This is a genomic window from Levilinea saccharolytica (assembly GCF_001306035.1).
Lineage (GTDB): Bacteria > Chloroflexota > Anaerolineae > Anaerolineales > Anaerolineaceae > Levilinea > Levilinea saccharolytica.
The window spans coordinates 1-55,682 of sequence record NZ_LGCM01000019.1 but is presented as its reverse complement, the minus strand read 5'-3'; the positions used below and the strand labels follow the sequence as shown (position 1 = coordinate 55,682).

Below are 55,682 nucleotides of genomic sequence, written 5' to 3'. Positions count from 1 at the left end.
AGCGCTCGCCGTCCAGGCTGATTTCCTGCCCCAGCCGCTGGCGGGGGAAATGCACCCGCCCGCTCAGGAACAGCCGCAGGGTGTTAAAAAAAGCCGGTAGGGGGTGGAACGTCCGGTTTTGCATGGTTCTACTCCTTGAGAATCCCGTGTAAAAAAATCTCTTTCACCGCGGCAAACAGCTCCGCCGCGGAAACGGCGTCATCTTCCAACGCCGGATGCAGCAGCACATCCACCACAGCCGATTGAAAATAGGCGCGCAGCACCGCCGGACGCAGCCCAGGCCGCAGCCGCCCTTGCTGGCGGGCCTGCTCCAGCAGACGGTCAAACAAGGCGTTGACGGCGGCGCGGCGAGCGGCGTTAAACTCGGCAAACAGCTCCGGTTCCAGTCGCTGCAGCTCGTGCAGGCGGGCGGGGAAATGGTCGTGGGGCAGGGCCGCAAAGGCCGCCGCGATCTGCTCCAGCACGGCATCCGGGGAGGCCTGCGGGGGCAGGTTTTCCAGGGCGGCTTCCAAAATCTCCACATAGCGCCAAAAGGCGGCGCGGAGCAGCTGGGCACGCCCAGGAAAGTAGCGGTACACCGTGACGCGGGTCAGCCCGGCGGCGGCGGCCACATCTTCGGCGGTGGTGCGTTTCAGCCCGTGCTGCAAATAAGCGTGCAGCGCAGCCTTCAGGATGCGGTCGCGGGTGGGGGAGCTGCTGAGCATGATACAAATATAACATTATTTGTATCAAATGTAAATATGCAAGTTAAGGGGGACGTAATGGCAGCCGCCGCCGTGGCGGTATTGCGCACGGCGGCGGGCAGATGGTGCGTAACCTTTTGCTAGGAACCCGGCTGGCTGATGCCGATCAAGTAATCAGCATCCCTGGCGGAGTCAGTCACATACAGGTGCGGCGGCATAATCCCCTGCTTCATAGCCTCTTCGGTAAACGTCTTGAACACATCCTGCATCCAGGATCCCCCGGCTCTGTCGATAGATACGGAAACGATGTGCACCGGGTGGCCCAAGGACTGGTTGGCCATGCTGTGAACCACCTCAGTCATGGATTTCATCATTTTGCTTTGGTTGAGCACAAAAAACTCGCCGCTGAAGGGAAGGTCGGCAGAGGCAGTCTTTAGCTCCAGCAGCACTTCGGGGCGGATGGATCCGCGCCTGACCTTGTGGATGAAGGGCTGCGGCCTGGCCTGGAAGAGCGTATGCAGCGCATCCATCAGGCTGGGGTTTGGGCTGGAAAAGAAATAGTACGGCTGAAGATAGGCCTCAGTCTCTTTCCTTTGGGCTTCTTTGAACCGGGCCTGTCCTTCTGGAGTCAGATTTTCGGGCTGCTGCGAGGGCGTCTCGATCGGGTGACGGCGCGCCCGCAGCCCCTTGAATAAGCCCCCAAGCCCAGGGAAGATCATGATGGCCCCGCTGACGGTGAAGATGTACACAATGACCCGCCAGAAGATGGAAGTAATCTTCATGGGAACGGCAAAGACAATCAGGCCGATGCAGGCCGCGCTCAACAGGAGGGTGATGATGATTTCGAGCCAGCGGCCGCGCCCGCAGTAGGGACAGTTGTACTGCGCTTTTTGACCGTCATATTCCTTTTTACAATTTGGACAGGTTTCCATGGCTGAAAATCCTCCGGAAGCAGGATAACCTTTCTTGGCCCATTGGCCGAAAAACACACCTCTGAAAATTTGCCGGAATGGTAACGCCAGGGGAGAATGGAATGCTTATTGCTGATTTCACTGTAGCACTTTTCTCGCGCGATTTTTATCACAATCTTCAATGCAGCCGAACCCCCCGGCGGCATACTTCATCCCAAAAGAAAATCCCCCTGCGCCAGCACAGCGCAGGGGGTAAGCCTTCACTTATTAACCGCTCAGTCCGCGTGGGCGGGCTGGGCCTCTTCCCCGTTATAGCGCGGCAGCTGCGGCCAGCGCAGCGCCACCAGACCCACCCCAACCATGCAGGCCAGCCCACCGCTGACAATCGCAAAGGGCGTGCCGAAGGCCTGCGCCACCAACCCGGCCTCAATTTCGCCCAGCTGCGGGCCGCCCTGGAAGAAGACCTGATTGATGCCCACCATGCGCCCGCGAATATAATCGGGGGTTTGCAGTTGGCGGATGGTGTTGCGCAGGATGGTGGAAATGGAATCGCCCGCCCCCACCAGCACCAACGCCAGCAAAGCCCCCCAATAGGTGCGCGCCAGGCCAAAGGTGACCGTGGCCAGGCCAAAGGCCGCCACCGCCACCAGCAAAAGCTGCCCCTGCCGCTGCACCCGCGAACGCTGCGAGAAGACCAGCCCCACCATGACCGCGCCGATGGATTGGGCCGCCACCAGCCAGCCGTAGGCCACCTCGTTCACACCCAGCACGTCGCGTGCCACAAAGGGCAGCAGCGTGTTGGCGGAGGAGAAAAAGGTGGCGATGAAATCCAGGATCATGCTGGACAGGATGATGGGGTGGCCAAGGATGAACTGCGCCCCCTCGCGGATGGAGCTCAGGCTGCCGCGCAGCCCTTCCACCACCACGCTCTTTTGCTGGGGGATGTTTCCCATCAGTACCAGCGCGATCAGCACCGCCAAAAACGACACCGCATTGATCCAATAAGCGTATTCCTGCCCCAGATAGCCGATCACCAGACCGCTCAAGGCCGGCCCGGCGATGGCCCCCGTGTTCGAGGCGATGGACTGCATCCCATAGGCGCTGGGCAGCACCTCGCGCGGCACCAGATTGGGAACCAGCGATTGGCGCGCAGGCAGGTCAAACGCCAGGGCGGTGGCCTGCAGGCCAGTCAGCAGGTAAATATGCCAGATTTGAATCTGCCCGGTAACGGTCAGCAGGCCCAGAGCCGCGGCCGTGGCCATCATGGTCGTCTGGGTGATAAAGAGGATCTGGCGGCGGTTGCGCGTGTCGGCCAGCACCCCGCCAAAGGGGGCCAGCAGCAAAATGGGCAAAAAGCGCGCCAGGCCGATGCCGCTGACCACGATGGGCTGATCGCTCAGTTCGCGCAAATGCCACAAGAGCGCGGCGGTCTGCATTTGAGACCCGGCCACAGACACCAAAAGGCCCAGCCAAAGCAGGGTGAAGGGGCGGTAACGTAAGGCAGGCGGGAGACGCAGCAAAAGAACCTCTTTTTAGGATGTGTCAAAATGGGGGCAAAGCCTGGAACCGCAAAATTATACCCTGGATTGGGAACAATCCAGGGCAGGGTGAGCAAGTTACAGATTTGAAAACTGACCGGCGGCTCAGGTGCCCCAATCGCGCAGGTACAGAAAATCATACCCGATGGTGCGCTGGGAGAGCTTGGCGATGGGCGGCAGCACGCGCTTGAACTGGTTGCGCTGAATGCGGCGCACCACCGCGCGCACAAAATCCGCCGCAAAACCGGCCTCAATGCACTCCTCAGGCGTAAAGCGCTGATCCACCAGCCGCAGCAGCAGGCGGTCCACCTCGGCATAGGTGAAGCCCAGCTCGTTCTCATCCGTCTGCCCCGCCCACAGATCAGCCGAGGGCGGCTTGGCCACAATGCCCTCGGCGATGCCCATATCGCGCGAAAGCTGGCGCACCTGGGTCTTATATAGATCCCCCAGGGGGTTGAGGGCGCAGGCCGAATCGCCGTACAGGGTGGAATAGCCCAGGAGAATTTCGGTCTTGTTGCCAGTGCCCACCACCAGGCCGTTAAAGGCCGCCGACTGATCGTAAAGCACGATCATGCGCTGGCGGGCCATGATGTTGCCCTTGCGCATGGCGTTCATATCCGCGAAGCGCTCAAAAAGCGGCTCCACCATGTCGGTAATCTCCACCGTCAGCGACTGCACCCCCAGCGCGTCAATCACCCATTGGGCGTGCTCCAGCGAATCGGCCGAAGAGCTGCGGTACGGCATGCGCACCGCCAGCACGTTCTGCGGGCCGAGGGCCTCCGCCGCCAGATAGCAGGATAGGGCCGAATCGATACCGCCCGACAGGCCGATCACGGCCCGTTCAAAGCCCATGCGGGTGATTTCACTGCGGATGAAACCGGTCAGCACCTGGCGGGCCACCGCGGAGTTAATGTCCAGTTCGTTCATGCGTCCCTCGCGTCCATTTAGCGGCCTGAGGCGTTCGCCCGGTCGTTGAGTATGCGGTTCATTTCACGCTGCACCAGAGAGGTGCGTTCGTCGCGCAGCAGCGGCAGGCGCGCACGTGTGCGGTGGAGCTGGTTCAAATCCACCTCGCACAGGGTCAGCGCCTCGTCAAAATACGGCCCGCGGGCCAGGGTCTCACCGTTGGGGTCATACACCGCCGCCCCGCCCCAAAAGTTCAGGCCGTCCTCATAGCCCACGCGGTTGGTGTGGGCCACGAAGGAGGTGAACAGGCTGGCATAAGCCTGGTTGATGTGTTCCACCCAGCGGGAGGTTTGCAGTTGGGGGGTCGAATCCAGGCCGCGGCTGGGGGAGGCCGACAGGAACAGGAACAAATCCGCGCCGTCCAGCCACAGCAAATAGGGCGGCGAGGCGTGCCAGAAATCCTCGCAGATCAGCATACCCACGCGGCCAAAACGGGTGTCGAAGGCCTGCACGGCATCGCCCCAGGCGAAGAAGCGGCCTTCATCAAACAGGCCGTAAGTGGGCAGGTACACCTTACGGTGCACATGCACCACCTGCCCGCGCGAAAGGTAGGCCGCGGCGATGTAAAAGCGGTTGCGGCGGTCTTCTTCCACAAAGCCCACCACCAGATCCAGCTTTTGGCTGGCCTCCAACAGGGGGCGGAACACGGGGTCGTCGCTGTTGGGGCGGTGCGACACGGTCGGCACCAGATCCTGTAAGACATAGCCAGTCAGCGACAGTTCTGGAAACACCAGCAAATCCGCGCCTTTGGCGTGGGCTTCCTGAATCCAGGCCAGATGCTTCTCCAGGTTGGCGTTCACGTCGCCAAGCCGGGTGTTGATTTGTGCCAATGCCAGAGTCATTTTCATGTTTGCGGGCCACCTTCCCATTCAGAGGGATTCCATTTGCGGCGGGCCAGCACCAGCGTGCCCAGCCCACCGGTAAGGATCAAGATCACTGCCGTCCAAGTGTCCAAAGTCAAACCCAGCCAGCTCCAATCCGGCTGCGCACGCAGACCTTCAGCCAGCAGCAGGCTGAGCCCCAGGGCCAGCGCCGTCCAGGCCGCCCGCGCCCCCGGGCGTACCCAGCGCTCACCCGCCGCCGTGAGCAGCCCCAAAAGCAGGGCCGCCAGCAGCTGCGCAGGCACGCGGCGGGCCGTCACCCCCAGCTCATCCGGTGCGGGCAGCCCCCACCCTGCCGCAGCCCCCGCCCCAGCCCCGTGCAGCCAGGCCCCCAAGAGGGCTGCCGCCGCCAGGGGGAAAGCCAGGCGCGCCAGATCATCCAGCCAGGGCCGCAGCGCCCAACGGCCGCGCTGCGCCGTCCACAGGCCCGCCCCCAGCCCGACCAGCAGCGCCCCCGGCGCGCTCAGACCGCCCGCGGGCAGCATGATTATTTCTACGGGATGGGCCTGAAAATAGGCGCTGTGGCTGAACACAAACCCCAGCCGCGCCCCCGCCAACGCACCAACAAGCACCCACAGGGCCCCGTCCACGCGCCGCAGGGCCTCATCCGGGGCGGCGGCCTGAGCCACCCGCCACAGCCCCAGAGCCGCGCCCACACCCAGAAAGAGAGCATAGCTGTTCTGCATACTTAGTGTATATCTTACCACAAAGTACCCCGCCAGGGAAATATCTGTGCGGGGAACGGCGGTCTCAGCAGAAAGAGGGTCAGAGGCTGGGGTCAGGCGCGCACAAAGCGCACTTCATCCCCTGGGCTGAGCAGCGAAGGGGGCTGGGCGGACAGATCAAACAGGGGCAGCTGCGTGCGGCCGATGATGCGCCAGCCGCCCGGCGATTCCAGCGGGTACACGCCCGTCTGCGGCCCGGCGATGCCCACCGACCCGGCCGGAACCCGCGCGCGCGGGGTTTCCAGGCGCGGCGCGGTCAGGCGGACGTCCATGCCGCCCAGGTAGGGAAAGCCAGGGGTAAAGCCGATGAAATACACCGTGTAGGTGGGGGCGGTGTGCCGCCGGATGACCTCATCCGCGCTCAGGCCGGTATGCGCGGCCACAAAGACCAAGTCCGGCCCGAATTCGCCGCCGTATATTACCGGGATCTCCACACAGCGCGGCGCGGCGCTGGCTTCGTCCTGCGTCTGGGCAGCCTGTTTGCGCACCCAGGCCAAGATCTGGTCATAGGTCAAGAGCAGGGGGTCGTAGTGAATCAACAGGGTGATGTAACCCGGAACAGCCTCGCCCACACCCGCCAACGGCTGCTGGCGCAGGCGCTGGGCCAGGGCGTGCACGCGGCGGTTGGCAGCCGCGTCCATCTGCTCGCCAAAGCGCACCAACAGGGCTGAATCACCCACCGGAACGTAAACAGGAGCCTGCGCAGACATGCCCTGATTATGCCATAAGCCGCGGGCACGGGGGGCAAAATCCGCGCCGCTTCGTTCTTAATATCAAAGCGCCCCGGGGTTCCCAGGGCGCTCTCAGGTGTTGGAGGGGGTCAGGCGTTTTCCCACACGATCACCTCCGCTTCGATGAAGGCCTCACCCAGGGCGCGCGCCACCGAAACGCGGTGATGACCGTCGCGAACGTAATACAGGCCGTCTTTCAGGATCAGGGTAACGGGGGGCAGCCCGCGCCCCTGCAGGCGCGCCAAGGCCACCGACAGCCAGCGTTCCCGATTATGCGAACGGGTGGGACGAAATTCGGAGTCGAAATCCTGCCCGCGGCTCTCGGTGCCGCACACCAGTTCCACCGGCACTTCAGTGAGGCCGCCGTAATGTTCGCCGTGCAGTCCGCTGCCGCAGACTTCATCATTCAGCTGCGCCAGGCAGGTGCAGTGGCGGGTGATGCGCGCCAGGATCTGGTTCCAGGTGGCCCTGGCGGCTTCGCGCTCAAACAGGCTGTTGGCCGTTTCATCTAAATTTTTGAGCTGCACATTTCCGTAAGTCATCGCTGCACTCCTTCGTCACTCATTCAACCGGCCTTCTTTATACATCCAGGCCAATAAAAAGTCGCCCGCCCTCCGGCGGGTTTGAGGGGCGAGGGATTCGCCAGGCCATCTGGGGGGTAGCAAGCCCGATCGATGGCCCAACGCACGCCCGATCGAGTGATAAAAACACCCCCCTGAATGGGGGGCGTGCAGCAGGCAGGGGGAACCGCACCGATCACCTGGCCAGCCAGGCAGGGCGGCTAATCCACCGGATTTTGGGATTCGAGATGATTATTGAGGTAATTTTTGACGACAGCCAGGATCAGGAAGGAGGTGCCGATCAGCAGGGCAGAAAGAGTCAGGGCCACTTTCAGGTCCAGCTCAAATCCAAGGTAGATGGCCAACGGCATGGTTTGAGTGCGCCCCGGGAAATTACCGGCGAAGATGATGGTCGCGCCAAATTCCCCCAGGGCGCGCGCCCAGGTCATCACAATCCCCGAAAGCAAGGCATGCCAGGCGATGGGCAGCATGATGAAGCGAAAGGTTTGCACGCGGCTGGCCCCATCCAGGGCCGCGGCTTTCTTCAGTTCGCAGTCCACCCCCGAAAAGCCCAGGGCCGCCGAGCGGATGTAGAGGGGCGCGGCCACGAAGGTCTGAGCCAAAACCACCGCCGCGGGGGTGAACGGCAGGCTGAGGCCCAACTGCGCCAGCCAACTGCCCACCAGCCCCTGCCGCCCAAAGGCCATCAGCAAAGCCACGCCCGCCACCGCCGGGGGCAGCACCGTGGGCAGGTCAATCAAAATGTCCAAAAAGCGGTAGAGCGGCGTTCGTCGGCGGTAAATCAGATAGGCCACCGGCGTGCCCGCCAGCAGGGTCACCAGCACGGTTACCAGTGAGGTTTGCAGGCTGAGGGTGATGGCCTTCACCACCTGGGCTTCCCGCAGACTCTCGCCGATGTCCGCGGGGGTCAGGCGCAGGAACAGAGCCGCCAAGGGCAAGATGACAAACAGCAGAAACGGCGCGGCCAACAGCTGCCAGCCGCTTTTACGCAGCCGGCGCAGGAGGCCGGTTTTAGAAACAGCCTCCATCAGGACAGTTCCCCTTCCAGCTCAGTCAGCCAGGCCAAAGCCGCCCGCACCTGATGAACGCGGAAGGCGTGGACGCTGCGGGGAAAATGCGCCTCGGGCGCTTCAGCGTTCAGGCGAGCCTCCAACCGCCCGGCCCACACCTGGCAGCGCTGTGTTTGAGCGGCGATCAGCCCGCGGGCAATTTCATCTCCGGCGCAGCGGGCAAAATACAGGCGCGCCAGAAATTCCTGGCGCAGATCGCGAACATGCTCCACCGGCGCCGAGCGCCAGGCGTACAGCCGTTCGCGGCCCAGGGGGGTCAGGTCGTACTGTTTGCGCGGCGGGGTGTATTCTTCCAGCAGGGGCTGCGAGCGCACCAACCCGTGCGCCTCCAATTTATCCAGCAGGGCGTACAGTTGGCTTTGCTTCACCTGCCACAGCATCGCCAGAGGGGAATCGCCGGAAAGCTGCTTATGCAGATCATAGCCGTGGGCCGGGCGGGCGTCCAACAGGCCGAGCAGGATAAATTCCAGGGTCAGGGGGGCGGCGGGACGAGGGGACATGCAGCCTCTACTCAGAAAATGATGATACTGTACTATACCACAACCCGCGGCAGGGCGCGGGCGGGGCTGCCCCGCTCAGGGGCAAGTATGATAAACTAAGGCATCGCCAGACCGGAACGCCGCGGTTTTCCCCCGTCCGGCGCGGCAGCCATCCCACCCCGGATAGGAGTCAGCATGAGCGACGAAATGATCTCGCAACTGGCCGATTACATCGCCAAAGATATCCTCAAGCAGCCCAAGCGCAGTCTGCGCCCGGACGAGTCCCTGTTAAAGAGCGGTCTGATCGACTCGTTTCACCTGGTTGATCTGGCTTTGTTTGTGGAAGACACCTTCAACGTGCATCTCGATGATTCGGAGCTGAACGCCGACAGTTTTGACACCCTGGCGGCGCTGGCCGAACTGATCCAGGAGCGGCAATAGACTCATGACGACCTTTGCAGAAGTTTTGCGCCAATACCACCGGGAAACTCCCGAGCGGGTGTGTATGGTTTTACAGCACAGCGGCCAGGAAGACCGCAAGGTCACCTACCGCGAACTGCTGGAAGGGGCCAACGCCCACGCGCGCAGCCTGCAGGCCGCCGGCATCCAGCCGGGCGAAGTGGTCATCCTGATCCTCCAGCACGGCAGCGATCTGGTGTTCTCCTTCTTTGGGGCGGTGCTGCACGGGGCCATCCCCTCCATCATGCCTTTCCTCACCGAAAAGCTGCTGCCCGAACGCTACCGCGCCGACCTGGCCTCGCTGGTGTCCATCACCCGCCCGGCGGCCATCATCACCTACCCCGAATTTGAAGCCGAGGTGCGCGCTGCGCTGCACCCTGGCGATTCGGTGCGGGCGGTGTTGCTTGCCGATCAGGTGGAGCCCCCCTCTGCGCCCGATTTTGACCAGCTCCAGGGGCTGCGGCGCACCCCGCAGGATATCGTCCTGCTCCAGCATTCTTCGGGAACCACCGGCCTGCAGAAGGGCGTGGCCCTTTCGCACCAGGCGGTCTTTAACCAACTGGCCGCCTATCAGCAGGCCCTGCACCTGGACCCTGAGCAGGATGTCATCGTCAGTTGGCTGCCGCTGTATCACGATATGGGCCTCATCGCCGGATTTTTGCAGCCGGTGCTGACGCGCACCCTGCTGGTGATGATGTCGCCCTTTGAATGGGTGCGCGCCCCCCAACGCCTGCTGACCGCCGTATCCCAATACCGCGGCACGCTGAGCTGGCTGCCCAACTTTGCCTATAACTTCTGCGCCCAAAAAATTCGCGACCGGCACCTGGAAGGCGTGGACCTTTCCAGCTGGCGGGCGGTGATCAACTGCTCGGAACCGGTGCGCTACGAAAGCCACCGCGCCTTTTTGGAGCGCTTTGCCCCCCACGGCTTCCGCCCTCAGGCCCTGGCCGCCAGCTACGCCATGGCCGAAAACGTGTTCGGCGTCACCCAGGGCGGCATTGACGCCCCCCTGACGGTGGACATCATTGACCGCGAGGCCTTCCAGGTGGAACGGGTGGCCCGCCCCTGCGCCGACGGCGAGGGCGCCTTGAAAATGGTCTCCTGCGGGCGGCCGCTGAGCAACACCCAGGTGCGCATCCTCTCCGCCGAGGGCCAGGAACTGCCCGAACGTCACGTGGGCGAGGTGGCCCTGCACAGCGACTGCATGCTGACCGGCTACTACAACCGCCCGGATGAAACCGCCAAGGCCTTCCGCGGCGAGTGGTATCTGACCGGCGACTACGGCTATCTGGCGGATGGGGAATTGTACGTCAGCGGGCGCAAGAAAGACCTGATCATCGTGGGCGGCAAAAACATTTACCCCCAGGACCTGGAAAATCTGGCGATGAGCGTCCCCGGCGTGCATGCCGGGCGAGTCTCTGCCTTTGGCGTGGACAACCCCGAAGCCGGTACGGAAGACGTGGTCATCGTGGCCGAGGTGGACAGCGAAGATCCCCAGGTGCGCGAGCAGATTGCCGACGGCATTCGTCAGGCGGTGACGCGCGGCTCAGCCGTCGCCCTGCGCAGCGTGTACCTGGTGGGGCCGCAGTGGCTGGTGAAAACCAGCAGCGGCAAGAACGCCCGCCTGGCTAACCGCGAAAAATTCCTGAAAGAAACCGCCGAGCAGGACTGACCCCCCGCAGCGAATGCTGCACCCCCCACAGGAGCCGCCATGAGCGCACCCGCTGAGAAAGTCATCTTCATTGTTGTGGACGGTCTGCGGCGCGACACGGCCCATGCCCAGCTGGCCGAGTGGGAACGGCGCACCGCAGCGGGCGAGGCCACGCGTTTGGATCTGTGGGGAGAGCTGCCGGGGCTGTCGCGCCCCATGTACGAAACCCTGCACACCGGCCTGCCCCCCCAAACCCACGGGGTGCTGCACAATGCCCAGACCCAGCCTTCGGCCTTCCCCAATGTGTTCCAGTTGGCCGCCGCCCACGGCAAAGTGACCGCGGCCGCCGCCTATTTTTGGGTCTCCGAGCTGTACAACCGCTGCCCGTTTGACCGGGTGATGGACCGCGAAGTGAATGACCCCAAACTGGCCATTCAGCACGGGCGTTTTTATATGCTGGATGAATATCCCGACGAGGAATTGATTGACACCGCCGCCTATCTGGTGCGGGCCTACCAGCCGGATCTGCTGCTGCTGCACCCCATGGGTGTGGACGATCTGGGGCATAAATTTGGCGGGCGCTCGCCGGAATATAACCAGCAAGCCGCCCGCATGGACGGCTGGATCCGCGCTTACTTGCCGGAATGGTTATCCCAGGGGTACAGCGTCATCCTGACCGCCGATCACGGCATGGACGACGGCGGCAGCCACGGGGCCGACATCCCTGAATCGCGCGCCCTGGCCTTCTATGCCCTGCGCCCCGGCCGTCCTGGCCGCGGGGCTGCGGCGGGGCAGTTTTCACAGCTCAGCGTGGCCCCCACCCTGTGCCGCCTGTTGGGCCTGCCCATCCCCGCCACCATGAGCGCCCCGCCCCTGGAGCTTTAGATATTTTCGTGCGCCATCTGAATGGCGGTGATCATATCCTCCACGCGGTCAAACTTAAAATCCTCCACCCCCAGGCGTTTGGCGTGTTCCTGCTCAAAGCTGTGCAGGCGCAGCACGGCCTGCTTATCCACAATAAATTTCCCCAAAGCGCGCACGCGGGCATGCACCTTATCCAGCGGCAGCTCGTCCATCAGCGGCTGGGTAGCCAGATAACGGTTCACCGCCTGGGCGCCCTGCGTGCCGTCCTTACGGGCTATGCCCACCAGGCCGGTGCTGGCGCGGCGCGCCCACCCGGCCACAAACACATCCAGAATCGGCAGGTGGGTTTGGGGGTCCTCCACCTCATAGGTGATACCCTCCACCGGATAGCGCGGCTGGTGGGCTTTGACAAATTCGTTAGCGGCCACCGGCAGGCCAAAGTGGTCGTCCACCCGATCGCCGATGGCAAAGATGACCGTGTCCACCGGCAGCACCTCGGTGGTGCCCAGGCCGCGCGAACGCACATCCCCGTTTTCAAGGAAGAGGGTGTTGTGTTCCACCTCCAGCCCGCACACACGGCCCGCAGAATCGCCCAAAATACGGCGGGGCGAGAGCAAAAAGCGCAGCCGGAAGCGCGAAGGTGAATCAAAGGGCACCGAACGCGCCACCGCGTTGTGCAGCAGCTCCTTCACCTTGTCGGGGTCTTCATCCAGCGAACGCATCAGCTCAGACCAATGGTCAATTTCACCTTCAATCTGGGGGATATCCATGTGCGCCCCCACCGCCTCGACTTCATTCTTATCAAATTTGATCTCCCCGGGGCCGCGGCGGGCGATGGCCCACACCTCCTGCACACGCCGCCGTTCCATCAAATAGTGGGAGATATCCATCATCACGTTGCCCACCCCAATCACCGCCACGCGCTGGCCAATTTCATAGTGCTTTTCGCTGAAGGGCGGCAGATGGTTGTAGTGGTAAACCAGGTCTTTGGCATGGTACACACCCTGCAGGTCCTCGCCCGGCATCCCCAGCCATTTGGTGCCCTGCGCCCCCACCGTCACCAGCAGGGCCTGAAAGCCCAATTGACGCAAATCGTCCAGGGTCAGGTCTTGATCTTCGCCGACGGCCACGTTGCCAAAGTATTCGATATTTTCCATAAAGAGGATCTGGTGAAACTGTCCCCGCAGGCCGGTTTTCATCTTGTATTTATCTGGGTAAATGCCGTACTCGGCCAGCCCCCCGGGTTTGATGTCGCGGTTAAAAATGACCACATAGTGTCCCTGATTGGCCAGTTCACGGGCGGCAAACAGCCCCGCCGGGCCGGCCCCAATGACGGCTACCAGATGTTTTGGCTGGATGTTGCTGGTCAAGGCGTCCTCCCAAGGGTAAATTTAGAGCAAGTTTCCAGAAGTTCTCCAATTTACGGATAAAAAAATATGACACTGATTACTTCAGCGCGCCTCGCGCCGCCGCATGAACCTTAAGCAATTATAACGCCAATCCATTTTCCAAATCAACCAGTCTATGCTATATTTCAATCAGACCAGCTCTGCCCAATTCTTACCGTTAGCGAGGCCGGGCTGGAGGAGGATGACCTATGGACGCATTTCCAGCCGAACCCCCCCCCTACCCCCCCCAGGCGCCGCGCGCCAAACGGCAGGTCGCGCCAGCCTTTTGGACGGTCGCCAGCGTGCTGTCGCTGGTAGTCAATTTGGTGCTGATCATTCTGGTGATCGCCCTGGCTTCGCAGGTGTTCACCCTTAAACGCCTCATCACCGAGCAGCTCTTGGGCGGCCTGTACAACAATTTCGTGCTGATGGACGAAGCCCGCATCCAGACCACCATCGCCATTGACGAAGAAGTCCCTGCCAAATTTAACCTCAAGCTCAACACCGACACCACCGTGGTGCTGACCGAAGATACCCCCATTCAAGGCGCGCGCGTCTCGCTCAGCACCGGCGGAATGAGCATTTACAGCGCCCCCACCGATATCATCCTGCCGGCGGGAACCAACCTGCCCATTCATCTCAAGCTCACCGTGCCGGTGGATAAGATGATCCCGGTGCAAATGGACGTGAAGGTGGATATCCCCCTCAAAGAAACCGACCTGCACGAACCCTTCGTGGGCCTGCAGGAGGTGGTCGGCCCCTACTACCACATGCTCAACGAAACCCCCAACTCCTGGGGCGAATTGATCTGCGGCAAGCGCAGCGGCAGCCTGTGCCGCCGCTTGATCCCTTAACGAAAGTGGGAGTGCATGCCTGACGAAATCCAGGTGATCCAGTTTCCCAACGGTCTGCGGGCAGCTCTAAAAGAAATTCACAGCGCGCCGCTGATCAGCCATTGGGTCTGGTACCGGGTGGGCGGGCGCTGGGAACAGGCCGGCCGCACCGGGCTTTCGCATTGGGTCGAGCACATGCAGTTCAAAGGCACGCCGCAGTTCCCCGCCGGGGTGCTGGATCAGGCGGTGGCGCGAGAAGGTGGCACCTGGAACGCCTTCACCCACTTGGATTGGACCGCCTATTACGAAACCCTGCCCGCCGACAAAATTGACCTGGCCCTGCGCCTGGAGGCCGACCGCATGGTCAACAGCCTGTTTGCGCCCGAGGAGGTGGAATCGGAGCGCACGGTGATCCTTTCGGAGCTGGAAGGCAGCCTGAACGAACCCATGTTCCGCCTGGATGTGGCCATTCAAGAGGCCGCCTTTCACCAGCACCCCTACCGCAACGAGGTCATCGGCACCCCGGACGATCTGCGCGCCATCCAGCGCGGCGACCTGTACGCCCATTACCGCCGTTACTATGCCCCCAACAACGCCCTGGTCACCCTGGCGGGTGATTTTGACAGCGCCGAGATGATCCAGCGTCTGGGCGAAGCCTACGGCGGGTTGCCGCCTGCCGAGGTGCCGGAACTGCGCCTGAGCCCAGAGCCAGAGCCGCAGGGCGAGCAGCGCGTGGAAATCAGCGGGCCGGAACGCACCACCTATCTGCGCATCAGCTACCGCGCGCCCGCCGCCAGCCAGGCCGATTTTTTGACCCTCAGCGTGGTGGACAGCCTGCTCAGCGGCCCCTCTAGCCTGAACATGTTTGGGGGCGGCGGGGTCTCCAACAAGACCAGCCGCCTGTACCGCACCGTGGTGGAGCAGGAGCTGGCCGTCAGCCTGCAGGGCAGCCTGCAAGCTACGGCAGACCCCTTCCTGTACCACATCACCGCCCTGGTGCGCCCCGAATCCAGCCCAGAAGCGGTTTTGGCGCGCGTGGATGAGGCCGTGGCCCGGCTGCAGGATCAGCTTGTGGACGAAACCGAAATCCGGCGGGCGATTAAACAAGCGCGCGCCCTGTTTGCCTACGGCAGCGAGAACATCACCAATCAGGCTTTCTGGCTGGGCTACGCAGAGATGTTTGACCGCTACGCCTGGTTTGTCAATTACCTTCCCGCCCTGGAAAGCGTCACCCCCGCGGATGTGCAGCGCGCTGCCCAAACCTGGCTCAGCCCGCAGCGGCGTGTGGTGGGCATTTACCGCCCCGAAAGCACCGGAGGGGGCGCATGAACCCCTCCACCCTGCCCGGCCCCGATAACGTCACGCGGGTGACGCTGGATAACGGCATCACGGTTTTGGCCCGCGCCCAAACCCACAGCCCTTCGGTGGTGCTCAGCGGGTATATCCAATGCGGCAGCCAAAATGACCCCCTGGAACGCCTGGGACTGGCGCACTTCACCGCCAGCGCCCTCATGCGCGGCACCGAGCGGTTTGGCTTTCATGACATTTTTGAACAGCTTGAGTCGGCGGGGGCCGCCCTGGGGTTTGGGGCCAGCGTGCACACCACCGCCTTTGGCGGGCGGGCGCTGGCCGAAGATTTGCCCATGCTGCTGGATCTGCTCAGCCAATGTCTGCGCGCCCCCCAATTCCCTCCTGAATGGGTGGAACGGTTGCGCGCCCAATTCACCGCCGGGCTGAAGCTGCGCGCCGAAAACACCGCAAGTATGGCCTCGCTGACCTTCGATGAACTGGTTTTCGAAGGACATCCCTACGGGCGGCCCGAAGACGGTTATCTGGAAACCATCCAGGAGATCCAGCGGGACGACCTGGCGCATTTTCACCGCCAATATTACCAGCCACGCGGCATGGTGGTGGCGGTGGTGGGCGGCATCTCCCCCCAGCAGGCGGTAGAAAGCGTGCAGGCCGCCCTGGGCGATTGGCAGCCCGCGGAAATTCCCGCGCCGCCGCCCACCCAACCCATCCAGCCGCCCCAGCAGATGCAGTGCCGCCACATCTTCATCCCCGGCAAAACCCAGCTCGATCTGGTAATGGGCGGTCTGGGGCCGCAGCGCGCCTCACCCCATTACCTGCCCGCCTCGCTGGGCAACAATATCCTGGGGCAGTTCGGCATGATGGGCCGCATCGGCGGGGTGGTGCGTGAGCAGGCCGGACTGGCCTACGCCGCCAGCACCAGTCTGAACGCCTGGATCGAAAGCGGCTCGTGGGAGGTTTCCGCGGGCCTCAACCCAGCCCATCTGCGTCAGGCGGTGGACCTCATCCTGGCGGAACTGGGCCGCTTTGTGCGCGAGCCGGTCAGCCCGCAGGAGCTGGCCGACAGCCAGGCCAATTTCATCGGGCGGCTGCCGCTCTCGCTGGAATCCAACAGCGGGGTGGCCAACGCCTTACTCAACCTGGAACGTTTTCAGTTGGGGCTGGATTACTACCAACGCTTCCCCGACGCGGTGCGCGCCGTGACCCCCGAACAGATCCTGGCCGCCGCCCAGCACTATCTGGACCCCCAGCGCCTGATCATCGTCACCGCCGGGCCGCAGCCCGCCGCCGATTGGAGCCAGGGGATATGCTGATCCTGCGTTCGGGTGTGGATCTGGTGGAAATTCAGCGGCTGGCCGATCTCAAGCCCGCTGTCCGCGCCCGCTTTTTGCTGCGCGTTTATACCCCCTTGGAACGGGATCAAATGGGCGAATCCAACGCCAGTCTGGCGGGACGCTTCGCGGCCAAAGAGGCCGTGGCCAAGGCCCTGGGCTGCGGCATCGGCGCGGTGAGCTGGCAGGAGATCGAAATCCTGCGCGGGCCGCAAGGCCAGCCGGAACTGTGCCTGCACGGTGAGGCCCAACGCCGCGCCGCCGAATTGGGGCTGGACACCTGGTCGCTGAGCATCAGCCACAGCCAGACCCACGCCGTGGCCCTGGCAGTGGCGCTGGGCATGCCCGCCGCAAACACCGAGGCCGGGCCGTGAAAATTTTGGCGATCAGCGATGAGGAAATGGGCATCCTCTACAGCCCCCACATCACCCGCCGCTTTCACGAGGTTGACCTGGTCATCTCCTGCGGCGACCTGCCCTATTCCTATCTGGAATACATCCTCAGCATGTTGGACGTGCCCCTGCTGTACGTGCGCGGCAACCACGCCGGGCAGGTGGAATGGACCGCCCAGGGGGAGCGGCTCAGCCCCTGGGGAGCGGTGGATCTGCACCAGCGTATCCTCCGCCTGGAATCCGGGTTATTGATCGCAGGTTTCGAAGGCTGTTTGCAGTACAACTACGGCCGCAACCAGTATTCCCAATCCGATTACTGGAGCATGGCGCTGGGGATGGTGCCGGGGCTGCTGTACAACAAACTGCGCTACGGGCGCTACCTGGATATTTTAGTGACCCACGCGCCCCCCTGGAAGATCCAAGACCGCGAAGACCGCCCGCATCAGGGCATCCGCGCTTTTCGCTGGCTGATCGAGGTGTTTAAGCCCCAATTCCATTTTCACGGCCACATCCATCTGTACCGGCAAGACGAGGTGTCGGAAACCCGGCACGGCCCCACCCGCGTGATCAACGCCTACGGGTTCCGCGAAATTAACCTGGAGGGTTTCGCCGCCCCTCCCAAGCCCATACGGCGTTTTCACGGCCCACCAAGAGAGTGATATACCATGAACGACCCTTCTTCTGAATCCAAAGCAACCCAACAAGCAGCGCGCGCTGATTTTGAAGCCGCCCTGCGCAAAGGCTTCTGGCGGGGGGTATGGAGCTGGCTGACCCAAAGCAAAAATGAGCTGCTGCCCTTTGACGAGGTGCGGCGCAACTTACCCTTCGCCGGACAGCACTCCCTGGGGGTGCAGCAAATTCCCATGGAACAGATTGTGGGCAGCGTAGGCCGTTACCGTGATTTTGACCGCGCTTTTTTGCCCCGCCAAACGCGCACCCGCGGGCGCTGGGAAAGCATTGACGCCGCCCATCTGCAGGATGTGCCTCTGCCGCCCATCCAGGCCTACAAAGTGGGCGAGCTGTATTTTGTCAGCGACGGCAACCACCGCGTTTCCGTGGCCCGCGAGCGCGGGCAGGCTTTCATTGACGCCGAGGTGGTCGCCATTGACGTGGACGCCGAGATCACACCCGATATGGACATTGATGAAATCATCCGCCGCGTGGAACAGGCCGAATTTGCGCGCCAGACCGGCCTTAAAGAGCGCTGCCCAGCGAGCGAAGTGCGGCTCACCCTGCCGGGGGGCTACCAGAAACTGCTGGAGCACATCTCCGCGCACCGCTACTTCATGGGTATTGACCAACAGCGGGAGATTTCCTGGGAAGAGGCCGTGGTGGGCTGGTGCGAACAGGTGTATCAGCCCCTGGTAGAGGTCATCCGCAGCCAGAATATCTTGAAAGAATTCCCCGGACGCACCGAAGCCGACCTGTACCTGTGGGTGATTGAGCACCTGTGGTATCTACGCGAGGAAACCAGCGGGGAGGTCAGCCTGGAAGAGGCCGCCGTGCATTTCGCCGGGGAGTTCAGCCAGAATCCGCTCAGCATCCTGTTGAGCATGATCGGGCGGATACCGCCTGCTGTGCCTTAGAGCAGCTCAGCGGCCGGTGAACAGGCCCAGATAGAACTGGTTCGGCTGAATCTGTTCGTCCGCGCGCACTTCCATTTGGGGTAGTTGGGTCAACCCCTCCTGGCAGCTCGGATGCACATAACACACTTCTGGGCGGCGGCCGTACATGCGTTGATAGGCCGCCGCCGCCTGCAAAATGCGCTGGGCCAGTTCATCTTTGGCCCGCCGTTCTCGGTACAGCAGTCCCAAACTCATGCAGACCTCCTGTGGGCTTCCGGCAGCAGCGGCAGGAAAAAGCGCAGCCAACCGTCTTCCAGATGCAAAGCAAATTCACGCCCCGGCCGCAGATCCTGGGCCGTCAGATCATCAAAAAGGGCCAGCCTGCGGGCAGAATCGGCCGGCATGTGCCCGATCAGGCGCGTGCCAAACCGGCGCGTCCAGCGGCCCATCTGCAGGGCAGCCTGGGTGGGCAGGGCCGCCAGCGGCCACACATGCGCTGCGGGGCCGTTTTGAAACAGCCATTCCAGGTTCAAGCGCACGGTGCTGTCCACCTCGCCGATAAAGCGCAGATCGTCCAGAACCAGCAGCAGCGGCGTACCCGCCCGCCCTTCGGCATAGCGCTGTTCGGCCACCTCGGCCGCCCGCAGGATCTGCTCCCATGCAGCCGGTTGGCGGCTGTCAAAAATACCGTCGCAGTGGGCGGCGGTGTCGGCGCCGGAGGCCAGGGCGGCGTATTCCTGCGGTTTGGCGGCCAGCACCACAAAGCGCAGCTCGGCCGGGTTGGTGAGGGCCGCGGCGGTGTGCAGCAGGGTGTGCAGCAGGGCGGTTTTGCCGCAGCCCGGGTCGCCCGTCACCAGGAAAGGCCCGGGGCGCGCGTCCAGAAGGTCAAACAGCACCGGCAGACCGTCTGCGCACATGCCCAACACGGCGGTATGCGCCGGCAGGCTGCTGCAAGCGCGGATCAAATCGCGCAGCGAAGTCTCTGCCGCCGGTTTCTGCGCCGGTGCGGCGGCGGGCTGAGGCTTGGGCTGCTCTGGCGCCGGGGCTTCTTCCGCAAGGGTTTCTTCGGCATGGGATTCTTCCGCGGGGTGCTCCAATGCAGCGGCCGCTTCTATGGGGGGTTCAAACGTAGGGGCGGGCTGGGGTACAGCCGGGGCGGGGGGCGTGGGAATCTTCAGCGCGGCCCATTCCTCCGGGCTGATCTCCTCAATGGGGAAGACCGGCTCCGGCGGGGGGGAGGCGGGTTGGGGACGGTGGGCGTTGGGTGCCCAGCGGGGCGTAGGTGGGGGAGGCACGGCCGGCTGGGGGCGCGCCTGCATCACAGCGGGTGGGCGTTGGGGCGGCAGCTGTGCAGCTGCCTGCACGGGGAGATCGGCTTCTTCTTCTGCCTCGATCTCCACCTCAGCTTCTGATTCAGCCTGCTCTTGCGCCTCGGTCGGGGCAGCCGCCTGGGCATCGCCCGACAGCTCATCTTCATCCCATTCTTGGGGCGGCAGAAATTCATCTTCAATGCGAACGCGCTGCGGCTCCTGCGCTGGCATGCGCTCCGGGGGCAGCTTGAACGGGCGGCGTTCGGGAAATTTTGAGAGCATAGTCCTCACCTCCTGGTGAGCGAGCAAATAGAACTTATGTTCTATCTCATTCTACCCACAGCCATGGTGCTTGTCAAGAGCGAATTCATCCCCAGCCCAGGCCTTAATGTGGTAAGATTGGCACTGTGCACGCGCAGATGAGGCCCAAAAACCACCTTGCGGCGGTGCGCACCCTGTGATATAATCCGCATTCGCGCCGCCGGTGATGGCCGCGCGGACATCATTTGTAAAAATTGTGAGTAAGGATTGGTGCCATGAGTGACCTGTTAAAAGCCGTTGAGGCTCCCGAGAACCCGAATATCCCCCAACTGACCCCCGGTGATGTCGTCAGCGTGCATGTCAAGATTAAAGAAGGCAACCGCGAACGTATCCAGGAATTCAAGGGTACCGTTTTGTATGTGCATGACAACCTCGCCAATTCCACCTTCACCGTGCGCCGCGTAGCCAGCAACGGCATCGGTGTGGAACGCGTTTTCCTGATGCGCTCCCCGCGCATTGACAAAGTGGTGGTGGAACGTCACAGCAAAGTGCGCCGCGCGCGCCTGTACTTCCTGCGCGACCGCACGGGCAAGAGCGCTCGCCTGAAGCAAAAGTTCTAGACCGTCGGGTTCGGTCGAACTGATTTTTTCGCACCTTCCGGGTGCAACCTGCGCCGAGGTTGCGCCCTTTTTATATTTCAGCCCCCACCAGGAGATGTGCTGATGACCGCTCCGCTCATTGGAATCACCACTTTTCAGCAAGACGCCGCCACCCTGCCCACCTTCGCCTGCCGCGGCACCTATGTGCGCGCCGTGCAGCGGGCCGGCGGCCTGCCTGTTTTGATCCCTTTGGGCCTCACGCCCTCCGAGATCAACCGCCTGCTCAACCGCCTGGATGGGGTCATCTTCACCGGCGGCGGCGATATTGATCCCCAGCGCTACAACGGGCAGCCCCATCCGCGCGTCTACGGCGTGGACGCCGAGCGCGACCGTGTGGAAACCATCCTGCTGGAACAGGCCATCGCCCAGCGCTTCCCCTTCATGGGCATCTGCCGCGGCTTTCAACTGCTCAACGTTACCCTGGGCGGCGCGCTCTACACCGACATCGCCGACCAGTTCTCCGCCGAGCTGCCCCACGCCCACGAAGAAGGCCGCGCCTATGACTTTCCGGCGCACGAAGTGGATATCACCGCCGAAACGCGCCTGGCGCGCATTCTGGGCGGCACCCGCTTTGCCGTCAACAGCCTGCACCACCAGGGCGTACAGCGCATCGGGCAAGGGCTGATCCCCAGCGCGCACGCCACCGACGGCCTGTTGGAAGGCGTGGAGCTGCCGGGCAACCCCTTTGGCCTGGCGGTGCAGTGGCACCCGGAATGGATGCCGGATTCGGCCCCCATGCAGGCCCTCTTCACCGCCTTCATCGAAGCCGTTTTGCAGGAAGAAGAGTAAAGCGCCGCGCCCATGCCCGCCGAAACCTACCCCGTGGGCGTGTTTGATTCTGGCGTGGGCGGCCTATCGGTAGTGCGCGCCCTGCGCCAGCTGCTGCCCGCCCAACCCATCCACTTTTTAGGCGATCAGGCGCATGTGCCCTACGGGCCGCGCACGCTGGACGAGGTGCGCGCCTTTTCCTTTGCCCTCACCCGCCACCTGCTGGCCCAGGGGGCGCGCTTGATTGTGGTGGCCTGCAACACCGCCTCCGCTGCCGCGCTGTATGAACTGCGGCGCGCCTTTCCCGACACCCCTTTTGTGGGCATGGAGCCCGCCGTCAAACCCGCCGCCACCCACACCCGCAGCGGCGTGGTGGGCGTGTTGGCCACCCCCGCTACCTTTCAGGGGGCGCTGTACGCTTCGGTGGTGGAGCGTTTTGCCCAGGGCGTGACCCTGCTGCAAGATACCTGCCCCGGCCTGGTGCAGCAAATTGAGGCGGGCGCCGTGCACGCCCCCCAAACCCGCGCCATTTTGGAAAAAGCCCTTGAACCCATGCTGCGCCAGGGCATTGATACCGTGGTGCTGGGCTGCACCCATTACCCCTTTGCCATCCCCGTGATTGAGGAGATTGTCGGCCCCCAGGTACAGGTAATTGACCCCTCGCCCGCCGTGGCCCGCCAGGTGCAGCACCTTCTGGCCGAGCGCGGCTGGCTGGCTGTCGGGGCGCCCGCCGAACTGCGCGTGGAAACCACCGGCGACCCAGAGGGCCTGCAAACCCTGCTGCCCCAGCTGCTCGGTGAAAACGCGCCGGTTGCACGCGCCTTTCCCCCTTTCGCCTAGCCGCCCACGACGTTTCCCTGCCGCCCCGGTTTACCCTGATCCCAGCCTCCGCCGCGCGCGGGGGCTGGTTAATTATGATACAATTTATCATAATTAAACCAAGGAGGTATGCCGTGTCTAACCCGACATTTGACGCGCTAACCGTCATTCGCCGCGGGCTGCCGGAGCGCAAAGGCAAACGCAAAACCGTCCTGATCGCCGGGGCCGGTATGGCCGGTTTGACGGCCGCCTATGAGCTGCAGCGCGCCGGTCACCACCCCATCCTGCTCGAAGCGCAAACGCGAGTGGGCGGGCGCGTTTTCACCCTGCGCGAACCCTTCACCCACGGGCTGCACGCCGAAGCCGGGGCCATGCGCATCCCCCGCAGCCACCAACTGACCCTGGCCTACGTGGAAAAATTCGGTCTGCCCACCGCCCCCTTCACCATGAACAACGCCCGCGCCCTGCTCTACCTCCACGGTCAGCGCCGCACCCTGGGCGAGGCCGAGGCCAACCCTGAGCTGCTGGGCTTTGAATTGAGCCCCTCTGAGCGCGGAAAAAGCGCCGCCGCCCTGTGGGAAGAGGCCCTGCGCCCTTTAGCCAGCCTGGTGGAGAAAGAAGGCGAAATCGGCTGGGCCAAAATCGCCGCCAGCCACGATGAATTTTCGGTGCGCGAATTTCTGGAGCATCAGAATTGGTCCGAAGGGGCCATTGAACGCTTTGGCCTGCTGTTTAATCAAGAAGCCATCCTCAATTCCTCATTCTTAGAGCTGCTGCGCGAAGAAATTGGTCAATACTACACCGACATGGTGTACCTGCCGCGCGGCAGCGACGAGCTGCCCCGGGCCTTTGTGCCCAGCCTGGGGGCGCGGCTGCATTTCGGCGTGCGCGTCACCGCCGTTGAACAATCCCCCGAAACGGTCACCCTGCGCGGACGCACCCTGGCCGGGCCGGTGAGCTTCACCGGCGATTACGCCATTCTGACTCTGCCCTTCTCGGTCATGCGCCACATTGAGGTATCTCCGGCTTTTTCCCGCGCCAAACAGCGCGCCATCCGCCAGCTGCACTACGACGCCTCCGCCAAGGTCTTCCTGCAAACTCGGCGGCGCTTTTGGGAAGAGGACGAGGGCATTTACGGCGGCGGCACCATGACCGACCTGGCCATCCGCAACCTGTATTATCCCGAACACGGGCGCGACACCGGCCGCGGGGTGCTGCTAGCCAGCTACACCTGGGGCGAAGATGCCCAGCGCTGGGGCTCGCTTTCACCCGAAGACCGGCTGCGCCAGGCGGTGGAAAACGTGGCCCAGATTCACCCCCAGATTTTGGACACAGTGGAAGGCGGCGCTTCGCAGATGTGGCATGATGATGAATTTGCCGGAGGGGCCTTTGCCCTCTTTGACCCCGGTCAGCAAACCCTGCTGCAGGAGGCCGTCACCGCCCCCGAAGGGCGCATCCATTTTGCCGGGGAGCACACCTCGCTGGCTCACGCCTGGATTCAAGGGGCCATCGAATCGGGCCTGCGCGCTGCCTGGGAGATTCATCACAGCCCGCCGCCCGGCTGAGATTGACCCACACCCAGAAACACACAGAGGCAAGTCCCATGCTCACGGACTTGCCTCTGCTTTTTCGTACAACGCTGGCCGGAGAGATTACTTCTTCAGTTCCGGCGGCAGCACCGGGATTTCGATCTCGGTTCCAACCTTAATATCGTTGGGGTGGTCGCCGATCACGGCGCGGTTGAATTCGAAAATCAGACGCCAATAGGGCTCGCTGATGTCACCGTAGTGCTTTGAGGCCAGGCTGGCATAGGTATCGCCCTGCGCCCAGACATGTTTGGCCAAAACGGCCAGGCGCTGCGCGCCCGGGCGGTGGCCCATGCGGTCCAAAATTTGATCTTCCAGGTCTTTTTCTTTGTCGCTCATAGTTCCTCCTGTTGAAACTCAAACGGTGAACGTACGCTGATTTCATTATAGCCAACAAAACCACAGAAAGATAGCGCCTTCAGCGCTGTCTGCATCTTCCCGCGTGCACTCAGGCACATTTTGTGCAACAGAGTCCCGTGCCATCGCAGCCGCCTGCGGATGGATCACCCCTTTTTTGCAGCGCTGTTCCTGGGCCGCGTTTGGCCCCAGGGGCAGAGGAGCTGCCCGCCAATTTTGAGGAGGCACCCATGGAACTCGACGCCACCACCATCAACAAACTGCGCAAGTATGCCCTGCTGGGCATCGGTATTCTGGCCCTGGTCACCGCCCTGCTGCTGATCCTGACTGCCACCCGCGGCTCGGCCAAAGCCCCCAAATCCTACGCCCAATGGGAATATCAGGCCGTTATCGCCACCTGCGAAGCCGACCGCGAGACCGCTGAGATGATCTGCAAGACTCTGGTAGACGGGGATCAGTCCACGATGAACAACCTGCTCAACGCTCAGGGTCAAAACGGATGGGAACTGGTCAGCGTGACCGTCAGCAAGGAAAAAACCTACGCGTTCTCGTTCAAACGGCCCAAATAGGCACGCACAGCATCAGTTGTAAAAATCGTGCGCCTGGAAAATGAGCAGGGTGAGCAAAATCTGCGCCGCCGCCAGCGCCGCCCCCACCCAGGGGGCTTTGCGCGCCGGAAAGCTGCGGTAAATTTGATCCGCGGCCATGAACGCCAGGAACGGGGCCAGATATAACCCGGAGAACTGCGCACTGCCGCGGGTCCAGGTGAGCAAATCTGCTGTCACCACCGCCGCGCCGGCCCCCAACGCCAGGAAATCCAAACGGCGCTGCCTGGCGCGGCGCGCGTTCCACAGCCGCACCAGAGCCAGCCCCATCAGGGGCAGACCGTTCCACACCGCCAGCTCCGCCAGATTCAGCCGCAGGTGGTTCCAATAGCCGCCCAGGCCCGCTCCCAAAGGGCGGGTCTGCGTCAGCGCCGCCCAGGATTCCGCCAGGGCCTGGCCCAGGGGCAGGCCGCTGATCGCCAGCAGCACGGTCATGCCCGCCGCCCCGGCTGCCGCCCCCCAGCCCAAGCGCCAGCGGCGGGCCGGCCCCAGCCCAAACCACCACACCGCCCCCGCGATCCCCAGGGCGGCAAACCCCAGAGAAATGGACAGCCCCCACACCCACAGCCCCGCTGCGGCCGCCGCCCACAGGGGCTGGCGTTGTTCCGCAGCGCGCAGGCCGCACCACACCACCCCCAATGCCAACCCCGGCAGCAGCCACTGTTCCATGAACAAGGGGGTCAGCAAGAAAGCTGGCAGGCAGGCCAAAAGCGCCCCCGCCAAGAGGGCTGCGCCGTCGGGCAGGCCCATGCGGCGGCTCCAGGCGGCGGTCAGAAGGGCCGCGCCCCCCGCCAGCAGCGGCATCAGCCAGGTAAAGACCGTGCGCATCCGTTCCGCCCGTTCATCGGCCTTCTCCAGCGGATCCGCCGCCTGCAAAGGGGCCTCCAGAGCGCGGTAGACGCGCGCCGCGCCAGGCAGGTGCAGCGGAGCCAAATGGGTGGGAGGGTCTTCGCCGCGCAGACTGTCAAACAGCTCCTGCGCATCCGCCGCTGACGCAAATTTCTCCTGCACCGCCCACGGGGTTCCGCCCGCGGCCGCGCCCAGCCCCCACTGCCCCGCGGCAGCCAGCACCACCAGCCCCGCCCAGGCCGCCCGCCGCCCCCAGGGTGACGAGCGCCCCGCCCACCCAACGCAGGCCGTCAGTCCGGCGGCCAGCAGCGCCCCGCCCAACCAGGCCCCCTGCGGCAGATCCCGCGGGGCAAAATACCACTTCCAGCCTGGGATGGTCAAGAACACCTCCAGCCGCAGCACCAGCACCGCCGCCTGCGCCAGGGTCAGTCCGCCCAGGCCCAATATCAGCGCCGCCCGCCCCAGACTGCCCGTGTGCGCCGCCTGACGAAAATCCTCCCAGCACGCAACGATCCACAGGCCCAAAACCTGCGCAGCACCCGCCCCCACCCACAGCAGCGGCCAGCGCAGGCTGAGCGCCAGGCCGCGCAGGCGTTCAAAGACCTCCACATCCCCCGCGGGGCGCTGATACAGCCACTGCATCCAGGCCTCATCCAGCGGACGCAGGAACACCCAGGCCGTCAGGCCCGCCCCCACCGCCAAAGTGAGCAGGGCCGCGGCTCCCCAGGCGGTTGGCACGCGCCATTTTTGCGGCCGCCCCCACCCGCGCCGCCGCGCTGCCCAGCCCAACCCCGCCGCGCCCAACAGCAAAGCCCACCCCACGGTCACAACCAGCCCCAGGCGCGAAACCAGCCCGCCCTGAGCGGCGTGCAGCCCCCAGGCGGCCAACCCCTGCGCCCATACCAGGCCCAGGCCCCAGGCGGCCAGACGGGGGCGTGTTTCGGCGCGGCGCAGCCCGGCCCACACGCCCGCCACAGCGGCCTCCAGCTGGTCCGGCCCTGCGGGCTGGGGCGGCTCCGGCCCCCACCTATAGGCTTGCAAGCCAAACAGCAGCGCCAACCACAGACCCAGCCGCAGCTGCACCCCCGCGGCCAGCGCGTGGCGGCCAACTTCCATAGCATCGCCGTGCCAGACCAGCGCCAGGTGAGGGTAACTGAGCAGCAGCAGCGCCAGCGCCGCCCACAGCCCCCGCCCGTTCAGCCGCCGCCAGCGCGCCCAGGCCGCCCCCCAACAGAGCGCACCCAACACCGCCAGCCCGCCCACAGCCCAGGGGCTTTGCGGATACAGCCCGTCCACCGGCAGCCCGCGCAATCCCTGTGGCGTGTACCCGCGCAGGGTGGGAAACAAGAGCACATCCGCGTTTTGCAGCGGCTCCCAGGCCGTGCGCAGCGGATCTGCCAGCAGATATTCCAAATAAGTGGATTTACCCCGTGCGGCCGCCCACGACTGAAAGCCGCGCAGCGATTCGGCGTTATACAGCGCAAAATCATCGCTGTGCGCCCATTTTCCGGCCATCTCCAACAGCGCCGGGCTGACCGGCATTTCAAACTGCTGGAAAAAAGCTACCTTGTGAGCATCCGGCAAAATGCGCTGGGCCAACACATTAAAGAAGGGAAACACCCAGCGTTCCCCGCGGTTGGAAAGGCCCTGAAAGCCCGCAAAGCACACCAGCAGCCCTGCCGCCACCCAGCCCCAACGCGCCCGCACGCGCCGCAGCAGCACGCCTGCCCCCAGGCCCACCCCCAGTAAGGCCCCCAGGTAGGTGTTCGTCTCCCGCGCCAGCATCCACAGCGCGCTGACCGTCAGCAGGGCGGCCGCTTTACCCCAGCTCCAGCCTTCCATCAGCCACAGCCAGGCCGCCAGCACCAGGGCCAACAGAGAGAGCGACAGCGACTCGCTGAGCACAATCCGGTCCCAGCGCAGGATATCCAGCCCCAGGCTGAACGCCAGCACCACCCCAAAAGAGAGAAGCCCCGCCAGGGGTGTGCGCGCCGCCCGCAGCACCGCCCAGGCCAACACCCCCCAGGCCGCGATGGACGCCAGCAGCTGCAGCCAGCCAATCGCCTCCGGCGCAGCGCCCACCAGACGGTACAAGAGCGGAACCCCCGCCGGGCGTACCCCAATCCAAAAGAGCGGGTCCCCCCAGGCGCGCTGCGCAATGCGCAGATAATCGCCTGAATCGGGATACAGAGTCACCGGCACGGGCAGTTCCAGGCTCAGCCGCAGCCAGGCATAGCCCAGCCACAGTCCCCAGGGGAGCCAACGCACCTTCGGCGGGAGTCCGGCTGGCTCAGACGCGCTCATCTAACCCACCCAACAGTACCAATACAGGGCGATCTCGCGCGTGCCCGGGCGCATGGCGCGGTACACGTAGCGGTCAAAACCGCCCAGCTCAAATCCGCTGCGCTCGTACAGGCGGCAGGCAGGCACGTTGTCATCCTGAGTTTCCAACATCAACCCCACATGCTGGTGATCGCGCGCCCAGTTTTTGGCGGCGTCCAGCAGGGCCGTCCCCACCCCCGCCTGGCGCATCTCCGGCTCCACCGCGATCAAGTGGATATAAGCGAACTCGTTCCACCAACGTTCCAGGCGAATTTCGCCCACCACCTGCCCGCCTGCGTAGGCCAGCAGCCAGGTGCGATCCGGCGTGTCCACATAGTCTTCGGGGCACGCCGGATCGGCATGGTAATCCTTGAAATACGTGGGGGACACCGGCTCCACGCGGTAACGCAGCCGCCCACCCTCCAGACGCAGCACCAGACGCTGGGTGACTTCATATTGGCTGTTCACCCGGCGGGCGTCCCCCAGGTTGGCGGCAGTCAGGGGTTGAATCTGGATGGGCATGGGGAGAGCCTCCTAGTCCGTGCGGCGCACATCCGGGAAGCGCGTGGTGGGGAAGCTGAACTGCATGTGCTGAAAGCGCCAGCCCTGCGCCTGCCGCAGCAGCACCGCCGTCAGGCGCGCCGGCCAAACGAAGCGTTCGCCTTTTTGCAGCTCAAAGACCGTGTTGGTGCCGCCGCGCAGGATATCCAGCACCTTCTCCTCCGCGCTCCACTCCGGCTGCTCATCCAGCACCCAGCGCATGTAGCCCACAAAGTTTTCATACCCCTGGCGGGTCTCCAGAATTTTAGTGACGGTGGCGGGCGCGCTGACCCAGGCGGCATCGCCGCACACAGTCACACGCGCGCGCTCCAGATCCATAGCGAACTGACCCCAATACAGCCAGTCGCCTTCCAGGATCTCGCGCACCCCTGCCCGCCCCAGGCACCATTCGTCTAGCCCAGGCTCCGATGCGTTGGTGCCGATCAATTCCAGCCCGTCCTCATCCGCCGCGAACAGCTCCATGCAGGCGTCCAATTGGCTGACATCGCGGGCATCATAAAAGGCCTGAAAGCGGCGCAGCACATCCATCACGGCCACATGATCCCAGCGGGCACGGCTCATGCGCCAGAGCAGGGCCTCTTCCGTCTCGCCCACGGTTTGCATGCCCACCTTTTCCAACACACGGCTGGAAGCCGGGTTGGTGCGCAGCACATCGGCCATCACCGTGCGGGTGCGGGGGTCTTCAAACGCCCAGGCCAACATACCCTGCAGCGCCTCAGTGGCGTAGCCGCGTCCCTGCACGGTGTGGGCAATGCCGTAGCCCACCTCTACCATGCCGTCCGCATCCGGCGCGCCTTTATAGCCGATCAGCCCGACCCCCTGGGCCTCCTCCGGCACAATCATCAGCCAGTAGGTCAGCCATTCATATTCCTGATCCTGCGCCTGAGCCAACCGGCCGATCTTGATCGCTCCGGCCCGCCGGACGGGCTCGGTGATCATTTCCCGCGCGATGCGCAGGTTCAATTCGCGTTCTAGTTCTTCTGGGGTCTCCAAGAGACTGCGCATCTGCGCGCGGGTCAGCGCCAATAAGCGCAGGCGTTTTGTGCTTCGTTCTGTCATGCTGTCCTCCGGCAAAAAGGGATCCCTGTGAATACGCTCTTAGGCCGTACAAAACTGTTTTTTGATTTTGCTTGCGCGAATTTTTCGCATATAATGGGGGGAAGGGGCGAATTGCCCAACCCAACCAAGGGGCTTTTCATTTGTTTAATACCGCCGCACTTCGAGATTTCTTCCGACAACTGCCCAAAGTGGATCTGCACCGCCATTTGGAGGGTTCGCTGCGTTTTGAGACCCTTATGGAATTGGCGCGCACCCAAAGCATCACCGTGCCGCTGAACCCCAACCTGCGCTCACTGGTGCAGATGACGGTGGACGACCCACTTAATTTTACGACGTTTCTTTCCAAATTTCAGACTTTGCGCCTGTTCTATCTCTCGCCGGAGATCATCCAGCGGGTGGCCTACGAAGCCGTTGCGGACGCCGCGGCAGACAATGTGCGCTATCTGGAGCTGCGCTTCACACCGGTGGCCCTCAGCCGCGCGCGCGGGTTTCCCATGCACGAAGTCATGGATTGGGTGTGCGAAAGCACCGCCCGCGCCGCGCGTGACTACCCCATCGTGGTGCGCCTGATCGCCTCGGTCAACCGCCACGAGGCCGTGTCGTTGGCCGAAGAGGTGGTGGGGTACGCCGCCGAGCGCATCTCGCGCGGGGTGGTGGGCATTGATCTGGCGGGCAACGAAGCCGAATTTTCCGCCGTGCCCTTTTCTGGGCTGTTTCGCGAGGCGCGCCAGGCGGGGCTGCGCCTGTGCGCCCACGCAGGCGAATGGAACGGGCCGCAAAACGTGCGCGAGGCCATCCAAATCCTGGGAGTGGACCGCATCGGCCACGGCGTGCGCGTGCTGGAAGACGAAGATGTCACCGCCCTGGCCGCGGAACGCAATGTGCCCTTTGAGGTGTGCGTCACCAGCAATTACCAGACCGGCGTGGTGGCCATGCTCACCGACCACCCCCTCATCCGCATGCTCAACGCCAATTTGAATGTGACCATCAACACCGACGACCCCAGCATCTCCGGCATCACCCTTTCCGATGAATACCGCATCGTGTGCCGCGACCTCGGACTGCCGCGCCAGATCATGGTGGAGCGCATCCTGGCCGCCGCTCAGGCTTCTTTCCTGCCAGATCACCAAAAAGCGCGGCTGGTGCAGGGTCTCAGCGGCGAGTTGGACAAGGTCAACTGGCTGCTGCCGTAGCATCCTCAGGATCAATCTCATCTGAAATCGGCCATAGCAATCTGCGCAGCATTTTTGATTTGCGGTTATAATCACATTCATATTTTTGAATATAAATCCAAAAGAGCTTCCCACCTTTACCCGCAGGCCCAGTGGCTTCAGCTGCCGGCGGCCGTCCTCAGCACCCTGGCGGGTTATCAGTTTGGCCTGGCGTCGCTCCTTTTGTGAAATTAAGAACTTTCTAAATTAACCCTACCGGAATCCGAAGGAATATCATAGGATAGTGTAGAATCGGGGTTTGGAGGAGAGGCATATGCGCATCTTACAACGATGGCTTTCAAAAGTTGGCGTAGCCGCTTTCTTACTGGCGGTCAGCCTGGGCTTAATGGTGGTGCGCCCCACCCAGGCGCAAAGCGGCACCCAGGAACACCGTGTGGCGGTCTACCTGTTTTGGGGGGACGGCTGCCCGCACTGCGCAGCAGAAAAACCCGTTTTGCAAGAGCTAGCCCAAAAATACCCTCAGATGGATCTGCGCCTGTATGAAGTCTGGTATGTAGATGAAAACCAGACGCATTTCATCAACATGGCCAAAGCCTACGGCATTGAACCCAGCGGCGTGCCGACCACCTTCATCGGCGACAAATATTGGGTCGGCTACAACAACGACCTCAAAGCGGAGTTTGAGGAGACCATCCAATACTGCATCCAAAACGGCTGCGTGGATAAGGGCGTGGGCATCATCCCCGGCATTGAACCGCCCAAAGAGCCGGTGGCCGAAGGCGGCGAAGCCCAGATGGGCGGCAGCCATGTGATCAAAGTGCCCCTGCTGGGCCAGATTGACCTGGACAAGCAGTCGCTGTTCGTCAGCACCCTGCTGATCGCCTTTGTGGATGGGGTCAACCCCTGCTCGGTGTGGGTGCTCACCATGCTCCTGGCGCTGACTCTGCATACCGGCTCACGCCGCAAGGTCTTGATTATCGGCGTGATCTTCCTGACGGTCACCGCCGCGGTGTACGCCCTCTTCATCGCGGGCCTCTTCACCATTTTCACCGTGGTGTCCTTTGTGGGCTGGATTCAAGTGGTGGTGTCGTTGGTGGCGCTGTTCTTCGCCGCGGTGAACATTAAGGATTACTTCTGGTACAAAGAAGGCCTGTCCTTCACCATCTCAGACGATAAAAAGCCGGGCATCTTCCAGCGCATGCGCCGCATCATGGATGCCAGCGAATCCCTGCCCGCCATGGCCGGGGCCACGGTGGTGCTGGCGGCGGGCGTTTCGCTGGTGGAATTCTCCTGCACGGCGGGCTTTCCGGTGGTGTGGACCAACATGCTCACCACGCAAAACGTGGGCGCGGGCCTGTTCGTTGCCCTGCTGTTGGTGTACATGCTCATCTATCAGTTGGACGAGCTGGTCATTTTCTTCACCGCGGTCTATTCGCTGAAAGCCAGCAAGCTGGAAGAAAAGCATGGACGCATCCTCAAGCTGATCGGCGGCATCCTCATGCTGACCATTTCCATCGTCATGCTGGTCAACCCGGCCTTGATGAACAACCTGACCTCTTCCCTGCTGATCTTTGGGGCGGCCTTCCTGGTGACTGTGCTCATCCTCGTGGTGCACCGCACCATCCTGCCCAAGTTCGGCATTCACATCGGCACCGAATTTGAAGAGAAAAAGACCGGCAAGAAGCGCGCACGGCGCAGCGGCATCTAAACGGTTCGATTAACCAAACCGCCCGCACCGGTAAGATCTGGTGCGGGCGGTTTTTTGTTTTCTGCCAGTCAAGTGTTTATTTCTTGAACAGCGAAAGCAGCACCGCCGCCAGGCCCAGGGCGCACACCACGATGATGCCGATGCCAAAGCCTCGTCGGTTCATGTTCTGAAAGTTAGCCACCCGGCTGAAAACGTTGTCCGCGGTGGGGGTCACCGTCAACGTGGCGGTGAGCGACGGTGTGAGCGTGGGCGGGACGAGCGTGCGCGTGGGGGTCAGCGTGGGCGGCAAGGGCGTTTCGGTGGCGGTGGGGCTGATGGTGGGGGTCGGGCCGATCTTGACCAGCAGCTTTTGGCCCACATAAATCACCGCGTTGCCGGGGGGCAAATTGTTCAGCTGGTACAGGCTGTTCAGTTCCACCTTGTAGGCGTTGGCGATCATAATCAGGGTTTGGCCGGGCTGCACCACATGCACCAGGGTTCCATCCGCCTGAGAAGTGGCCGTCTGCACCAACATGATCACCTCACGGGTCACGGTGGGCAGGCCGGGCGTGCCGGGGACGGGCGTTTTCACTGTGCCCGACGAGCCGCCCCCGCCCGACGAATAAGCCGCATGCAGCACGTAGTAAACCATACCGTTGCTGTCGCGGGCCGCGCCCGCGCCCACATGCTGGTAGGCGGGGTTTTCCACCGGGCGCATGTGGTCAAAATCGGCCCAATACGAGGCGTACACATCCGCAAACTCACCCCGGCCGCAGACGATGTTCTCGGTGGCAAAGGCTGTGCCGCTGCCGTAACCGGCTGCACGCACGCGTTCTTCCACCCCGCCGTATCCCAAATCGCGGATGTGGGCGCAGGTTTGCAGCGAGGCCATGATCTCTGCCGTGGCCTGGGCGGTGTACATGAGCACTGCATCCGTCTCCAGCGGCGGGTTACCGTAACTGCCGCGGTAGGCATTGGTCTGCGCGATCAGATCATAGGGTGAGGTGGGATAGTCCTCCTGGGCCAGCGCCGGAGACGGCGTCCACAATAAGGTTAAGACGGCAGCCAGGGCGATCACACCGCGGTATAAAAACTTCATCTGGTTTACTTTCACCGGTTTATTTTTTTTCCTTGATTCCAAAAGTCACGCCCACATAAGCGGCAATGCCCACCACCAACACCACAATCAGGGCCACCTGGCGGCCGGTCAGCGGGGGCCTTTGGGGGGCATCCTCGGTTTGCAGCGGGCCGGGGGTGCGCGTGGGGCGCGGTGGGCGCAGGGTGCGGGTGGGTTTCAGGGTGGCCGTGGGCGGCAGCGGGGTCACTGTGGGCGAAGCCGTGGGGGTGACGGTGAAAGCCGGACGCAGCAGCAGCCGCTGTCCCTCATAGATGACCGGCTGGGTGGCGTTCAGCCCATTTAAGGCCACAATGCTCTCCGAAGCGATGTCGTAGATCAGGGCGATGCTCCACACCGTTTCTCCGGCGCGCACGGCGTGAATCACAGAGCCGTCTTCCTGGGGGGTAACGGTGAAAGCCGACTGCGGGTCAAAGGTGGGCGCGCCCGCCGTGCTGCCGGTCGTGCCGCCGCCAGTGCCAGGGGCGGGAACCGCCGCCTCAGTCTCCTGGGCGCCGGTTTCTTTGCCCCAGCCGCGGATGACAAAGGTGTAATACACCATGCCGTCGCGTTCCGCCACCCCGGCCCCGGCCGAAGCGCTGACAAAGCCGATGAGAGTTTTCCGGTGCCAGTAATCCGCCCACTGCTGACGGACGATATACTCGGCGCCCACGTTCATGCCGCCGCCGATGTTTTCAATCACGCCTGCCTCGGCCGGTCCGCTGCCGTCCGCGCGGGTATGGGTGATCTTTTGAATGGAGGCCTGATATTCTGAATGAGCCTGAGCCAGGGCGTTCAGCTCGGCGTCGGTGCCGTAGGGTTCCAGACCGTATTCAGCCCGCAGCGCGTTCACCGCGGCGATCATTTCGCCGGCGCTGCTGGGTGCGGCTGTCACCGGCGCAGCAGTCCAAAGACCCGCCGCGGCCAGGCAGAGCAATAAGGTGAAGAATAGAAAACGGCGCATCGTGGTCGGAATTATACACCCGATGCGCCGTTGTCAAGTTCTTGAGCGCTGCTAGACGATGCGTTCACCTGGGGCGCGCCCCATCGCTTCGGCGGCCACCAGAAAATCGGTGTCGGAGATTAAACCGATGATCTTGCCTTCCTGGTTGATGACTGGCATGTGGTGGATGCTCTTCTTTTTCATCAATTCCGCGCACTCTTTCAGACTCATGGTTTCATGCGCTACGATCAGGGGCGAAGTCATGATTTCGTGAACCCTGGCTTCATTCGGGTTGCGCTCCTGAGCCACAATTTTGTCGCAAATATCCGTGGACGTTAGAATGCCGTATTCTGGGTTGTGTTCCGATTGTTTCACAATCAGGCTGTGAATATAGCGGCGGCGCATGACAGCCAGAGCCTCTGAAACGGTGCTCTCAGCGTCCACAAACACCACCAGGTCATTCATCCACTCTTTGACCGTATATTGCATACCTATGTCTCCTTTCCAATCCCTGTGATTGCATGAAGAAGGCTGCGCGGCTGCGTTCAGCAGCGGTGTTTGGTTTCAGTATAGCAGAAACAGATGAAAAGGCAAGTCAAGCGCGGCAGGGTGAAAAAACGCCCGCGATTCGGCCCAACCCCCTTGACAAACGCTCAATTTTGTATACAATTCATTCAATGATACAATGATACAATAATAAAAACCTATCTTAGGAGATCCGCATTGCCCGATTTACACATCCAGCTTGATTTTGGCTCTGATGTGCCCATCTACAATCAGATCGTGGCGCAAGTGCAGGAATTGGTGCTGATGGGCGCGCTGCACCCCGGCGACCAGCTGCCCACCGTGCGCCAGCTGGCGGCAGAGCTGCGCGTGAACTTTAACACCGTGGCGCGCGCCTACCGGATTTTAGATGAAAGCCGCCTGATCTCCACCCAGCAAGGGCGCGGCACCTACATCCTGGGCACGCCCGATCCTCACAAGAGCGAGGCAGCCCGCCGCCGGACCCTGGAGGAACTGGCCCGCCGCTACCGCGACAGCGCTCTGGGATTAGGGTTCTCCACGAGTGAAGCGCTGGCAGCCCTGCAGGCCCTTTTGTCCACCGCAGCGGAGGAGCCCTCCCCCGCTGAACGACCAAATACTGCCGCTGAAAACGGCCCACAAGAAAAGGTGTAGTCATGAGAGAGAAAAACGTAACCGCATCGAACTCGCAAGAAACCGCCTCCCCGCGGGGAAGAATGCGCCGCACCGACAACCAGCACATCCCCCCGCTGGCCGGTTTCATCTTCGCCGTGATCATGGTCGCGGCGGTATTGGGGGCCGTTCTGATGGACGGCCGGATCGCAGACCTATGGATTGGCTTGTACGTCACGCTGATGCTGGCGGTCGGCACCTTTTTTCTAATGGCCCTCAAAGTCGCCCAGCAGTGGGAAAAAGCGGTAGTGCTGCGTCTGGGCAAATTCCGCGGCCTGCGCGGGCCGGGCGTCTTTTGGGTCATTCCCGTTCTAGATGCCGTCTCCAACTGGATTGACCACCGTGTGATGGTGACCCCCTTCAGCGCGGAAAAGACCCTCACCAAAGATACCGTGCCGGTGGATGTGGACGCCGTCCTGTTCTGGGTGGTATGGGACGCCGAAAAAGCCTCGTTGGAGGTGGAAGATTACCGCGCCGCCATCTCGTGGGCCGCGCAGACCGCCTTGCGCGAGATCATCGGGCAGATGAGCCTGGCAGATATTCTCATCGGGCGGGCCAAGATGGACGCCGATTTGCAGAATTTGATTGACGAGCGCACCACCCCGTGGGGCATCTCGGTGCAAAGCGTGGAAATCCGCGACATCATCATCCCGCAGGGGCTGGAAGAAGCCATGAGCCGCCAGGCCCAGGCCGAACGCGAACGGCAGGCGCGCGTCATTTTGGGCGAATCCGAAGAGCAGATTGCCCATTCCTTCGCCCAGGCGTCCGAAGCCTATAAAAATAACCCCACCGCCCTGCACCTGCGCGCCATGAACATGCTCTTCGAAGGGCTCAAGCAAAAAGGCGCCCTGGTGATCGTGCCCAGCAGCGCCGTGGATACCATGAATTTGGGCGGGCTGACCGGCATGATCTCCATGGGCCAGCAGCTGGCTGCCCAGGAAAAACTCGCCTCAGACGGTCTGGAACTGCCCGAGGCCTGAATCTGACGTTTCACGTGAAACCTTGATCATCGTTTCACCAAGATTGATTCTTTGGAAAAAACTATGAAAACGCGTACCTTTTGGCTCCTTTTTCTCATCCTGATGCTGCTCACCGCCGCCGTCACCCTGTGGGCTTACCCGCGTCTGCCGGACATCATCCCCACCCATTGGAACGCCCAGGGGCAGGCGGACGATTTTTCTGAAAAAAGCGGCTCGATCTGGATTCTGCCCATTATGATGGTGGGCACGACCTTGCTGTTGGTGTTCCTGCCCAAACTGGACCCTCTGCGCAAAAATCTAGACCTCTTCTCCGGCGTGTACTACATTTTTGTGCTGTGCGTCAACGGCTTCTTCCTGTACCTGCACATCCTCACCCTGTGGATCGGCATGGGCAGCCGCATTCAGATGGTGCAGTGGCTGGTACCGGCCTATGCCGCCCTATGCGCTTGCTGCGGCTGGATGGTGGGCCGGGCCAAACCCAACTGGTTCATCGGCCTGCGCACCCCGTGGACCCTCTCGGATGAGCGCGTGTGGGATCAAACCCACGCTCTGGGGCGCAAGATGTTCTATCTGGCCGCCGCGGCCACCCTGCCGGGGATCTTTTGGCCGCAGGCCGCTTTTTTCTTCCTGATCGGGCCGCTGCTGCTGGCGTCCTTCATCCCGGTCATCTATTCGTATTTTTTGCACCGAAAACTGCACAACCCGCACTAAACACAGCTGTGTTTCACGTGAAACCATCCGGCGAATGCGCGGATTGAACGAAGGAGAACAAAATGACACAACCCATGCTGACGTTCCAACACGTCACTCACCATTACAACGGCCATGCCGCTTTGCAGGATTTTGAACTGAGCACCGCCGCTGGTGAAGTCTTGGGCCTGTTGGGGCCCAACGGCGCCGGAAAAACCACCAGCGTGCGCCTGGCTAACGGCCTGATCAACCCCAGCAGCGGCACCATCCGTACCTTGGGACTGGACCCCATTGCCCAGGGCGACCAGATCCGCGCCCAAACCGGCGTGCTGACCGAAACCCCCGCTCTGTACGAGCGCCTGACCGCTCGTCAGAATCTGGCCTTCTTCGGCCAGCTAATGGGCATGTCGGCGGAAGACTGCCGCCAGCGCAGCCAGGAGCTGCTGGGCTACTTTGATCTCACCGAGCGCGCCGACGACCGCGCCGGGACCTACAGCAAAGGCATGAAACAGCGCCTGGCCCTGGCCCGCGCCCTGCTGCACCGCCCGCGTCTGCTCTTTTTGGACGAGCCCACCTCCGGCCTGGATCCCGAAGCCGCAGCGCAGGTGCACGAACTGATCGCCACCCTGCGCGACACGCAGGATCAAACCGTGCTGCTGTGCACTCACAATTTATTTGAAGCCCAGCGCCTGTGCGACCGCCTGGCCATCATGAACCGCGGACGGCTGCTGGCAGTAGGCACTCTGGATGAGCTGCGCCGCGAGGTCATGCCCGGCTTATGGGCGGAACTGCGCTTCTACCAGCCGCCTGAAGCTGCTGCCCTCCATGCGGTGCGCGCCGTCTCCGGCGTGCTGCAGGTCGAAGAGTTGGATGCCCAAACCTGGCGGCTGCAAGCCCAGGAAGAGGCCGTGCTGCCCCAGGTGGTGACGGCCCTCACCGCCCAGGCCGCCCAACTGACCGCGCTGCGCCCCAACCAGGCCTCTCTGGAAGATATCTATTTCAAACTGCAATCCGCACACACAGAAGGTGCATGATGAAAATCCATTGGAATTATCTGACCGCTATCGCCCGCAAAGATCTGCTGGAAGTGCGTCAAAACCGCGCAGCATGGCTGCCCATGCTGATCGTGCCGCTGATCTTCATCCTCGTCCTGCCCCTGGCGACCATCTTCATCCCGCCCGCGATCGGCGCGACTGCGGAGAACCTGACCCAGGATACTGACCTGGAAGCTTTTCTGGCCAATATGCCCCCCTCCTTCAAAGAGTCGCTGGAAGGGCTGGAACCTGTCGCTCTGATGGTCAAGGTCATGCTGGGCTACTTCATGGCCCCCATGTTTCTGATCTTCCCGATCATGTTTTCCACCATCATCGCCGCGGAATCCTTCGCGGGCGAGCGGGAACGGAAAACGCTGGAGGCCCTGCTGTACACCGCCGCCAGCGACCTGGAACTCTTTCTGGGCAAGGTGCTGGCCGCCATGCTGCCCGCGCTGGGGCTTTCGTGGGGCAGCTTCCTGCTGTACACCGTGGTGCTCAATGCCGCCGGGTATAACCTGTTCGGCGGGTTGTGGTTCCCGCTGTCCACCTGGTGGCCGCTGATCTTCTGGATCTCCCCCGGCCTGGCTTTGCTGGGCACCTCGGCCACGGTGCTGATCTCGGCCAAAACGCCGACCTTCATGGGCGCCTATCAATCCAGCGCCTCGCTGGTGTTGGTGGTGATCGGCTTCCTGGTGGGGCAGGCCACGGGCGTGCTGTACCTGAGCGTGGGGGTTGGTATGATCATCGGCCTGGGCGTGTGGGTCATCGCGGCGGTGCTGACCGGCGTGGCGGTGGGCTCCTTCCAGCGTTCGCGGCTGCTGGTGCAGGCTGCCAATTAACAGAACTTATGTTCTGTTTATCTCGGCTGGGTGACTAAACTCACCCAGCCGTTTGCGTTAAAGGGGTGTACAATTGAACTGACCCTGCGGAGCTGCAATAGCTGGTCAGACCAGTTGCCAATATTGCAACGAATTTGCAATGGTAAGCTATTGATTTTCCACCGTTGATCGGTATAATATAACTATCAAACGTTCGGGTGCCCCCCTCACCCGGGCGTTTGGTGCTTTAAAGGGGAAAATCGCTTTTCATCTAACCCGCTTAGGCTACAATAAGGACATCCCTTTCATCCTCAATTCTTGTTGACCCAAAGGTGAATTTATGTCCCGTCCATCCGTCGAACTGCCCTGGGGCAGTGAAAAAATCCGTTTTGACCTGCCAGAGCGCTGGAATCTGGCGGGCGTCTTGGAGCCTGCCGCCCTGCCGGGCGTGGCCGACCCCGCCGCTGAAACCGCCCGCAGCCTGGCCGAACCCATCGGCTCGCTGCGCCTGGGCCATCTGGTTCACCCCGAAGCCCGTGTGGCCGTGGTGGTGGACGACGGCAGCCGCCCCACGCCGGTGCATCAAATTCTGCCCGCGGTGATCAGCGAGCTGAACCGCGCCGGGGTGCAGCTCAGCCAGATCACCCTCATTCCTGCCCTGGGCGTACACCGCCCCATGAGCGAGGCTGAGCTGTTTGCGCGCGTGGGCGAAAGCTGGCGCGGGCAAATCGCCTGGGATTCGCCCGACTGCGACAACCCCGAAAAGATGACCTTCCTGGGAACCACCTCACGCGGCACGCCCGTGTGGGTCAACAAAACCGCTGCGGAAGCCGATCTCATCGTCTCCATCGGCTGCATCGAGCCGCACATCATCGCCAGCTTTGGCGGCGGTTATAAAAACCTGATCCCCGGCATCGCCGGGCGGGTCACTATCGCCCATAACCACGCCATCAACTGCCAGCCGTCCACCTTTAATAACGTGGGACGCAAGATTGAAAACAACCCCATGCGGCTGGATCTGGAAGAGGCCGGAAAGATGTTTAAGCCGCCGGTGTTCATCGTCAACGCCGTGCTCAACAGCGCCACCGAGGTGGTCAAAATTGTCAGCGGCGACCCGGTCACCGCGCACCGCGCCGGGGCCAAAATCAGCGCCAGCATCTTTGGGGTCAAAATCCCCGCCCCCGCCGATGTGGTCATCACCGCCTCGCACCCGATGGATCAAGACCTGCGTCAGGGGGTCAAGGCCCTGGCCAACAACATCCGCGCCCTCAAGCGCGGCGGCGTCATGCTGACTCTGGTGCGCGCGGATGAAGGCGTGGGTGTGTTTGGCCTGGCCAACAAAAAGCTGCCCCTGGGGCGCGGCGCGCTGAAAGCCCTGGCCCCCGTCCTGCTGCCCCTGGTGCCCAAACTCAAGCTCAAAGGCATGGGCGAAGAGGACAAATTCTTCCTGTACTTTGCCCTGCAGGCCATGCGCCACGGCACGCTGCTGCTCTACGGCCCCACCATCCCAACGGAGATTCACGAGCGGCTGCCCTTTGTCAGCTTTGTCTCCAGCCCCCAGGAGGGTCTGGCCCGCGCCCAACAGCGTTTTCCCAAAGAAGCCAGCGTGTTGGTTCTGCCCCACGGCGGCAGCACCTACCCCATCGTCCCCGAATAGCCCCCTCTCCGCTTTCTTGATCGAATCAAAAACCTCCTCGCGCCCGCGGGGAGGTTTTTCAGTCCAGGTTCGTCTCAGGCACGGCCTCGCCTGGCCCGGCGCGCCACAACACAGCATCTAACCCCACCGCCAGCGCCCCGGCTGCCAGCAGGGCCTGACCGTGTTCCAGCGAAAACACCCCGCCGGAAACGATGACCGGCAGGCGGGTGACCTGCGCGCGCTGAAGGGCCTCAAGGGCCAGGGGCAGCAGATGGGGGCCGTACAGCCGTCCGTGCAGCAGACCGCCGCGCCCGTCCGGGTAACTGCCGTAGGGAGCGCTGAGGTGCAGGGCGTTCACCCCCAAATCGCGCAGCCGGGCCGCCCAGGGGGCTTCCACCTGCACATAGGGCAGGCTGACCACCACGGGCAGTTCTCCCAGGGCTGCATCCACCAGCCGCAGCGCCAGATCCGCCCCCGCCCAGGGGGGAATGCCGATCTCCAACGCGCCGACTTCAGGCAAATTCTCCAGGCGGTCGGCCATGCGCCGGATCTCATCAGCCTCGCTGGCCATCAGGTGCACCCACACCGGGGCCGCCGAGCGTGCCCAGCGGGCGCGGTGTTCGCTGAGCACGCGGCTGAGGCCGGGGTTGGGCAGGCCGGTGTGCATCAGAAAGCCGCCCGCATAGGCCGCCAGGCCGCGTTCTTTGGCTGGCGAGCGCGGCGCCAGGCTGACCGGGTGGGTGATGAAGGCGCCCATGCGTTCCGGCCAGGGCCAACTGCGCGGCGGGCGAAAACCCAGCGCTCCGGCAGCGTTGACCCAGGGGGACAGCAGGGGCAAATCCTGACGGGCCTCAGCCATGCGCGGCGATCTCCTCCCGCACCCGCCCGGAAAGGCACAGCAGCAGCGCCAGGGCATCCTGCGGCAGCCCATCCTCCGCGGGCGGCGCAGCGCGGTGCAGCGATTCCAGCGTCACCACCACTTCCGGCACGCTCACCGGGCGGCCCATTTGCTTCGATGTGTTGCGCACAAACAAGGCGTGTTGGGTGCGGTGGCACAGGGTGGCGGCGGTTTTTTCAGCCTTCAGCGGGGTCACATCCAATACCCAATGCGCCGGGTCGTTTTCGTTCAGCAGGCGCGGTTTGGGCGAATCTGGGTATGCCGCCTGAACGGTGTACCACAGGCGCTGGGGGCTGGCCCAGGTCTGCGCCGTCAGGCGCGCCGCGGCGTACACCAGGCGGTGAGCAGGGTGGCCGTACTCCCCACTGCTGCCGTGGGTGATGAGCACATCCGCCGAGAGTTCATCCAATACCTGCCGCAGTTCCTGCGCCAGGCGCACGGGATCGTCCATAAAGGCGTAGAGGGTGTTGTCTGGCCCCACGCTGGGGTCCACATAGGGCAAGAAACGCAGCGACGCGCCCCCCAGGGCATCCACGGCGCAGGCCAGTTCTTCAGAACGCAGCGCGCCCAGTTCCTGCGGGGCGCACAGGGGCGGATCGCCCGCCTCACCGCCTTCGCCGCGGGTGGCGCACAGATAATGCACCTCGGCCCCCAGACGCGCCAAAAGCGCCAGGGTGCCGCCTGCCAGCATGGTTTCATCATCGGGGTGAGCAAAAAAAGCGAGAACCTTCATCCTTGATTATCCTTCAACCTCTAAATCATCCCAGGGGAACACGGGGCCGTCTTCGCAGGCCAGCTTCCAGCCGTGATGGGTGTGCACCGCGCACACGCCGCAGGCCGCCGCGCCGCCGCAGGGAATGGGGGTATCCACCAGCACCTCAGCCGCCGGGCAGCCCTGCTCCGCCGTCAGCCCCAGGGCCTCGCGCAGCGCAGTCAGCCGGGCGCGCGGGGCGGTCAGCGCCAGATACTGCGCCCAGGCCGGGGCTTCATGCAGCAGACTGAAAGGCAGCACCTCCACCGCCAGGGGCAGCCCCGCCGGAGGGGCCGAGGTGTAGAGAGCCACGTCTGCGCCCTGCGCCAGGGCAGCTTCGATCACCGGCAGCAGGCGGGCGGTGGGGCCGTCGAGGGCCGCCAAAGCTACGCGCCGCGCCTGGGGCGGCAGGCGAAAGCCGCGTCCCAAGGGACTGCGGATCTCCAACCAGTCGCCCACCGCCCAGGCCGCTGGAAGCGGCCCCACCAGGCGCAGATCGCCAGGGCGCAGCCGCGCCGGGTACAAAGCCACGGGCAGCGGGTCGTCGCTGTGGGGGCGGTTGGCCAGCAAATACTGGCCGGGCGCGGGGTGCAGCCCGTTGGGCAGGCGCACGCGCAGCCCCTGCCATATGGGGGCTTCTTGAGAAATTTCCACAATCTGGGCGAGTGTCACAGCCATAGGGTGTATCCTACCCCGCCTATCCCGATTTGAACAGGGGTTTTAGCCCCAAAAAAACCGCCCCCCGAAAATCGGGAGGCGGTCAATCGGAGACTGAAGGCTGGCTAACTGCGCAGCTTCGCGCCCAATTCCTGATCCAGGCGGCGGATGACCTTCTGTCGGATCTGGGTGGCTTCCTGGTCGGTCAGCGTGCGGTCGGGGGCCATGTAGGTCAGGCTGTAGGCCATGCTCTTTTTGCCCTCGCCCAGCTTATCGCCGCGGTAAATGTCAAACAAGCGCACATCCGTCAGCAGCTTGCCGCCCGCCGCGCGAATGACGGCTTCGATCTTTTCGGCGGGGAGGTCTTCATCCACCACCACGGCGATATCTTCCAAAACGGGCGGGAAGACCGGCACCGGCTGAATTTCATAGCGAGCCGGGATGCAGCTCAGCAGCACCGCCACGTCCAATTCCGCTGCCAACACCGGCGCCGCGCCAAAATCGTAGTGCTCGGCCACCTTGGGGTGCAGTTCGCCCGCCACCCCTGCCACGCGCTCGCCCACACGCACCAGGGCGCACTTTCCGGGGTGGAAGCTGGGATGCTGGGTGGGTTCAAAGCGCACATCGCTCAGGTGCAGCTCATTGAAGGCCGCTTCCAGGATGCCCTTCAGATCGAAGAAGTCCATCGCATGGGCTTCGGGGCGGTCCCAGGCAGCGATATGGCGGGCGCCGCTGAGGGCCAACGCCAGGCGCACCGGTTCGGCGGGCAGCGGGGCTTCGGGATTGGGCAGGAACACCGGGCCAATTTCGAAGAAGGCCAGGCGCGGGCGCAGGCGGCTGTTGCGTTCCACCACCTCCAACACCGAAGCCAGCAGACTGCGGCGCATGACCGTACGGTCCGAGGCGATGGGGTTCGCCAGGCGCACGTAAGGGGTTTCGGCTTGCACCGCACCCAGCGGCAAAGCGCGGGCTTCGCGCTCCGGCGTGGTCATGCGGTAGGTAGCCACCTCGCGCAGCCCCGCCCGTACCAGCGCATCGCGCAGCCGTTCTTCCCCTTCCAACGCAGGATTGCGGCGCTGCCGAGGCAGGCTGGCAGACAGGCGCACGGCGGGGATGTTGTTGTAACCGTACAGACGCGCCACCTCTTCCAGCAGGTCGGCCCGCCCCACCACACCTTCGCCAATATCCAGGCGGTGGGCTGGGGCCTGTGCGGTGACGATATCGCCCTGCACCGTGCAGGTGAACTCCAGGCGGCGCAGCAGACCGGCCACCTCTTCCGCGCTCAGCTCAATGCCCAGCACGCGCTGCACTTCGCTGGCGGGCAGTTCCACCACGGGGTCAACCACCGGCGCGGGGTAGGCGTCCACCAGATCGGCGGCAATCTGCCCGCCGCTCCAGGCTGCCATGCGCTCCAGGCACAGCTGGACCGCCTCCTGCGCCAGGGCAGGGTGAATCCCGCGCGAGAAGCGGTAGCCCGCTTCAGAATTCAGGCGCTGAGAGGCCACCGTGCGGCGCACGTTGATGAAATTCCAGCTCGCGCCCTCCAGCAGGATGGTCTGCGACTGGGGAGTGACTTCACTTTCCAGGCCGCCCATCACGCCCGCGATGGACAGCGCGCCTTCGGTGTCGCACACCAGGGTGGTGAAGGGGTCCAGGTTGCGCTCCACCCCATCCAGGGTGGTCAACTTTTCGCCAGGGTGCGCCGCACGGGTGATGATGGTGGGCGGCTGGCCGTGGGCGCGCTGGCGCAGATGGTCGTAATCGAAGGCGTGCAGCGGCTGGCCGGTTTCCAGCATGACGTAATTGGTGGCGTCTACGATACTGTTGATCGGCCGCATGCCCGCCAGGCGCAGACGGCGCTGCACCCAATAAGGGCTGGGGCGCGCAGACGCGCCGCGCAGCAGGCCAACCACAAAGCGCGGGTTCATGGCCGGGTCTTGAATCTGGATGGAAACCTGCCCCACCACGCTGGGCCCGTCCGCAGGCAGGCGGCGCTGCGGCAGGCGCAGCGGTTTGCCGGTGATAGCGGCCAATTCGCGGGCCACGCCCAAAACGCTGGCGTTGCGGATCATATTGGGCAGGATGGAAATTTCGAACACGGCGTCGCCCATGTAGTCCGCCAGGGGCATACCCGTGGGCGCGTCGTCATCCAGGAAGATGACGCCCTCATGCTCCTCAGAGATGCCCAATTCCTTCTCAGAACACACCATCGAGTAGCTTTCCACGCCGCGGATCTTGGCGCGCTTGAGGGTGGTCAGCACCTGTCCGGGCTGGTGACCGTCGTAAATCTGCGCGCCCTCTTTGGCGTAGGCCACTTTGATGGGCCGGGGCAAGGGGCCCTGGCCTTTGTAATCGTACAGATTGGGTGCGCCGGTGAGCACCACCTGTTCCTGCAAGCCGTCGTTCAGGCGGCACAGCACCAGGCGGTCGGCGTTGGGGTGGGGCATGACCTCATCAATCTGCGCCACCACCACCTTTTCGCGATCCCAGGCCAGGCCGGAATATTTGAACTCATGGCGCTCGCCTTCCGGCAGGGGCAGGCCTATCACCTTCACGCTGTCCACCTCCAGGCCGGCCATGGTTAACGCGCGGGCCAGTTCCTCGAGGGACAGGTCAATATCAATGTAATCTTTCAACCACGAAAGCGGTACGTTCATCGTGTTAATCCCTCATCTCTCAGAACTGTTCCAGGAAGCGGACGTCGTTGCCCCAGAAGTAGCGGATATCGGTGATGCGGTAGCGCAGCATGGCGATGCGCTCCGGGCCCATGCCCGCCGCAAAACCGCTGTACACCGCGGGGTCGTAGCCGCCATTTTTCAGCACGGTGGGATGAACCATGCCGCAGCCCAAAATCTCCAGCCAGCCGGAACCTTTGCAGATGGGGCAGCCTTTGCCGCCGCACACAAAACATTCCACGTCCATCTCGGCGCTGGGTTCGGTGAAGGGGAAGTAGGAGGGGCGCAGGCGTGTGCGCACTTCGTCGCCGAACAGGCGGCGGGCGAAGTCGTTCAACGTGCCTTTCAAATCACCGAAGGTGATGCCCTTGTCAATCGCCAGCATCTCCACCTGATTGAACTGAATTTCAGAGCGGGCGCTGATCTGCTCGTAGCGGTAGCACATGCCCGGCAAGATGACGCGCACCGGGTCGGGGGCGTATTCGCGCATGGCGTGAATCTGCCCCGGGGAGGTGTGCGTGCGCAGCAAAACGCCCGGCGTCAGGGTGTGGAAGGTATCCCACATATCGCGAGCCGGATGGTGGGCGGGGATGTTGAGCAGTTCGAAGTTGTACTCATCCGATTCCACATCCCGGGCGCGGTACACCTGGAAGCCCATGTCGCCCAACACGCGGTAAATCTCGCGCAGGTTCTGGGTGGCAGGGTGCAGGCTGCCGAGAGTGGGGGCGCGCCCCGGCAGGGTCACGTCCAGGCGTTCATTCTGCAAACTGCGCTGCAGCGCGGCCTGACGCAGCTCATCGCTGCGCAGGTTAAAGGCGCCTTCCAGGGCCAGCTTCACCTGGTTGGCGTTCTGGCCCACCTGCGGGCGCTCCTCTTTGGAGAGCTTGCCCAGGTCGCTGAACACGCGCATCACCGCCGAGCTGCGGCCCAAATGCGCGGTGCGCCAGGCCTGCAAACCAGCTTCGTCCTGAACGCTTTCCAGTTCTGCAAGAGCCTGTTCCTGAATCGAGGTCAGATTCTGCAAGAGGATAGGTAGGTCGGTCATTCTCACCTCCGAAAAAAAATCAGAGCATCCGTGCGGTGCTCAAAAATAAAAAAACCGTCCCAGGAAAACGGGACGGATTTTCTCCGCGGTACCACCCGAATTGGCCGCGCCGTGGCGGCCCACTTTCCCCAACGGCCCGCATCCGGCGGGCGATTGGCTGCGCTCGATAACGCGGCGCGCTGCGTCTCAGACTACTGGCCGCCTGAAGAGCGGCGTTCCCCTGAGAGGCTCAGGAGGGAACTTCGGCGGGATTTCGCCGGGATGGGGTCTCAGTCTGTGCCCCGTCTTCCCTGTCGGTTTCCACCCACGTACTTTCCTCCGTCACAGCCTTTGGACGGTTGATTAGCTCCATTATCCTCATTTTTGGCGCGCCTGTCAAGGTGGCATTCAGACGGTTATAGCCAGGTCACCGCTCCGCTGACCTGGTCGTAATACGCTGGAGCCACGCGCACCCCCGGCTGGCGCAGACAGGGGCTCTCATCCATCAGGCGCTGAACCGTCAGATGAGCGTTGCGCTGGGCAGCCTCATCCACCGCATCTCCGGCGCGAACGGCAGGCTGCAGCAGCCCCACCAGCCCTTGCCCGGCCTCTGGGCTGCCCTGCGCGTGGACGGCGGCCGTCACCGCGCCGCAGGCCGAATGCGCCAGCACCACCACCAAGGCGCTGCCCAAATGACCCACGGCGTATTCCACGCTCCAGCGTACCACATCCGGGGCGGTGTTGCCCGCCACCCGCACCACAAACAGATCGCCCAGGCCTTGATCAAACAGCACTTCCGGGGCAATGCGCGAATCGGAGCAGCCCAGCACCACCGCAAAGGGGTGCTGCCCGGCGGTCAGTTCCTCGCGCCGGTGGGGGGATTGATTCGGGTGAAGCATTTGACCTTGCATAAAGCGCGTATTGCCGTCTTTCAACTGCTGCAGCGCCTCATCGGCAGAACAGGGAGGTTGTGGGTGAGACATGGGTATGCCCTTTCAGGGTTGGGGGATAGGGGTAGGAGTTGCTGTGGTGATTGTACCCGAATTTTCTGACCGATCCGGGTAGAAATTCCGGCTTGCGCGGCGGGGCGCGGCAAGGTAAGATACTGGCATAGGAGGAGACCCCATGCACAAGAACCGTTTCGCAATCCTCATAGGCCTATTGGCCCTGTTGGCCAGCACCCTGGCCTGCTCTCTGCCAATCGCCGGTCAGGACGAAGGCGCCACCCCAGGGGAAATTGCCACCGCGGTGGCGGCCACCCTGGCCGCGGCCGGGCCTGGGCAGCCCCCGCTGGTGCTGCCCACCCTGATCCCCAAAGAACCCACGCCCACCCCCGGCCTCGATCTGCCGCCTACCTCCACCCCCACCCCGCCAGTCAGCCTGACTCTGGCTTACCGCGACGGTGCGGGCAACCTGTGGGCCTGGGTCGAGGGCAGCTCCCCGCGCCAACTGACCTCCAGCGGCGACGTGGGTTACGATCTGGCGGTGTCTTCGGATGGGGTCTGGATCGCCTTCACCCGCCACGTGGATGATCCGCCCACTCACAGCCTGTGGGCCGTCCGCACCGACGGCGCCGGCGAGCGCGAACTGGTGAGCGCCAAGGAGTTTGCCGGGTGGAACGGCGGCCTGGATGTTCCCACCTCCGTTACCGCCAAAATTGCCTGGGCCAACGGCACGCATACCCTGGTCTTTACCACCCAGCCGTTGGTGGAATACGGCATGGTGTTGAATTACGACCTGCGCACGGTGGACGCCGACACGGGCGCGCTCACCGAAGTGCTGCCCATCGGCGCGGGGGGCATGTTCACCCTGTCGCCCGACGGCCGCCAGGTGGCTCTGTCCACCCCCAGCGCCCTGCACCTGATGAATCTAGACGGCACGAATCTGCGCAGCAGCGTGATCAACTATGCCAATGTGATGACCTACAGCGAATACGCCTACCACATTCAGCCGGTGTGGGCTGCCGATTCCAGCCGCCTGCGCGTGCATATCCCCCCCGCGGATCCTTTGGCTTCCCCGCGCCAGGCCACTACCCTGTGGACTGTGCCCGCGGACGGTTCCCCCGCCCAGCAAACCGGCAGCGTGGATGTGTTCTTCCTGGATACGGTGCTCTTCGCCCCCGCGGGTGAAAAATTGCTGATTGTGCGGCCAGTGGGCGACCCCACCACCAGCAATGCGCGCGAATTGATGCTCAGCGGGGTGGACGGCGGCGGGGCGCTGCGCCTGGATGGGGGTGAATTCACCAGCGCGGCCTGGTCGCCCGACGGGCGGCGCTTCAGCTATCTGCGCAACCCTGGCGGGATCGCCCTGTACGGCCAGCCCGACAGCGGCAGCGTGGCCCCCCTGACCGACACGGCCAACGTGCAGGAGGTCTTGTGGATTGACGCCAACCGCTTCTTCTTCAGCAGCCGCGCCAGCGACAGCACGCGCCAGATCCGCCTGGGGACTCCCGGCGGCCCCAGTCAGTTGGTCGCCGAAGTCGGCGGGTTGGAATCCTACGATTGGGTCGCGATGGACTTTAACCACTAAACAGCCGTTCTTAAAAATAGCACCGCCCAGAATCCTGTGCTGATTCTGGGCGGTGCTTTGCTTAACGATCAGCCCGCGAATTCCCAGGCAGCCTGCAGCCAACGGCTGAAACCAGTTTTCATACCCTCCTCAACCCTGGTCGTCATCCAGGGCGCGGAACGGGCGCTGGTCCTCGTCAATCACCGGCAGGCAGCCCGCCGCCGTCATCTTGATCTTGCGATTGCGCGCCGAGCGCCAGATCATAAAGAGGAGGGGGGCGCCCAACACCACCAGCGCCAGCCAGGGAATCTCGCCAGCCATACCGACGGCTGGGACCGCCGCCGCGGGGGTCGGCTCCGTTTGCGGAAACGGCGCGTTCGCCAAAACCACGCCCGGCGCAGCCAAAAGCAAAGCAGCCCCGAACAGCAACACACTCCAACGGTAATTGGGTTTCATCCTCAGGCCCTCCATAAACAAGAGAACTTACCAGATCCCCGGCAGCAGGCGGTAGCGTACCTTTTGGGCGTATTCACGATAACCGGGCAAATTTCCCTGCAAGAAACGGTCTTCCAGACGCGTGCGGATGATTAACGCTATGCCAATCAGCACCACCGGAATGAACGCCCAGACCGAGTTGAGCAGGAGCGGCATACCCAGGTTAGCCGTCAGACCCCCGGCGTAGCCAGGGTGGCGGACCCATTGGTACGGCCCGCTGGAGATGACCTTATGCCCACGCTCCTCCTGAATGCGCACCGTCCCCGAGAAGTAGGCGTTCTCCACGAAAGCGTAGGAAGCGAACATATTCCCGGCCAGCATCAGGCCCAGCCCAAGCATCTCTACCGGCAGCGAGAAGCCCGCCGGACCCTGCAGGCGAACTTCCAACCCCACCGCCAACAAAATGAAGACCGTTCCAAAAGCCACCAGGGGTGAGAGCCATTTATCCCAGGGCTGGGTATTCTCATGCCGATCGTAATTGGCCCGCTCTTTGAGGATATCCGGGGTCCGGCGCACAGCCAGGGCACGGCTGACGAGGAAGGACAGCAGAAAAACCGCCGCCATGACCCACGCCTGCCACCAGCCCCACCGGCCAGAGATCAAAATGGGCAGCAGGGGGATCACCACCAGCACCAACACCAGCATGATCACCGTACGGAGGATATTCACATCTTTTTGCTTTTCCATATTGACCTCGCAAGTCTTTACGTATTTCATAACCCTGCCTTCCGCCCTAACGAGCGGGGTTAGCCACGAGCCCCAGCCTTCAGGACAAAGCGCGTGGAAATCGCCCGGCCAGGAAACAAGAACCGCTCTCCGTTCAGAGAATGCCGCCGAAGCGCTCAGGCTGGATGACCGCGGGAACGGTTGTGATCCGGCGAATCCCACACCTTATGCTCAAACCACTCCGGGAACATGTGTGAATTGGACAGCACCACTTCTGGGTGTTGGCGCATGAATTGACGCAGCCGGGCATCGTGCGGGCCGAGCACGAGCCGAATCAACCAGGCGGGCGTCTCGTGGTTATAGACCGCGCCGGCATCCCCGGCATGGAAAAACCAGCCTTTGTCCAATTTAACGGCGACGCCGCAGTGCCCCTGGGAATGGCCGTGCAGCGGCACCAGCCACATCTCCGGCGTAAACGGCAGGCGGATGGCCGAAAAATCGTACCAGTTCTCACCCCCGTCTTCGTACAAGACCCAATTCGGATCATGAGCGATGTGGCGTTGAATATAGGCCATGTCGGTCCAGCGGCGCATGGTTCCAGTGAACGCCTCATATTCTCGGCGGTGAACATGCACCGCTGCCCAGGGGAAATCCGGCAGGCCCCCGCAGTGATCGAAATGCATGTGTGTCAAAACAATGTGGCGCACATCTTCCGGCGCATAGCCCATCTGCCGCACCTGGTGGACCGCGGCCTCCCGCGGGTCCCAGGCTAATTTCGTGATCCCCCGGAACAGCTTCAGCATGGCGTGCGGGTTGGCGTAATCTTCCAGCCCCGGGCCGGTGTCAATCAGAACCAGGCCCTGGTCGCTCTCCACGAGCAAACAGACCATGCCCGTTTTCAGGCGGGAGGGCCAGCGCGCATCACAGGTGAAGCCGTTGAACAGGTGAATCGGCATCATGCGGTCCCCAGCAAATCGTTTAACCGGTGAGGGTATCTGTACTCATTATAGCGAAATGCGCCGGTAAAGCACGAACCAAATTGTGCAGGCTTCACATCCGCAGGTACACGGACTGAACGGGCCATAAAGGGGCAGACGCAGATGGAGGAGGGCGACGACGGTGATACACCCATGCCGCTAAAAACAAGACAGACACCCGATTTGCTCGGGTGTCTGTCCATCCTATCGCATTTTTGGCTTGTCCGCCCCCCATCACCCCAGCGCTCTTACTCTCGATCCAGAGTCGCATCTGCCATCGAGATGGGATCCTCCAGCGGCTCCACGTGGGTAAAGGTGACCACCTGGGGTAGCTCCTGCCGGATTTCCTGCTCGATTTGTTCGGCAAGCTGATGCCCGCGCTGGACGGTCCAGGCGCCGGGCACCAGAATATGAACCGAGACAAAACCGCGCGCCGCCGCAGAGCGCGTCCGCAAGGCGTGGAACTGCATGCCTTGTTTTTCATAGCGGCTCAGAATATTCTGGATTTTCGTAACGGACTCTGCCGGAAGGGCTTTATCCATCAAACCGTAATAAGCCTGCCGGAGAAGGCGGCCGCCCGTCAAGAGAATGTTAGCCGCAACAATCAGGGCAATGATGGGATCCATGATATCCAACCGGGTCACGCTGACCAGGCCCACGCCCAAAATCACCCCGCCCGTGGTAAAGACATCCGTCATCAGATGGCTGGCGTCGGCTTTGAGGGTGATGGATCCGTAGCGCGCGCCCGCCTGGGCAAGCACCCGCGACACGCCAAAATTGATTAAAGAAGCGATGACCGAAATCCCCAGGCCCAGACCCACCTGCTCCAGCGGCTGCGGATTGAACAGGCGCGGAATGGCGGTAAAGGCAATGCTGCCCGCGGCGATCAAAATCATGCCGCCTTCAAATCCGCTGGAGAAGAATTCCACCTTGGAATAACCAAAGCCAAATTCTTCATCGGCAGGGCGCGAGGCCACGCGCAGCGCAATCAGGGCAACCATGGCCGTGAGCAGATTGACCAGCGATTCCAGCGCGTCGGAGAGCAGACCGACCGAGTTGGTCAGCCAATACGCGCCCAATTTCAGCGAAATCGTCAGCACAGCGGCCGCAATGGACATCCAGGCAAAGCGGGTGAGATTATTTGTGGGGGAATGGGACATAGAATCGATTGTATCGCTAATTCTTCAGACAGAGGGGATATTGCTGTCAAGAGAGGAGTGTTCTAAACTTTGTCGTGATTTGTTGGGGGGCCTGCCTGGATATCACACTGTTCTGGCATGAAAAGGTTGTTACCGGATCAAATTCGATATTACAACCTATAATATTCATATCCGCCCTTTATCCATCTCGACTGATTGGACAAGGAGGTGCGTATGGCCGCGAAAGCATACCCAACCTGGGGGAAGATGATCCGCAATATGGGATTGGCCGTTCTGGTGCTGCTGACCCTGCAACTCATTTTCATCCTGCCCGCCGAGGCGCAGATAGAAGACTTGGAACCGATGGAGGTGACCGCAAGCAACACTTTCGATTGCGGCGGGAAAGAGTGGGTGGTCCAGGTGAAGTTTTGGAATGTGGGCGCCCTGGGCGGTGAGCCATATGCACAGGCGTCCCTCATTGGGGATAATTGCATCAACGGCAAACTGGTGCCTCCAGAAATGGGCGCCATGCAGGGTAGATTCTCCGGGGGGCCCAATGGAATCCTGACGATGGACTACTGCCTGGGCGCGGGGAATTCCAGCAATTGCCGCACGGTAGAGTGGCAGTTGGTGGAGGGAAAATACTTCACCCTGCAGGGAAATATCCATTTCATCGTTCAAAACCCAGAAGCGTTTGACCCTAAACCGATCACAGCCGAATACATCTTTACCACCTACGGCATTCAGGTGCTGGATTCCTTTGATGAAGCGGGCTATGAACCCACCTCCTGGACAAACCAGGAACTTCGTCTGCTGGACGAGGTGCTGAGGGAACTTCCCCCGGCGATCCGCAATTCTCTGGCCTTATCCCGCATCGTCCGCAACAAGGTGGGCAGAGATCAAGAAGGCAATTTGAAGCCGTCATGGAACGGGGTGTATTCTGCTTGCGGGTCTCCGCCGCAAAAAGACTGTTCTTCATCTTCCGGCGTCATCCGCATCTTTGACCGGGCCTTTACACCCAATTTGCTCTCCAATGATCCAGACGGAAAAAAGAAATTCAAGGCCGTCATCCTGCACGAAATGATCCATGCTCATCAATATTTCAAGGACGACCAGTCCATGTATCGCAACGCCCTGGATTCCCCGGTTCTGCAGAATTGGATGGACGCCACTCGCAATGTGACCGATATCTACGATCCAGGCTTCAAAAATGTTGATAACGGCTGGATCTATGGGAGCTTCCCCAATACTCCGCCCCAGTGGATCCTATGGGAGCCCAAGGAGGACAATAAACCGCCCACCAGCTACGGCAGTAAGAATCCCCTGGAAGATATGAGCGATTCGGTGATGATGTATGTGTATGACCCCGATCAGCTGAAGGCGACCTCGATGAAGCGCTATACCTATATCCGCGACTATCTCTACCAGGGAGTGGAATATGAAAACGGCATCCGCAAATAAAACCAGGGCGTTTCGCTTCCTGGCGATTTCTGCCGTGATGGGAATGGTGCTGGCCTGCAACTTTCCTCTGCTCCGTACGGCGGACCCCGCAGCGGCCCCGCAGGATCCGTCAAGCCCCGCCGTACCCGGCCTGCCCGGCGCCACCTCTGGTAACGATACTGCTCTGGAGGCCTGTCTGCCTGCTGTGGTTCCCGGCTCCACCACCCGCGCCCAGGTGACCGCCGCCCTGGGAGAACCGGTGCAATCCAGGCAGGAAGGGGGATTTGAAAACCTGTACTACCCCTCGGCTGTCCCCAAAATGTTTGACGTGGTCACCCTGAAGGACCAGGTCGTGGTGAGGGTGGTGGCGCACCACGGCGAAAAGCATCCCCTGTGGTGGTCAGAAGTCCTGGCCCGGCATGGCGAGCCTGTCCATCAGGCTTATTCCGATTTCAGCCAGGGAAGCCGCACCTACTCCTTTCCCGAAAAGGGGCTGGCATATATCGCCAACCCTGAACTGGATGTGGTTCTGGCCAGATGGTGCTTCCCGCCCATGGGTCTGGATGCGTTTCTGGCAGAATATGGATCCGTTCTGCTTGAAGAGGATCCCTTTGATCGTTGAGAGGGGCAGGGTTGCACGGGCTTTGGGATGGGGGCCCGCGGGCGAACAAAAAAGCTCACCGTTGGGTGAGCTTTTTTTCAGCGGAGAGGGCGGTGTTCGAATAGCACCCCCTTTTGGGGCCCGCGGGCGAACAAAAAAAGCCTGCGCAAAGGCAGGCTTTTTCTTCAGCGGAGAGGGCGGGGGTCGAATAGCACCCCCTTTTGGGGGCCCGCGGGCGAACAAAAAAGCTCACCGTTGGGTGAGCTTTTTTCAGCGGAGAGGGCGGGGGTCGAATAGCACCCCCTTTTGGGGGCCCGCGGGCGAACAAAAAAGCTCACCGTTGGGTGAGCTTTTTTCAGCGGAGAGGGCGGGATTCGAATAGCACCCCCTTTTGGGGGCCCGCGGGCGAACAAAAAAGCTCACCGTTGGGTGAGCTTTTTTCAGCGGAGAGGGCGGGGGTCGAATAGCACCCCCTTTTGGGGGCCCGCGGGCGAACAAAAAAGCTCACCGTTGGGTGAGCTTTTTTCAGCGGAGAGGGCGGGGGTCGAATATCACCCCCTTTTGGGGGCCCGCGGGCGAACAAAAAAGCTCACCGTTGGGTGAGCTTTTTTCAGCGGAGAGGGCGGGATTCGAACCCGCGGCCGAGTCTACCCCGGCACTCACTTAGCAGGCGAGCCCATTCAGCCACTCTGGCACCTCCCCAATATGAAATTCTTAATCCCCCGCGGCGTACCTCTTGCGGAGGGAGAGGGATTCGAACCCACGGTGAGTTACCCCACACCTGTTTTCAAGACAGGCGCCTTAAGCCACTCGGCCATCCCTCCGGATTTCGCAAATTTCGCGTCTTTGATTGTATCATACATCCACCCCCCGGACAAGCATTTTCCAACAGGGCACACCAGGGTTGTACCTTTTATCACACTTTCGCAACGATCCGCCCGGTGTCTGTCCCAAGAGTGGTAGGTTTTGAAAAAAGAGCAAGCTCCGAGTAAACTGGTAGGTGCTTAAGGCCACCAAGTTACCGGAGCTTGCCATGTCTATTGTCACCTTACAGATACCAGAAGTCAA

The 55,682-nt window shown here is 62.6% G+C and carries 56 protein-coding genes and 2 tRNA genes (1 of these 58 running past the window's edge); 25 read left to right on the top strand and 33 right to left on the bottom strand.

Features of this window, described 5'->3' with window-relative positions:
- The 11 genes from ADN01_RS04535 to ADN01_RS04485 form a co-directional block, all read right to left on the bottom strand.
- Nucleotides 1-124 carry the start of a hypothetical protein gene (locus ADN01_RS04535; protein WP_062419996.1) on the bottom strand. The gene continues 329 nt to the left of window position 1, outside the view, so 124 of the gene's 453 nt are visible here — the first part of the coding sequence; its start codon is at nt 122-124; the stop codon falls past the left edge of the window.
- Between the two features lie 4 nt (nt 125-128).
- Entirely contained in the window at nt 129-704 is a 576-nt protein-coding gene (locus ADN01_RS04530) for a TetR/AcrR family transcriptional regulator (RefSeq protein ID WP_062419997.1), read from the bottom strand.
- Nucleotides 705-823: 119 nt separating this feature from the next.
- On the bottom strand, nt 824-1,615 hold the full coding sequence (locus ADN01_RS04525) for a hypothetical protein (RefSeq protein WP_062419998.1): 792 nt from the start codon (nt 1,613-1,615) through the stop codon (nt 824-826).
- Between the two features lie 254 nt (nt 1,616-1,869).
- Nucleotides 1,870-3,114, bottom strand: coding sequence for an MFS transporter (locus ADN01_RS04520; protein ID WP_062419999.1), 1,245 nt, complete (start codon nt 3,112-3,114; stop codon nt 1,870-1,872).
- A 123-nt stretch (nt 3,115-3,237) separates the two neighbouring features.
- Entirely contained in the window at nt 3,238-4,059 is an 822-nt protein-coding gene (locus tag ADN01_RS04515) for an NAD+ synthase (protein ID WP_062420000.1), read from the bottom strand.
- Nucleotides 4,060-4,076: 17 nt separating this feature from the next.
- Nucleotides 4,077-4,946 carry a nitrilase-related carbon-nitrogen hydrolase gene (locus tag ADN01_RS04510; RefSeq protein WP_062420001.1) on the bottom strand — a complete coding sequence of 290 codons (870 nt, stop codon included), beginning with the start codon at nt 4,944-4,946 and terminating at the stop codon, nt 4,077-4,079.
- Nucleotides 4,943-5,665 (bottom strand): prolipoprotein diacylglyceryl transferase family protein, encoded by a 723-nt coding sequence (locus ADN01_RS04505; RefSeq protein ID WP_075070959.1) that lies wholly within the window; start codon nt 5,663-5,665, stop codon nt 4,943-4,945. Before ADN01_RS04505 ends, ADN01_RS04510 begins: the two co-directional genes overlap by 4 nt.
- Before the next feature lie 92 nt (nt 5,666-5,757).
- Nucleotides 5,758-6,414, bottom strand: coding sequence for a 5-oxoprolinase subunit PxpB (gene pxpB / locus ADN01_RS04500; RefSeq protein ID WP_062420003.1), 657 nt, complete (start codon nt 6,412-6,414; stop codon nt 5,758-5,760).
- A 110-nt stretch (nt 6,415-6,524) separates the two neighbouring features.
- A complete protein-coding gene (locus ADN01_RS04495; RefSeq protein ID WP_062420004.1) occupies nt 6,525-6,977 on the bottom strand; it encodes a hypothetical protein in 453 nt (150 codons plus the stop codon).
- Nucleotides 6,978-7,216: 239 nt separating this feature from the next.
- Nucleotides 7,217-8,044, bottom strand: a complete 828-nt coding sequence (locus tag ADN01_RS04490; RefSeq protein WP_062420005.1) for an ABC transporter permease — start codon at nt 8,042-8,044, stop codon at nt 7,217-7,219.
- On the bottom strand, nt 8,044-8,586 hold the full coding sequence (locus ADN01_RS04485; protein WP_062420006.1) for a PadR family transcriptional regulator: 543 nt from the start codon (nt 8,584-8,586) through the stop codon (nt 8,044-8,046). Before ADN01_RS04485 ends, ADN01_RS04490 begins: the two co-directional genes overlap by 1 nt.
- A 174-nt stretch (nt 8,587-8,760) precedes the next feature.
- On the opposite strand from ADN01_RS04485, the gene ADN01_RS04480 reads away from it, so the two are divergent.
- From ADN01_RS04480 to ADN01_RS04470, 3 genes are read left to right on the top strand one after another with little or no spacing between them, the layout of a single operon-like run.
- Complete coding sequence (locus ADN01_RS04480; RefSeq protein WP_062420007.1) at nt 8,761-9,006, top strand: acyl carrier protein; 246 nt, start codon at nt 8,761-8,763, stop codon at nt 9,004-9,006.
- A 4-nt stretch (nt 9,007-9,010) separates the two neighbouring features.
- On the top strand, nt 9,011-10,696 hold the full coding sequence (locus tag ADN01_RS04475; protein ID WP_062420008.1) for a fatty acyl-AMP ligase: 1,686 nt from the start codon (nt 9,011-9,013) through the stop codon (nt 10,694-10,696).
- A gap of 39 nt (nt 10,697-10,735) precedes the next feature.
- Nucleotides 10,736-11,560, top strand: a complete 825-nt coding sequence (locus ADN01_RS04470; protein ID WP_062420009.1) for an alkaline phosphatase family protein — start codon at nt 10,736-10,738, stop codon at nt 11,558-11,560.
- On the opposite strand, the gene ADN01_RS04465 is transcribed toward ADN01_RS04470, so the two are convergent.
- A complete protein-coding gene (locus ADN01_RS04465; RefSeq protein WP_062420010.1) occupies nt 11,557-12,909 on the bottom strand; it encodes an FAD-dependent oxidoreductase in 1,353 nt (450 codons plus the stop codon). The genes ADN01_RS04470 and ADN01_RS04465 overlap by 4 nt on opposite strands.
- A 227-nt stretch (nt 12,910-13,136) precedes the next feature.
- On the opposite strand from ADN01_RS04465, the gene ADN01_RS04460 reads away from it, so the two are divergent.
- The 6 genes from ADN01_RS04460 to ADN01_RS04435 are packed head-to-tail and all read left to right on the top strand — an operon-like array spanning nt 13,137 to nt 18,380.
- Nucleotides 13,137-13,781 carry a hypothetical protein gene (locus ADN01_RS04460; RefSeq protein WP_062420011.1) on the top strand — a complete coding sequence of 215 codons (645 nt, stop codon included), beginning with the start codon at nt 13,137-13,139 and terminating at the stop codon, nt 13,779-13,781.
- A 15-nt stretch (nt 13,782-13,796) separates the two neighbouring features.
- Nucleotides 13,797-15,089: a M16 family metallopeptidase gene (locus tag ADN01_RS04455; protein ID WP_062420012.1), complete on the top strand. Its 1,293-nt coding sequence runs from the start codon at nt 13,797-13,799 to the stop codon at nt 15,087-15,089.
- The gene (locus tag ADN01_RS04450; protein ID WP_062420013.1) at nt 15,086-16,384 is read left to right on the top strand and encodes a M16 family metallopeptidase; all 1,299 of its coding nucleotides are present in this window, start codon (nt 15,086-15,088) and stop codon (nt 16,382-16,384) included. The genes ADN01_RS04455 and ADN01_RS04450 overlap by 4 nt, the downstream gene beginning before the upstream one ends.
- Nucleotides 16,378-16,776, top strand: coding sequence for a holo-ACP synthase (gene acpS / locus ADN01_RS04445; protein ID WP_075070958.1), 399 nt, complete (start codon nt 16,378-16,380; stop codon nt 16,774-16,776). Before ADN01_RS04450 ends, acpS begins: the two co-directional genes overlap by 7 nt.
- Nucleotides 16,773-17,453, top strand: a complete 681-nt coding sequence (locus ADN01_RS04440; protein WP_062420014.1) for a metallophosphoesterase family protein — start codon at nt 16,773-16,775, stop codon at nt 17,451-17,453. Before acpS ends, ADN01_RS04440 begins: the two co-directional genes overlap by 4 nt.
- Before the next feature lie 6 nt (nt 17,454-17,459).
- Entirely contained in the window at nt 17,460-18,380 is a 921-nt protein-coding gene (locus tag ADN01_RS04435) for a DUF4032 domain-containing protein (RefSeq protein WP_062420015.1), read from the top strand.
- 6 nt (nt 18,381-18,386) lie between these two features.
- Here the strand turns inward: ADN01_RS04435 and ADN01_RS04430 are convergent, their stop codons facing one another.
- Both ADN01_RS04430 and ADN01_RS04425 read right to left on the bottom strand, forming a co-directional pair.
- Nucleotides 18,387-18,614, bottom strand: a complete 228-nt coding sequence (locus tag ADN01_RS04430) for a hypothetical protein (RefSeq protein WP_062420016.1) — start codon at nt 18,612-18,614, stop codon at nt 18,387-18,389.
- Nucleotides 18,611-19,951 carry an AAA family ATPase gene (locus tag ADN01_RS04425; RefSeq protein ID WP_075070957.1) on the bottom strand — a complete coding sequence of 447 codons (1,341 nt, stop codon included), beginning with the start codon at nt 19,949-19,951 and terminating at the stop codon, nt 18,611-18,613. Before ADN01_RS04425 ends, ADN01_RS04430 begins: the two co-directional genes overlap by 4 nt.
- A 254-nt stretch (nt 19,952-20,205) precedes the next feature.
- Here ADN01_RS04425 and rplS point away from each other — a divergent pair, with 254 nt between their 5' ends.
- The 4 genes from rplS (at nt 20,206) to ADN01_RS04405 (ending at nt 23,741) form a co-directional block, all read left to right on the top strand.
- Nucleotides 20,206-20,550 carry a 50S ribosomal protein L19 gene (rplS, locus tag ADN01_RS04420; RefSeq protein WP_062420019.1) on the top strand — a complete coding sequence of 115 codons (345 nt, stop codon included), beginning with the start codon at nt 20,206-20,208 and terminating at the stop codon, nt 20,548-20,550.
- Nucleotides 20,551-20,652: 102 nt separating this feature from the next.
- Nucleotides 20,653-21,378, top strand: a complete 726-nt coding sequence (locus tag ADN01_RS04415; protein WP_062420020.1) for a gamma-glutamyl-gamma-aminobutyrate hydrolase family protein — start codon at nt 20,653-20,655, stop codon at nt 21,376-21,378.
- A gap of 12 nt (nt 21,379-21,390) precedes the next feature.
- Nucleotides 21,391-22,197, top strand: a complete 807-nt coding sequence (gene murI / locus ADN01_RS04410) for a glutamate racemase (protein ID WP_062420021.1) — start codon at nt 21,391-21,393, stop codon at nt 22,195-22,197.
- Nucleotides 22,198-22,310: 113 nt separating this feature from the next.
- Complete coding sequence (locus tag ADN01_RS04405; protein WP_075070956.1) at nt 22,311-23,741, top strand: flavin monoamine oxidase family protein; 1,431 nt, start codon at nt 22,311-22,313, stop codon at nt 23,739-23,741.
- An 87-nt stretch (nt 23,742-23,828) separates the two neighbouring features.
- On the opposite strand, the gene ADN01_RS04400 is transcribed toward ADN01_RS04405, so the two are convergent.
- Nucleotides 23,829-24,101, bottom strand: a complete 273-nt coding sequence (locus ADN01_RS04400; RefSeq protein ID WP_062420023.1) for a LysM peptidoglycan-binding domain-containing protein — start codon at nt 24,099-24,101, stop codon at nt 23,829-23,831.
- A gap of 248 nt (nt 24,102-24,349) precedes the next feature.
- Between ADN01_RS04400 and ADN01_RS04395 the strand changes: the two genes are divergently transcribed.
- Entirely contained in the window at nt 24,350-24,688 is a 339-nt protein-coding gene (locus tag ADN01_RS04395) for a hypothetical protein (RefSeq protein ID WP_062420024.1), read from the top strand.
- Nucleotides 24,689-24,700: 12 nt separating this feature from the next.
- Here the strand turns inward: ADN01_RS04395 and ADN01_RS04390 are convergent, their stop codons facing one another.
- The 3 genes from ADN01_RS04390 to ADN01_RS04380 are packed head-to-tail and all read right to left on the bottom strand — an operon-like array spanning nt 24,701 to nt 29,515.
- Nucleotides 24,701-27,877 (bottom strand): hypothetical protein, encoded by a 3,177-nt coding sequence (locus ADN01_RS04390; protein ID WP_075070955.1) that lies wholly within the window; start codon nt 27,875-27,877, stop codon nt 24,701-24,703.
- Nucleotides 27,878-28,417: a GNAT family N-acetyltransferase gene (locus ADN01_RS04385; RefSeq protein ID WP_062420025.1), complete on the bottom strand. Its 540-nt coding sequence runs from the start codon at nt 28,415-28,417 to the stop codon at nt 27,878-27,880.
- Between the two features lie 12 nt (nt 28,418-28,429).
- Nucleotides 28,430-29,515, bottom strand: a complete 1,086-nt coding sequence (locus ADN01_RS04380; protein ID WP_062420026.1) for a GNAT family N-acetyltransferase — start codon at nt 29,513-29,515, stop codon at nt 28,430-28,432.
- Nucleotides 29,516-29,655: 140 nt separating this feature from the next.
- Between ADN01_RS04380 and add the strand changes: the two genes are divergently transcribed.
- Nucleotides 29,656-30,708, top strand: a complete 1,053-nt coding sequence (gene add / locus ADN01_RS04375; RefSeq protein WP_160318375.1) for an adenosine deaminase — start codon at nt 29,656-29,658, stop codon at nt 30,706-30,708.
- A 292-nt stretch (nt 30,709-31,000) separates the two neighbouring features.
- Nucleotides 31,001-32,395, top strand: coding sequence for a hypothetical protein (locus ADN01_RS04370; RefSeq protein WP_062420028.1), 1,395 nt, complete (start codon nt 31,001-31,003; stop codon nt 32,393-32,395).
- 76 nt (nt 32,396-32,471) lie between these two features.
- On the opposite strand, the gene ADN01_RS04365 is transcribed toward ADN01_RS04370, so the two are convergent.
- The 3 genes from ADN01_RS04365 to ADN01_RS04355 are packed head-to-tail and all read right to left on the bottom strand — an operon-like array spanning nt 32,472 to nt 34,920.
- On the bottom strand, nt 32,472-33,473 hold the full coding sequence (locus ADN01_RS04365) for a LysM peptidoglycan-binding domain-containing protein (RefSeq protein ID WP_062420029.1): 1,002 nt from the start codon (nt 33,471-33,473) through the stop codon (nt 32,472-32,474).
- A gap of 19 nt (nt 33,474-33,492) precedes the next feature.
- On the bottom strand, nt 33,493-34,452 hold the full coding sequence (locus tag ADN01_RS04360; protein WP_075070954.1) for a LysM peptidoglycan-binding domain-containing protein: 960 nt from the start codon (nt 34,450-34,452) through the stop codon (nt 33,493-33,495).
- A 51-nt stretch (nt 34,453-34,503) separates the two neighbouring features.
- Nucleotides 34,504-34,920: a CBS domain-containing protein gene (locus tag ADN01_RS04355; RefSeq protein ID WP_062420030.1), complete on the bottom strand. Its 417-nt coding sequence runs from the start codon at nt 34,918-34,920 to the stop codon at nt 34,504-34,506.
- A gap of 234 nt (nt 34,921-35,154) precedes the next feature.
- Here ADN01_RS04355 and ADN01_RS04350 point away from each other — a divergent pair, with 234 nt between their 5' ends.
- From ADN01_RS04350 to ADN01_RS04325, 6 genes are all read left to right on the top strand, one after another.
- The gene (locus tag ADN01_RS04350) at nt 35,155-35,607 is read left to right on the top strand and encodes a GntR family transcriptional regulator (RefSeq protein ID WP_062420031.1); all 453 of its coding nucleotides are present in this window, start codon (nt 35,155-35,157) and stop codon (nt 35,605-35,607) included.
- Between the two features lie 2 nt (nt 35,608-35,609).
- Nucleotides 35,610-36,605 (top strand): slipin family protein, encoded by a 996-nt coding sequence (locus ADN01_RS04345; protein ID WP_201778631.1) that lies wholly within the window; start codon nt 35,610-35,612, stop codon nt 36,603-36,605.
- Nucleotides 36,606-36,668: 63 nt separating this feature from the next.
- Nucleotides 36,669-37,316 (top strand): SdpI family protein, encoded by a 648-nt coding sequence (locus ADN01_RS04340; protein ID WP_062420033.1) that lies wholly within the window; start codon nt 36,669-36,671, stop codon nt 37,314-37,316.
- A 62-nt stretch (nt 37,317-37,378) separates the two neighbouring features.
- The gene (locus tag ADN01_RS04335) at nt 37,379-38,329 is read left to right on the top strand and encodes an ABC transporter ATP-binding protein (protein WP_113918812.1); all 951 of its coding nucleotides are present in this window, start codon (nt 37,379-37,381) and stop codon (nt 38,327-38,329) included.
- Nucleotides 38,326-39,168 (top strand): ABC transporter permease subunit, encoded by an 843-nt coding sequence (locus ADN01_RS04330; protein WP_082143002.1) that lies wholly within the window; start codon nt 38,326-38,328, stop codon nt 39,166-39,168. Before ADN01_RS04335 ends, ADN01_RS04330 begins: the two co-directional genes overlap by 4 nt.
- Before the next feature lie 319 nt (nt 39,169-39,487).
- The gene (locus ADN01_RS04325; protein ID WP_062420035.1) at nt 39,488-40,804 is read left to right on the top strand and encodes a nickel-dependent lactate racemase family protein; all 1,317 of its coding nucleotides are present in this window, start codon (nt 39,488-39,490) and stop codon (nt 40,802-40,804) included.
- Between the two features lie 58 nt (nt 40,805-40,862).
- On the opposite strand, the gene ADN01_RS04320 is transcribed toward ADN01_RS04325, so the two are convergent.
- From ADN01_RS04320 to ADN01_RS04295, 6 genes are all read right to left on the bottom strand, one after another.
- Complete coding sequence (locus ADN01_RS04320; protein WP_062420036.1) at nt 40,863-41,642, bottom strand: beta/alpha barrel domain-containing protein; 780 nt, start codon at nt 41,640-41,642, stop codon at nt 40,863-40,865.
- On the bottom strand, nt 41,635-42,414 hold the full coding sequence (locus tag ADN01_RS04315) for a PIG-L deacetylase family protein (RefSeq protein WP_062420037.1): 780 nt from the start codon (nt 42,412-42,414) through the stop codon (nt 41,635-41,637). Before ADN01_RS04315 ends, ADN01_RS04320 begins: the two co-directional genes overlap by 8 nt.
- 6 nt (nt 42,415-42,420) lie before the next feature.
- Nucleotides 42,421-43,110, bottom strand: coding sequence for an iron-sulfur cluster-binding protein (locus ADN01_RS04310; protein WP_062420038.1), 690 nt, complete (start codon nt 43,108-43,110; stop codon nt 42,421-42,423).
- Nucleotides 43,111-43,214: 104 nt separating this feature from the next.
- The gene (pheT, locus tag ADN01_RS04305) at nt 43,215-45,746 is read right to left on the bottom strand and encodes a phenylalanine--tRNA ligase subunit beta (RefSeq protein WP_062420039.1); all 2,532 of its coding nucleotides are present in this window, start codon (nt 45,744-45,746) and stop codon (nt 43,215-43,217) included.
- Between the two features lie 19 nt (nt 45,747-45,765).
- The gene (locus tag ADN01_RS04300) at nt 45,766-46,809 is read right to left on the bottom strand and encodes a phenylalanine--tRNA ligase subunit alpha (protein ID WP_062420040.1); all 1,044 of its coding nucleotides are present in this window, start codon (nt 46,807-46,809) and stop codon (nt 45,766-45,768) included.
- A gap of 395 nt (nt 46,810-47,204) precedes the next feature.
- Nucleotides 47,205-47,771 (bottom strand): carbonic anhydrase, encoded by a 567-nt coding sequence (locus tag ADN01_RS04295; RefSeq protein WP_075070953.1) that lies wholly within the window; start codon nt 47,769-47,771, stop codon nt 47,205-47,207.
- A 142-nt stretch (nt 47,772-47,913) separates the two neighbouring features.
- Here ADN01_RS04295 and ADN01_RS04290 point away from each other — a divergent pair, with 142 nt between their 5' ends.
- A complete protein-coding gene (locus tag ADN01_RS04290) occupies nt 47,914-49,317 on the top strand; it encodes a TolB-like translocation protein (protein WP_075070952.1) in 1,404 nt (467 codons plus the stop codon).
- Between the two features lie 129 nt (nt 49,318-49,446).
- Here ADN01_RS04290 and ADN01_RS04285 read toward each other — a convergent pair whose 3' ends face one another.
- The 4 genes from ADN01_RS04285 to ADN01_RS04270 all read right to left on the bottom strand — a co-directional run bounded on the left by ADN01_RS04285 (nt 49,447) and on the right by ADN01_RS04270 (nt 52,594).
- Nucleotides 49,447-49,752: a hypothetical protein gene (locus ADN01_RS04285; protein WP_062416693.1), complete on the bottom strand. Its 306-nt coding sequence runs from the start codon at nt 49,750-49,752 to the stop codon at nt 49,447-49,449.
- Nucleotides 49,753-49,779: 27 nt separating this feature from the next.
- On the bottom strand, nt 49,780-50,478 hold the full coding sequence (locus ADN01_RS04280; protein WP_075070972.1) for a methyltransferase family protein: 699 nt from the start codon (nt 50,476-50,478) through the stop codon (nt 49,780-49,782).
- Between the two features lie 155 nt (nt 50,479-50,633).
- Nucleotides 50,634-51,416 carry an MBL fold metallo-hydrolase gene (locus ADN01_RS04275; RefSeq protein ID WP_062416695.1) on the bottom strand — a complete coding sequence of 261 codons (783 nt, stop codon included), beginning with the start codon at nt 51,414-51,416 and terminating at the stop codon, nt 50,634-50,636.
- A gap of 266 nt (nt 51,417-51,682) precedes the next feature.
- Nucleotides 51,683-52,594 carry a cation diffusion facilitator family transporter gene (locus ADN01_RS04270; RefSeq protein WP_062416696.1) on the bottom strand — a complete coding sequence of 304 codons (912 nt, stop codon included), beginning with the start codon at nt 52,592-52,594 and terminating at the stop codon, nt 51,683-51,685.
- 213 nt (nt 52,595-52,807) lie between these two features.
- On the opposite strand from ADN01_RS04270, the gene ADN01_RS04265 reads away from it, so the two are divergent.
- Together ADN01_RS04265 and ADN01_RS04260 are read left to right on the top strand one after the other, a co-directional pair.
- Nucleotides 52,808-54,034 (top strand): hypothetical protein, encoded by a 1,227-nt coding sequence (locus ADN01_RS04265; protein WP_062416697.1) that lies wholly within the window; start codon nt 52,808-52,810, stop codon nt 54,032-54,034.
- Nucleotides 54,012-54,635: a hypothetical protein gene (locus ADN01_RS04260; RefSeq protein WP_062416698.1), complete on the top strand. Its 624-nt coding sequence runs from the start codon at nt 54,012-54,014 to the stop codon at nt 54,633-54,635. Before ADN01_RS04265 ends, ADN01_RS04260 begins: the two co-directional genes overlap by 23 nt.
- A 593-nt stretch (nt 54,636-55,228) precedes the next feature.
- Here the strand turns inward: ADN01_RS04260 and ADN01_RS04255 are convergent.
- Both ADN01_RS04255 and ADN01_RS04250 read right to left on the bottom strand, forming a co-directional pair.
- Nucleotides 55,229-55,316, bottom strand: a tRNA-Ser gene (locus ADN01_RS04255).
- A 37-nt stretch (nt 55,317-55,353) separates the two neighbouring features.
- Nucleotides 55,354-55,438: transfer RNA gene (locus tag ADN01_RS04250), tRNA-Ser, on the bottom strand.
- Nucleotides 55,439-55,682: the final 244 nt, after the last annotated feature.

Coding starts and splice junctions, on each gene's coding strand:
- ADN01_RS04370 (WP_062420028.1), top strand. CDS start 31,001: ATGCGCATCTTACAACGATGGCTTTCAAAAGTTGGCGTAGCCGCTTTC.
- ADN01_RS04415 (WP_062420020.1), top strand. CDS start 20,653: ATGACCGCTCCGCTCATTGGAATCACCACTTTTCAGCAAGACGCCGCC.
- rplS (WP_062420019.1), top strand. CDS start 20,206: ATGAGTGACCTGTTAAAAGCCGTTGAGGCTCCCGAGAACCCGAATATC.
- ADN01_RS04310 (WP_062420038.1), bottom strand. CDS start 43,110: ATGGCTGTGACACTCGCCCAGATTGTGGAAATTTCTCAAGAAGCCCCC.
- ADN01_RS04485 (WP_062420006.1), bottom strand. CDS start 8,586: ATGTCCCCTCGTCCCGCCGCCCCCCTGACCCTGGAATTTATCCTGCTC.
- ADN01_RS04510 (WP_062420001.1), bottom strand. CDS start 4,946: ATGAAAATGACTCTGGCATTGGCACAAATCAACACCCGGCTTGGCGAC.
- ADN01_RS04395 (WP_062420024.1), top strand. CDS start 24,350: ATGGAACTCGACGCCACCACCATCAACAAACTGCGCAAGTATGCCCTG.
- ADN01_RS04480 (WP_062420007.1), top strand. CDS start 8,761: ATGAGCGACGAAATGATCTCGCAACTGGCCGATTACATCGCCAAAGAT.
- ADN01_RS04460 (WP_062420011.1), top strand. CDS start 13,137: ATGGACGCATTTCCAGCCGAACCCCCCCCCTACCCCCCCCAGGCGCCG.
- pxpB (WP_062420003.1), bottom strand. CDS start 6,414: ATGTCTGCGCAGGCTCCTGTTTACGTTCCGGTGGGTGATTCAGCCCTG.
- ADN01_RS04495 (WP_062420004.1), bottom strand. CDS start 6,977: ATGACTTACGGAAATGTGCAGCTCAAAAATTTAGATGAAACGGCCAAC.
- ADN01_RS04355 (WP_062420030.1), bottom strand. CDS start 34,920: ATGCAATATACGGTCAAAGAGTGGATGAATGACCTGGTGGTGTTTGTG.
- ADN01_RS04455 (WP_062420012.1), top strand. CDS start 13,797: ATGCCTGACGAAATCCAGGTGATCCAGTTTCCCAACGGTCTGCGGGCA.
- ADN01_RS04270 (WP_062416696.1), bottom strand. CDS start 52,594: ATGTCCCATTCCCCCACAAATAATCTCACCCGCTTTGCCTGGATGTCC.
- ADN01_RS04435 (WP_062420015.1), top strand. CDS start 17,460: ATGAACGACCCTTCTTCTGAATCCAAAGCAACCCAACAAGCAGCGCGC.
- ADN01_RS04380 (WP_062420026.1), bottom strand. CDS start 29,515: ATGACAGAACGAAGCACAAAACGCCTGCGCTTATTGGCGCTGACCCGC.
- ADN01_RS04530 (WP_062419997.1), bottom strand. CDS start 704: ATGCTCAGCAGCTCCCCCACCCGCGACCGCATCCTGAAGGCTGCGCTG.
- ADN01_RS04285 (WP_062416693.1), bottom strand. CDS start 49,752: ATGAAACCCAATTACCGTTGGAGTGTGTTGCTGTTCGGGGCTGCTTTG.
- ADN01_RS04450 (WP_062420013.1), top strand. CDS start 15,086: ATGAACCCCTCCACCCTGCCCGGCCCCGATAACGTCACGCGGGTGACG.
- ADN01_RS04345 (WP_201778631.1), top strand. CDS start 35,610: ATGAGAGAGAAAAACGTAACCGCATCGAACTCGCAAGAAACCGCCTCC.
- ADN01_RS04505 (WP_075070959.1), bottom strand. CDS start 5,665: ATGCAGAACAGCTATGCTCTCTTTCTGGGTGTGGGCGCGGCTCTGGGG.
- ADN01_RS04265 (WP_062416697.1), top strand. CDS start 52,808: ATGGCCGCGAAAGCATACCCAACCTGGGGGAAGATGATCCGCAATATG.
- ADN01_RS04260 (WP_062416698.1), top strand. CDS start 54,012: ATGAAAACGGCATCCGCAAATAAAACCAGGGCGTTTCGCTTCCTGGCG.
- ADN01_RS04425 (WP_075070957.1), bottom strand. CDS start 19,951: ATGCTCTCAAAATTTCCCGAACGCCGCCCGTTCAAGCTGCCCCCGGAG.
- ADN01_RS04325 (WP_062420035.1), top strand. CDS start 39,488: ATGTCCCGTCCATCCGTCGAACTGCCCTGGGGCAGTGAAAAAATCCGT.
- ADN01_RS04320 (WP_062420036.1), bottom strand. CDS start 41,642: ATGGCTGAGGCCCGTCAGGATTTGCCCCTGCTGTCCCCCTGGGTCAAC.
- ADN01_RS04340 (WP_062420033.1), top strand. CDS start 36,669: ATGAAAACGCGTACCTTTTGGCTCCTTTTTCTCATCCTGATGCTGCTC.
- acpS (WP_075070958.1), top strand. CDS start 16,378: ATGCTGATCCTGCGTTCGGGTGTGGATCTGGTGGAAATTCAGCGGCTG.
- ADN01_RS04300 (WP_062420040.1), bottom strand. CDS start 46,809: ATGACCGACCTACCTATCCTCTTGCAGAATCTGACCTCGATTCAGGAA.
- pheT (WP_062420039.1), bottom strand. CDS start 45,746: ATGAACGTACCGCTTTCGTGGTTGAAAGATTACATTGATATTGACCTG.
- ADN01_RS04525 (WP_062419998.1), bottom strand. CDS start 1,615: ATGGAAACCTGTCCAAATTGTAAAAAGGAATATGACGGTCAAAAAGCG.
- ADN01_RS04365 (WP_062420029.1), bottom strand. CDS start 33,473: ATGAAGTTTTTATACCGCGGTGTGATCGCCCTGGCTGCCGTCTTAACC.
- ADN01_RS04475 (WP_062420008.1), top strand. CDS start 9,011: ATGACGACCTTTGCAGAAGTTTTGCGCCAATACCACCGGGAAACTCCC.
- ADN01_RS04385 (WP_062420025.1), bottom strand. CDS start 28,417: ATGCCCATCCAGATTCAACCCCTGACTGCCGCCAACCTGGGGGACGCC.
- ADN01_RS04470 (WP_062420009.1), top strand. CDS start 10,736: ATGAGCGCACCCGCTGAGAAAGTCATCTTCATTGTTGTGGACGGTCTG.
- ADN01_RS04490 (WP_062420005.1), bottom strand. CDS start 8,044: ATGGAGGCTGTTTCTAAAACCGGCCTCCTGCGCCGGCTGCGTAAAAGC.
- ADN01_RS04290 (WP_075070952.1), top strand. CDS start 47,914: ATGCACAAGAACCGTTTCGCAATCCTCATAGGCCTATTGGCCCTGTTG.
- ADN01_RS04360 (WP_075070954.1), bottom strand. CDS start 34,452: ATGCGCCGTTTTCTATTCTTCACCTTATTGCTCTGCCTGGCCGCGGCG.
- ADN01_RS04515 (WP_062420000.1), bottom strand. CDS start 4,059: ATGAACGAACTGGACATTAACTCCGCGGTGGCCCGCCAGGTGCTGACC.
- ADN01_RS04400 (WP_062420023.1), bottom strand. CDS start 24,101: ATGAGCGACAAAGAAAAAGACCTGGAAGATCAAATTTTGGACCGCATG.
- ADN01_RS04330 (WP_082143002.1), top strand. CDS start 38,326: ATGATGAAAATCCATTGGAATTATCTGACCGCTATCGCCCGCAAAGAT.
- ADN01_RS04280 (WP_075070972.1), bottom strand. CDS start 50,478: ATGGAAAAGCAAAAAGATGTGAATATCCTCCGTACGGTGATCATGCTG.
- murI (WP_062420021.1), top strand. CDS start 21,391: ATGCCCGCCGAAACCTACCCCGTGGGCGTGTTTGATTCTGGCGTGGGC.
- ADN01_RS04335 (WP_113918812.1), top strand. CDS start 37,379: ATGACACAACCCATGCTGACGTTCCAACACGTCACTCACCATTACAAC.
- ADN01_RS04295 (WP_075070953.1), bottom strand. CDS start 47,771: ATGTCTCACCCACAACCTCCCTGTTCTGCCGATGAGGCGCTGCAGCAG.
- ADN01_RS04315 (WP_062420037.1), bottom strand. CDS start 42,414: ATGAAGGTTCTCGCTTTTTTTGCTCACCCCGATGATGAAACCATGCTG.
- ADN01_RS04430 (WP_062420016.1), bottom strand. CDS start 18,614: ATGAGTTTGGGACTGCTGTACCGAGAACGGCGGGCCAAAGATGAACTG.
- ADN01_RS04390 (WP_075070955.1), bottom strand. CDS start 27,877: ATGAGCGCGTCTGAGCCAGCCGGACTCCCGCCGAAGGTGCGTTGGCTC.
- ADN01_RS04275 (WP_062416695.1), bottom strand. CDS start 51,416: ATGATGCCGATTCACCTGTTCAACGGCTTCACCTGTGATGCGCGCTGG.